The sequence below is a fragment of the Pseudomonas sp. P5_109 genome (genome assembly GCF_034009455.1).
GTDB lineage: Bacteria > Pseudomonadota > Gammaproteobacteria > Pseudomonadales > Pseudomonadaceae > Aquipseudomonas.
This window is the reverse complement of the sequence record NZ_CP125380.1, coordinates 463,529-520,092: the sequence shown is the minus strand read 5'-3', so window position 1 is coordinate 520,092 and position 56,564 is coordinate 463,529. Positions and strand designations below refer to the sequence as shown.

The following is a 56,564-nucleotide window of genomic DNA, read 5'->3' as shown; positions in this document are numbered from 1 at the left end:
ATTCATGATTGCTCCTGCGAAGGCCGGGAAGTTTACCTTTTACCGGCCGGCAAGTCAGGGATTGGCGGCCAAGCGGCCCTGACAAATGACTTGCAAGGGCGCAAACCTGTAGGAGCCGGCTTGCTGGCGATGGCGGTGTATCAATCAACATGGATAACGTCTGACACACCGCTATCGCCAGCAAGCCGGCTCCTACAGATATCAGGCGTACTTGCCGCTACTGCGAAGGCTACGCCCGCAACCGCCGCCCAACCACTTCCAGCACATCACAGCCATCGCGCAACGAAATGGCGCAAAGCAAGGCAAAATCGCTGAGGATGAACGACTCGCACTCAATCGAACCGCGCATGGACAGGTTCTCAAGCACTTGGGTGACTGCGCGGATTCTGTAGTTGGCGGCATCGGTGAGGATGTCGAGTGGCGCCTGGGTGTCGACGAACAGGGTGGGCATGTCGGTGCAGTTGCTGGTCAAAGCCATGAAGCGGTTGTCGGGGTGGGGGATTGGTTTTTCGTAGGGTGGGTCGGGATGTATGAATTTCATTTTTAACGCTCTAAGGAGGAAATGGACCTGCCATTAGCCTTCCTACGGGCTAGGGTGGCAGCTATGCACGGGGTAGGAATATCGAGACCCTTAGAGCAAAACTCGACCACGCCGAAGCGTGCCCGCGCATAGCCGCCGCAACTGATCTTACGGCCGCATGCAAACGGCCGCAAACCAGGCTGTGACGCCAATGTAGCTCTAACGGTCTTGAGAGGTTCCTACACCCCGCCACTGAGTTGTCAGTGGCTGGCAAAGACTATCGACGGAACTCACGTCGCACCAGTTCATGAAAACCGCTAGATTTTGAAGGAAACGTCCTAGGACCTCACCCGAAAAAGCCATAACAGCTACAATTTATCAAAATAATTTGAGGCTGAATGGCGCAAAGGGAGAACCTTATCGATCGACTTGCGATGCGCTTGTAAATCGCCAGCTGTTGGAGGCCTGATTATTTCCGAAAAAAGAATATCGAAATAAATACAAAATCCAACCAGCGTGAAAGCTGTACCTTATTATTTTTTTATAAATATGATCGCTAGAATGCCGAAGGCAATTGGAAACAATTAACGACAAAAAGCTTATCGAAAACATCGTTAATGAAAACACCGGCATCAGCACTCCACGCCCTGAAAACTCTACCAAAAATGGTTGATGGCGAGCGCCTCCAGGCAAAAATAGATGTTGATGATATATTGCGTATATTTAAATAATTATAAAAATCGACGAAACCCCACCAAGTAGAACCTTCAACCGGAGTGGTGCCTCCTTCAAAATATTAAAGTTTCCCATCTCGTATTTTTTAATCGACACGAAAGACAACACTCACCTTCTATTAGCGACAAACCGTCTCTATCCAGCACTCCACATTTTTTGCATTTATTTACTTTGGGCTTCATTTATTTGCGATCCATCGTTCAGGTCGAGCAGCGAACGGGTGTAAATAATGGGCACGCCACCAGGTCGGCTGCCCACTTTTCGACTAATGGAGGAGATCCGTTTTCCCTATCACGACAAGCAATATCATTGAAACTACAAGCCCAATAAAGCTCCATTGCAACATTACAAGCTTGCGCTTAAGCGGGAGGGGGAAGCTATCTATGTCCTCGGCATTGGCTAGACCTCGCTTAAGGAAGAACCCTGGAAACGTAAGTATGCTAGAAATGCTTCCTACCAACAGCAATCTGCCATGAAGACTCGTACTCTTATATATCCCGAACACCAGCAGAGACGAGCTGCTTTTGAAGTGCGACGACATCAAGTCACCCTTCGTATAGCTCAGATACAAAGCTACTCCAATGCAGATGAACTGGCAGATAATGACCATGCCACCCAAACCGCCGATGATTAGTTTAGCTGTAATCACTTCACTGCCTCGTAAATCTGTTCTCCGACCATTTCGCCAAGTACACCACCAAATTCTCCTCCAGCATAAGAACTAACTCCAACGACCAGAATACTACATGCTAATCGCGCAAAGCCGGCGCTAGGTAACCGCGGCGTCATCGCGTCTTAGCCAGCTATTTCAGCGCTCCTGATTTCCATAACGCGACCAGTAAGGCCATAGCAGTGAATGAAGCGATAACACTCCATTGCAACACGACTAACTTCCATCTTAGTGGACGGGGGAAATCTTCAAAGTCCTGAACACTTAGAACGTCGTGCCTGATGAAAAAATCTGGAAAAGTAAGAACCATACAAGCGCTTCCCACGAGCTGAAGCCTACCCCAACAACTTTTATGTATGCGTACAGCATTAGATATGCTTGGAGAGCTATTTTTGAAATGCTCCAATAATAATTCTCTTTTCGTATAGCCCAAGTGTAATGCGAAACAGTTACCGACAAGTACGAATACGAACGCCAAGCCGCACAAGCCGGGAGCAATCATTTCGGCAGTAGTCATTTCGTCGACTCGTAAATCACTTCGCCTATGAACTTGCCACTCATTTCTCCCAACGTACCCCCCCGCATAAAAGCCAGCGCCCGCCGCAACGATACTGCAAGCAAGCGCGAAAAAGCCGCCTATTGGAACTCCCAGGGCAACGCACATACTTCCTACTACCGGCGCGGCTGGACCGGAAGGGGGACTGTTTTATCTTCACTCCAGTAATAAACCCGTTCCCTTTTTTAGTTTTTTCAGAGGAACGCCCCTCCTAATCAAACAACATTAAATTCAGCTAGCAACGCGAGACCAAACATAACAACCAACAAAATTATACCAACCCACTGCAAAGCGATTAGTTTTTGTTTGAGCGGAACAGGTAGCTCTTTTAAATCGTCAGGACTGAGAAGTCCGCGCTTAATGTAGAAGGTAGAGAAGGCCACATAACCTGATATACGACCAATTATAATTATTCTTCCCCACACCCCGCTATACCCAAAGGCATACCCCTCCGTAACGCCCCAGCTGTTTTTAAAACACCTTTGAAGAATATCCATTTTTGTGTTTGCGAGAAAAAGCATGTAGCCGATTCCCGCGAACAGCCCTGAGATATCAACAACTCCTAAAACAAGGAATAACGTGTCGGCTGTGCTCAAGGTCAATTAAGAGCCTCATATATTTTTTCGGCTGTAGTTTCGCCAACTTTCTCTCCGACATAGCTTGCTGAAAGGGTTGTCGCTCCGGTTGCTAAAACGGCACAAGCTAGCGTAGAGAAACCTCCCGTAGGAATTCCAAGCCCCACGCAGATTCCACCGAGAATGTGAGCGCTTATCGCTCCAGCGAACATGCCGCCACCAATCCCCCCAACAAAACTCCCCGTTTCAGTAAACTTAACCCGCTCGCAAACTTCGGTATTCCCTGCATTACAGACATCATGAACTTTCATAACCGACGCCCCACCACCAAGAGCAGTGCCAGCCCAGCCACCGTAGTTCAGATATTTGGATGCCCTAGCCACACCTTCAAGATGAGTCGCATACCCCGGCATCTGCCCCACGCCGCCGGCTTCAGTCCAGCGGTGAACCAGACTGGGGGGAGATAGGAACATTGCACGGTTCAAATTGGGGTGATGTGGGAAACCGATGCCTTTGCGCGTCAGGCTGGTCAGGTGACTATCGAGTTGTGCCAGCAGCTTTTGGCGCTCAGCCAAAAATGTCGGTGAGTTCAGATGCCCATCGCGCAGGAATGAACGCTGATGCAGCGCTTCCATTTCACGCAAGGTACCGCCAACGTTATCCAGATTATTCTTGAAAATACTCGCGCCGACGCCAATGGCGCCAGAACCGAAGCCCAAGATTGTCTGGATGGCATCCCGATGTTCCACCATGAAATCCGCTTCTGCCGGGCTGAGCGTTTCAAGTATCTCGTTGGTCTTGGCTGCCACATTCATGAGCAGCGCCTCTTCACGAGTGCACTGGAAGTTATTCGGGTCGCTCAGCACGATCATCGAGCCGGCTTTGATATCGCGCAGATTGGGATTGAGCAACTTGAATTTGCCCATCACCGCCGGGTCGCGCAGGGTGAACAGCGAGGCCTCAAGCTCTTCACGGGTGGTGCTCTTTGGAACGATGTAAAAACCTGGCTCTACCGCTTGCGCGCTGTTGTCACGCAGCGGCACGTGAGAGCCAGGCGCAGGCGTGTAGCTGGAGGATCGTGACGTTACCGGAGTGCTGGCAGCAACGGGCGCGGCCTGCGCAGTGGCGGCCAGTCTGGTGAGAGATTCCGCGCTGTGGCTGGATCCGTATACCGCCGAGAACTGCGATGGAATAAGCCCGGCTCTGCAAGGACAACTACTGAAGCTATCCAGCGAGCCTGCTACAAGCCTGTCTTGACTGTTGAAGTATGAAACACCGCCAACGACCACATAGGTTTTATTGTTTTTTCCGCAAGATACCTGGTCCCCTTCGCGCGCTTGCGCGGCGCCAGAGATGATCATGCGCGAATCGCCTTCCAGTACCTCGCCACCACAGGTGGTCTTGTCACCCTTGCGAATGAAATATCCGTCGGCCATTGCTTGAACTCCTTGTCCTCTGACGCGCCAGCAAGGCGCACGCCTCTGTTATATGAATCGCACCACCCCGGAATGAGTGGGCGAACACAAAGTACGTGGGCGCAGAGGCAATTCAAGACAGTGCAGAGCGAACAGGAGATTTCCCACGAGTAATACAGAAAAAGGCGACGAAAATTGAAGTAAGGCCAATGCCCGTTTCGGACATGGCTCACAAAAAAAACGGCCCGCACCCAAAGGCTGCGAGCCGTTCTTTCATCCGCGATGGGATGACCTCAAACGATTACTTGTTCAAGCGGTAATCATTCTCTGCAGCCGCAAACCGCTGGAACATACCAGCAGTCGGCGTGCCCATTTTGCTGACGAAGTAGATCGCCAGGCTGGCGAAGATGAAGCCTGGGATGATTTCGTACAGGCCCAGCAGTTCGAAGTGTTTCCAGACGATCACGGTGATCGCGCCGACCAGGATGCCGGCCAGTGCGCCGTTGCGGGTCATGTCTTTCCAGATCACGGAGATCAGTACGACCGGACCGAATGCGGCACCGAAACCGGCCCAGGCGTAGCTCACCAGGCCCAGAACACGGTTTTCCGGGTTGGAGGCCAGAGCGATGGCGATCAGGGCAACCAGCAGCACCATGGCGCGACCGACCCAGACCAGCTCGACCTGGGAAGCGGATTTGCGCAGGAAGGTCTTGTAGAAGTCTTCGGTCAGGGCGCTCGAGCACACCAGCAGCTGGCAGCTCAGGGTACTCATGACGGCAGCCAGAATGGCCGACAGCAGGATACCCGCGATCCATGGGTTGAACAGGATCTTGGCCAGTTCGATGAACACGCGCTCAGGGTTTTCGGTAACGGCACCGGCCAGCTCAGGATGTGCCGAGAAATAAGCGATACCGAAGAAGCCCACAGCTACGGTGCCGCCCAGGCACAGGATCATCCAGGTCATGGAGATGCGACGGGCCTTGGCGATCGACTTGACCGAATCGGCAGCCATGAAACGCGCCAGGATGTGCGGCTGGCCGAAGTAGCCCAGACCCCAGCCCATCAGCGAGATGATGCCGATGAAAGTGGTGCCCTTGAGCATGTCGAAGTTGCTTGGATCTTGCGCTTCGATAGCCAGGAAAGTGGTGTCGACGCCGCCGGTAGCCAGCAGCACGATGATCGGCGTCAGGATCAGCGCGAAGATCATCAGGGTGGCTTGTACGGTATCGGTCCAGCTCACTGCCAGGAAACCACCGATGAAGGTGTAGGCAATCGTCGCCGCAGCGCCGGCCCACAGCGCGGTCTCGTAGGACATGCCGAAGGTGCTTTCGAACAGACGGGCACCGGCCACGATGCCGGAAGCGCAGTAAATGGTGAAGAACACCAGGATCACGACGGCGGAGATGATCCGCAGCAGGCCGCTCTTGTCTTCGAAACGGCTGGCGAAGTAGTCCGGCAGGGTCAGTGCATCACCGTTGTGCTCGGTCTGCACGCGCAGGCGGCCGGCGACGAACAGCCAGTTCAGGTAGGCGCCGACGATCAGGCCGATGGCGATCCAGCTTTCGGAAAGACCGGACATGTAGATCGCGCCGGGCAAGCCCATCAACAACCAGCCGCTCATGTCGGAGGCACCGGCGGACAGTGCGGTCACGACGCTACCCAGGCTACGGCCGCCCAGAATGTAGTCGGAAAGGTTGTTGGTGGAGCGATAGGCCATCAAGCCGATCAGCACCATTGCTGCGATATAGATCACGAACGTGATCAGGGTTGGATTGCTTACGCTCATTAAGTTACGCCCTGGCTTTGTTTTTATGTAGCGGCGGCTGGTGAACCGCTCGCAAACGCATACGTTTGACAGACGATCCGGATTCCCGCGCATTTATGACTGATGTTTCCCCAGGAAAGCCATCAGCCGGAGCACCCGGATTTTGTTCTGGTTGCACCTTGGGCGCGAATGCTATTCAACAAAGCAAATAAGGTGCAACCAGTTTCTTGAGAATAAGTTGCACCCTAGTCGTTTTGCGATAAATCCTACGGTTTTTACTCCCTTTTACGGTAGTCCGGGTGCGTTACTAGAAGTAAAAGCACCATGCAGAAGCGCCAGATCCTACCTGCTGTTCTATTCCCGACAAGCTGCTACACATTCCGACAAAAAAGGGTTGCACCCGGTTGCACCTATGTCAGCGCACGGCTAATCTTGCCGCCAGCTGAGGCCACGCAGTCGTGGCAAACATGAGGATAAAAACATGGCTACCACCACCCTTGGGGTCAAACTTGACGACCCGACCCGCGAACGCCTCAAGGCCGCCGCGACCTCGATTGATCGCACGCCGCACTGGCTGATCAAGCAGGCAATCTTCAATTACCTGGAAAAACTCGAGGGTGGTGCAACCCTGACTGAGCTGAGCGGTATGACCAAGGATTCCGACGACAGCGTCGACGCGCCTCTGGATCACGCCCACCAGTGCTTCCTCGAATTCGCCGAAAGCATCTTGCCGCAATCGGTACTGCGCGCTTCGATCACCGCCGCCTACCGTCGCCCTGAGCCGGAAGTGGTACCGATGCTGATCGAGCAGGCTCGCCTGCCGGCACCGATGGCCGAAGCCACCAACAAACTCGCTGCCTCGATTGCTGAAAAACTGCGCAACCAGAAGAGCGCTGGCGGCCGTGCCGGCATCGTTCAGGGCCTGCTGCAGGAATTCTCCCTGTCGTCCCAGGAAGGCGTGGCACTGATGTGCCTGGCCGAAGCGCTGCTGCGCATCCCGGACAAAGGCACCCGCGACGCCCTGATCCGCGACAAGATCAGCACCGGTAACTGGCATCCGCACCTGGGCAACAGCCCGTCGCTGTTCGTCAACGCCGCCACCTGGGGCCTGCTGCTGACCGGCAAACTGGTGTCGACCCACAACGAAGCCGGCCTGACGTCGTCCCTGAGCCGCATCATCGGCAAGAGCGGCGAGCCGATGATCCGCAAGGGCGTCGACATGGCCATGCGCCTGATGGGCGAGCAGTTCGTCACCGGTGAAACCATCGCCGAAGCCCTGGCCAACGCCAGCAAGTTCGAAGCCAAGGGCTTCCGCTATTCCTACGACATGCTGGGTGAAGCCGCGCTCACCGAGCACGACGCGCAGAAGTACCTGGCCTCGTACGAACAAGCCATCCACTCGATCGGCAAAGCCTCCCACGGTCGTGGGATTTATGAAGGCCCGGGCATCTCGATCAAGCTGTCCGCCCTGCACCCGCGCTACAGCCGTGCGCAGTACGAGCGCGTGATGGACGAGTTGTACCCGCGCCTGCTGTCGCTGACCTTGCTGGCCAAGCAATACGACATCGGCCTGAACATCGATGCCGAAGAAGCCGACCGTCTGGAGCTGTCGCTGGATCTGCTCGAGCGCCTGTGCTTCGAGCCGCAACTGACTGGCTGGAACGGCATCGGTTTCGTCATCCAGGCTTACCAGAAGCGTTGCCCGTACGTGATCGACTACGTGATCGACCTGGCTCGCCGCAGCCGTCATCGCCTGATGATCCGCCTGGTGAAAGGTGCGTACTGGGACAGCGAAATCAAGCGCGCCCAGGTCGAAGGCCTGGAAGGCTACCCGGTCTACACCCGCAAGGTGTACACCGACGTGTCCTACATCGCTTGCGCGCGCAAACTGCTGTCGGTACCGGAAGTCATCTATCCGCAGTTCGCCACGCACAACGCCCACACCCTGTCGGCCATTTATCACATCGCCGGTCAGAACTATTACCCAGGCCAGTACGAGTTCCAGTGCCTGCACGGCATGGGTGAACCACTGTACGAACAGGTTGTAGGCAAAGTTTCCGAAGGCAAGCTGAACCGTCCGTGCCGCGTGTACGCCCCGGTCGGCACCCACGAAACCCTGTTGGCCTATCTGGTACGTCGACTGCTGGAAAACGGCGCGAACACCTCGTTCGTCAACCGCATCGCCGATCAGTCGATTTCGATTCAGGAATTGGTGGCCGATCCGGTTGCTCAGATCGAGCAGATGGCGACCGTGGAAGGTGGTTTCGGCCTGCCGCACCCGCGCATTCCGCTGCCGCGTGACCTGTATGGCTCCGAGCGCGCCAACTCCAGCGGCATCGACATGGCCAACGAACATCGTTTGGCGTCCCTGTCCTGCGCGCTGCTCGCTACCGCACACAACCACTGGAAAGCGGCGCCGATGCTCGGCTGCGTCTCGAGCAACGAAGCTCCGGCACCGGTGCTGAACCCGTCCGACCTGCGTGACGTGGTCGGCCATGTGCAGGAAGCCACCGTCGAAGACGTCGACAATGCAATCCAGTGCGCCCTCAACGCTGCGCCAATCTGGCAGGCCACCCCGCCCGCCGAACGCGCCGCGATCCTGGAACGTGCCGCCGATCTGATGGAAGCCGAGATCCAGCCGTTGATGGGCCTGCTGGCTCGCGAAGCCGGCAAGACTTTCGCCAACGCCATCGCCGAAGTGCGTGAAGCCGTGGACTTCCTGCGTTATTACGCGGTGCAGGCGCGCAACGACTTCACCAATGACGCTCACCGCCCATTGGGTCCTGTGGTGTGCATCAGCCCGTGGAACTTCCCGCTGGCGATCTTCAGTGGTCAAGTGGCTGCAGCCCTGGCCGCCGGTAACCCGGTATTGGCCAAGCCTGCGGAGCAAACTCCTCTGGTCGCTGCCCAAGCCGTACGCTTGCTGCTCGAAGCCGGTATCCCTGAAGGCGTGCTGCAACTGCTGCCAGGTCGCGGCGAAACCGTCGGTGCCGGCCTGGTCGGCGACGATCGCGTCAAAGGCGTGATGTTCACCGGTTCCACCGAAGTCGCGCGCTTGCTGCAACGCAACATCGCCGGTCGCCTGGACAGCCAGGGTCGCCCTATCCCGCTGATCGCCGAAACCGGTGGCCAGAACGCGATGATCGTCGACTCTTCGGCACTGACCGAACAAGTCGTGATCGACGTGGTTTCCTCGGCTTTCGACAGCGCCGGCCAGCGTTGCTCGGCCCTGCGCGTCCTGTGCCTGCAGGAAGATTCCGCTGATCGCGTCATCGAAATGCTCAAGGGCGCGATGGCTGAAAGCCGTCTCGGTAACCCTGAGCGCCTGTCCGTGGACATCGGCCCGGTGATCGACGCCGAAGCCAAGGCGGGTATCGAGAAGCACATCCAGGCCATGCGCGACAAAGGTCGCAGCGTGTACCAGGTGGCCATTGCCGACGCCGAAGAAGTCAAACGCGGCACCTTCGTAATGCCGACGCTGATCGAACTGGAAAGCTTCGACGAGTTGCAGCGGGAGATCTTCGGTCCGGTGCTGCACGTGGTCCGCTACAAGCGCAAGGATATCGATCAACTGATCGGCCAGATCAACGCTTCCGGCTACGGCCTGACCCTGGGCGTGCATACCCGCATCGACGAGACCATCGCCAAGGTGATCGACAACGTCAATGCCGGTAACGTCTACGTCAACCGCAACATCGTTGGCGCAGTAGTAGGCGTGCAGCCATTCGGCGGCGAAGGCCTGTCGGGCACCGGTCCGAAAGCCGGTGGCCCGCTGTATCTGTACCGTTTGTTGTCGACCCGCCCTGCGGATGCGATCGAACAATCCTTCGCTCGTGGCGATGCCGCCGCAGCACCGGACGTTCGTCTGCGCGAAGCCATGAGCAAACCGCTGACTGCCCTGAAAGCCTGGGCCGACAGCAACAAGTTCGCCGACCTGAGCACCCTGTGTGTGCAGTTCGCCGCACAATCGCAAAGCGGCATCACCCGCCTTCTGGCCGGCCCGACCGGCGAGCGCAACAGCTACGCGATCCTGCCGCGCGAGCACGTGCTGTGCCTGGCGGAAGTCGAAGGCGACCTGCTGACTCAACTGGCGGCGGTATTGGCTGTCGGCGGCTCGGCGGTCTGGCCGGAAACCGACTTGAGCAAGGCTTTGTTCGCACGCCTGCCGAAGGACATTCAGGCACGCATCAAGCTGGTTTCCGACTGGAACAAGGACGAAGTGGTGTTTGATGCGGTTCTGCATCACGGCCATTCCGACCAGTTGCGTGCGGTGTGCCAGCAAGTGGCCAAGCGTGCCGGCGCCATCGTCGGTGTGCAGGGTCTGTCGCAGGGCGAAACCAACATTGCGTTGGAGCGTCTGGTGATCGAGCGTGCGTTGAGCGTTAACACTGCGGCGGCGGGTGGTAATGCGAGCTTGATGACGATCGGCTAAATAGCGATGCTGTCACGGTAAAAATGGGCGCCCTCATCGGCGCCCATTTTTTTGCCTTGTAGGAGCCGGCTTGCTGGCGATCAATACACTGCGGTGTGTCTGATGAACCGCCATCGCCAGCAAGCCGGCTCCTACAGGTCGATGTTTTGCCCATTTATCACCAACATCAATCATCCTGTTCAGTCTTTATCAGCAAGCCTAGACTCGGCCCATTCCAAAAAAAGGTAGGCCGCCATGTCCGAGACGTTGCTCAGTTCCCGCAATCTGGCTTTCGAGCTGTATGAAGTCCTCGATGCCGAGGGCCTGATCCAGCGTGAGCGTTTCGCCGAGCACAACCGGGAAACCTTCGATGCGGCGATTGGCACTGCCCGCAGCATCGCCGAGAAGTTCTTCGCTCCGCACAACCGCAAGGGTGACGAGAACGAGCCGCGCTATGAGAACGGTCAGGCGATTCTGATTCCGGAAGTGAAACCGGCGGTGGACGCCTTTCTCGAAGCCGGTTTCCTCAACGCCGCGCGCAGTTTCGAGGCGGGAGGCATGCAGCTTCCTACACTGCTCTCCCAGGCCTGCTTCGCACACTTTCAATCGGCCAATGCTGCTTCGACGTCGTACCCGTTCCTGACCATGGGCGCGGCGAACCTGATCGAGAGTTTCGGCACCGACGAGCAGAAGCGTCACTTCCTGCAACCGATGATCGACGGCCGTTTCTTCGGCACCATGGCCCTGACCGAACCCCACGCGGGCTCGTCGCTTTCGGATATCCGCACCCGCGCTGAACCTGCGGCCGACGGCACTTATCGCCTCAAGGGCAACAAGATTTTCATCTCCGGCGGCGATCATCCGCTGTCGGAAAACATCGTGCACATGGTGCTGGCCAAGTTGCCGGACGCGCCGGCCGGGGTGAAGGGCATTTCGCTGTTTATCGTGCCCAAGTTCCTGGTCAACGATGATGGCTGCATCGGCAAGCGCAACGATGTGCTGCTGGCCGGTCTGTTCCACAAGATGGGCTGGCGTGGCACCACGTCTACCGCGCTGAACTTCGGCGATAACGGCGAGTGCGTCGGCTATCTGGTGGGCAAGCCGCACCAGGGCCTGAGCTACATGTTCCAGATGATGAACGAAGCGCGGATTGGCGTCGGCATGGGCGCGGTGATGCTTGGCTACGCGGGTTATCTGTATTCGCTGGAGTACGCTCGCGAGCGTCCACAGGGGCGCGTGCCGGACAGCAAGGACCCGAACACCGCGCCAGTGGCGATCATTCAGCACGCCGACGTCAAACGCATGCTGCTGACGCAGAAGGCCTACGTCGAAGGCTCGTTCGACCTTGGTCTGTACGCGGCGCGGCTGTTCGATGACACCACCACGCTTGAGACCGAAGCCGAGCGCAAACAAGCCCATGAGTTACTGGACCTGCTGACCCCAATCGTCAAATCCTGGCCGTCGGAGTTCTGCCTGAAGGCCAACGAACTGGCGATCCAGATCCTCGGCGGCCACGGTTACACCCGCGAATACCCGGTGGAACAGTACTACCGCGACAACCGCCTGAACCCGATCCACGAAGGCACGCACGGCATTCAGTCGCTGGACCTGTTGGGCCGCAAACTGGCGCAGAACGGTGGTGCAGGGCTCAAGCAACTGATCCGCCTGATCGCCGACACCGCCGAACGCGCCCAGGCATTTGAGGCACTGACGCCACTGCGCGAGCCGCTGGAGAAGCTGGTGGCACGCCTGCAAACCGTGACCATCGGCCTGTTGACCGATCTGGCCCAGGGCAAGGTCAACAGCAGCCTGGCGAACTCGGCGTTGTACCTGAAAGTGTTCGGGCACACGGTGATCGGCTGGCGCTGGCTGGAACAGGCGATTCGCGCCGAGGAAGGTTTGGCCAAGGGCAATGCGGCGGATGTGAGCTTTTACAAGGGCAAGCTGCAGGCGGCGCGCTACTTCCTGACCTGGGAAGTGCCGGGTTGCCACCATGAGCTGGCGATTCTTGAGGCGCGGGATGATGTGTGCCTGGGCATGCAGGATGAGTGGTTCTGATCCCAAGTATTTGTAGTGCTGCTTAGATCCATTCGCGAGCAAGCCCGCTCCCACAGGTGAATGCATTCCAACTGTGGGAGCGGGCTTGCTCGCGAAGACGTCCGCGCAGACGCCACATCACCCCAGCTTGAACCCACCCATCTGCCGCGCCAGATCATCCGCCAGGCGCTGCAACGTCTGGCAGTCCTCACGACAGGCCCTGACCTCCCCAGCCGTCGCCCGCGCCAGATCGGAAATACCCTGCACGTTGCGATTGATTTCCTCGGTCACCGCCGACTGCTCTTCCGTCGCCGTCGCCACCTGATGGTTCATGTCACTGATGCGCTCGACCTGTCCGGTAATGGCGGTCAACGAGACTCCGGTGCGCTGGCTCGATTCGACGCCTGTGCCGGTCGCGGCTTGCCCGGAATGCATCGATGAAACGGCGTTTTCCGCGCCTTGCTTGAGGCTGCCGATCATCTGCTGGATTTCATCGGTAGAGGACTGCGTACGACGCGCCAACGTCCGCACTTCATCGGCCACCACGGCGAATCCACGCCCCATATCCCCGGCCCGCGCCGCTTCGATGGCGGCATTGAGCGCCAGCAGGTTGGTCTGCTCGGAAATCCCGCGAATCACCGCCAGCACCTGATCGATGGATGCCACTTGATGGGCCAGTTCACCCACAGCAGTGGCCGCGACACCGATTTCCTGGGACATGCTTTCAATGTGGCGGATCGAGCCGCCCACCACTTCCCGCGCCTGCATCGCCTCATCCCGGGCCGTTTGCGACGCGACCGCTGCGTTGCCGGCATTCTGCGCGATTTCCTGAACGGTCAGGCCCATTTCGTGAACCGCGGTGGCGACCATGTCGGTCATTTCCTGTTGGCGCCCGGAACGTTCGGCAGTGTTATCCACAACCCTGGCCACTTGCCCCACAGCGGTGCGCAAACGTTCGCTGGTGGTCAGCACTTCACCGATCATGTCGCGCTGACTATCCAGGAACCGATTGAAACCGCGAGCCAGATCGCCCAGCTCATCGGCACGACTGGAATCTAACCGATGGGTCAAATCTCCACCACCGCTACCGATGGCTACCAGCGCCGCTGTTACCTGACGAATCGGTCGTACCAACCCACGGGCCAGCAACACCACCAGCAACAGGCACACCATGGCCACCGCCAGGCCGATGCCGCTGCTCATCCACATCGCGCGGCGGGCCTCCGCGTAGATCTGCGATTGCGGCACTTCGGCCACCAGGGTCCAGCCGAGATCGCGCAGAGGCAGACTTAACGCAAGGAAGTCTTCGCCTTCACGCTGGAAGCCGCTACTGGTGGCAGCTTTTTGACTCATCACTGCTTGCGCGGCCGTAGCACCAATCTGCTCGGTCAGGCTGCGTTTACCGCTGAATTGCGCTTCAGGGTGCACCTGGATCAAACCGTCGGAACGCACGAGATAGACCTTGCCGCGCTCACCGAAGCTGAAGTTGTGGATCAGCTCCGACAGCTCTTTCATGCTCAGGCCAAGCCCGGCAACACCCACGACTTTACCGGCCTGCTCGACCTTGAGGTCAATGAAAAGCGCCAATTCTCCGGTGGCCGTATCGTTGTCAATATTGAGGGTGCGCGGCTGGTTGCTGTCGAGAAACGCGTAGAACCAGGCGTCTTTGGGATTGGAACGGCTGAGGGTCCGGTCCAGGCCTTTTTCGGTGATGTAGTGGTTGGACGCGGTGCCGACAATCAGCGCGGTAAAGGCTTTGTGTTCGGCCCGAATGCCTTCCAGATAGGTAGCGAAGGTGTTGGTCTGCGCGCTGTCTTCGCCTGCGGCCAGCCAGTCGCGCACCATGCTGTTGCTGGCGATGTCCTTGGCGGCGGTAAGTGGCTGGACGAGGATCCGCTCGATGTCGTTGCGCATCGCTTCGATGCTCGACGGCAAGGCTTGCTCGACCAGATAGCTCTGGGCGAGACGATTGACCACCAGGGTATATATGCCAACCACGATCAGAATACTGACGAGCAGAGCGGTGCCCATGCTCAGGATCAACTGCCATTGAATACTGCGTCGCCAGAACTGCATGGAGCACCCCCAAAGAATAAGAGGCTGAAACACTGCAACAGCCGTGCCGATTGTATACAAACCAATCGACAATCTATTCTTTGGTTGTGCGCAAAGCCGATCAGGCCTGATTGATCGTCTTGGAGATCACTTCAACCGTGGCGCTGACTTGCTCTTGGTAACGGTCGAGTTCGAGCTTGTGCTGCTTCTGCATTTCGATCTGCTGGGAGCACAGATTCATCGCCGCCAGCACCAGCAGGCGGTCACCGATCAGCGTCGGGTACTTCCTCTTGGTTTCGGCCAGGGCTGCCTTCAACATCATCGCGGCGTCCAGCAGGGTCTGCTCTTCCCCGGCCGGTGCCTTGATCGAATAGTCCTCCCCCAGGATCGAGACGACTTTTACCCCTGCGGCGTTGTAACTCATGCGCTGACAGGGCCTGCGCTGACGCGCTCAACCAGGGCCTGGATGCGAGCCGCCGTGGCGCCTTGCTTCTCCTCGTGTTCCATCAGGCTCAGTTGCAGGCTTTCATTTTCATCCTTGGCCTGGGCCAGTTCTGTGGTCAGGCTCTGGTTCTGTTGCACCAGATTACTTACAAGTTGTTCCAATTGGCTGAGGGATGCTTCCAACATTTTGATTATCCGGGCTTTTTCAAAGGGCGCGTACGATAAAGAAAAGTCACCGTGGATGCCAGGGTTATACAGGCGCAAAGCCTTGATTTTGCTGACGGGCGACCTTCCTCGCGAGTTTTAAAGACTGTGAATGGCCGATGTGGTTCCTGCACTTCGTCGCCACAAGGTGCAACCGGCCAAAACACGCGGGCTCAAGACTTCACTGCGGCGACCGATAAGTCATCCATACAGCAGCCTCAGCCGCGCACGGATGCGCTCTTTCCCGGTGAACGCCATGTCTCTTCGTAATATGAATATTGCCCCTCGGGCGTTCCTCAGCTTTGCCCTGATCGGTGGCTTGATGATGGTTCTGGGAGTGTTTGCCTTGAATCAGATGAGCAAGATCCGCGGCGCCGCCGAAAACATCACCAACAACAGTGTGCCGAGCATCAAGAGCCTGGACGAATTCACCCAGCTCACCTTGCGCCTGCGCGTGTTGTCCTACCGTTTGCTGGTAAACCGCGAGCCTGAGGTGCAGCAAAAAACCATGGAACTGCTGGAAACGCGCAACCAGCAGATTCGCGCCGCCCAGGCAACCTACGAAAAGCTGATCGCCAGCCCGCAGGAACGTGCAACCTACGATCAATACGTGCAGTTGCTGGGTCAGTACCGCCAGATCGAAGACCGGATGAAAACCTTGTCGCGCAACAATCAGGTCGATGAACTGCGCAGTTTGCTCAACACCGATTTGCTCAACAACTCCGAAGCGGTCAACACCGTGTTGAACCGCCTGCTGGAGATCAACACCCAGCAAACCAACGACACCAACCAGCAGGCGGCGGATCAATACGATTCGGCGTTCAACCTGGTGATTGCCCTGCTCGTGATCGCCACCGCCCTGACGTTGCTGCTCGCCTGGTTGTTGACCAACAGCATCACCCAACCGATCGCCAACGCCCTGAGCGCCGCCGAACAGATCGCCGAAGGCAACCTGACGCGCCCGATCACCGCTGACGGTGAAGACGAAGCCGGTCGTTTGCTGCTGGCCATGTCGAAAATGCAGGAAAAACTGCGCGACACGCTGCAGCGCATCTCCGGCTCGGCCACGCAGCTTGCATCCGCTGCCGAAGAGCTCAACAGCGTCACTGACGAAAGTGCCCGGGGCCTGACCCGGCAGAACAACGAAATCGAACAGGCCGCCACTGCGGTCAACGAAATGACCAGCGCCGTGGAAGAAGTCGCGCGCAACGCGGTCAGCACATCCGAAGCCTCGAAGAACGCCACCTCATCGGCCGGTGACGGTCGCGATCTGGTGCAGGAAACCGTGAGCGCCATCGAACGCATGAGCGCCGATGTGCAGAGCACCGCGACCCTGATCGGCGACCTGGCCAACGAGTCGCGCGATATCGGCAAGGTACTGGATGTGATCCGTGGCCTGGCCGACCAGACCAACCTGCTGGCCTTGAACGCCGCCATCGAGGCCGCCCGCGCCGGTGAGGCCGGTCGTGGTTTCGCCGTAGTGGCCGATGAGGTTCGTGCCCTGGCCCATCGCACTCAGCAATCGACCAGTGAAATCGAACGCATGATCGGCAGCATCCAGACCGGCACCGGGCATGCAGTGGATTCGATGCGCAACAGCACCGAACGCGCCGAGTCGACCCTGAACATCGCCCGCGGTGCCGGGATGTCGCTGGACACCATCAACAGTGCCATCGTCGAAATCAACGAGCGCAACCTGGTGATCGCCAGCGCCGCCGAAGAACAGGCGCAGGTGGCCCGTGAAGTGGATCGCAACCTGGTGAACATTCGCGACCTGTCGGTGCAGTCGGCCACCGGGGCGAATCAGACGAGTGCGGCGAGCAACGAGCTGTCGCGCCTGGCGGTGGACCTGAACACGATGGTTGGGCGGTTTAGCCTCTAATCGCCAACACAATACCTGTGGCGAGGGGGCTTGCCCCCGTTGGGCCGCGCAGCGGCCCCAAACTTGTTAACCGCGTACATCCATTAAATCGCGTCTACCGGATTTACGACTGCTTCGCAGCCGAACGGGGGCAAGCCCCCTCGCCACAATGATTTCACCCGGCGTGAAGAATCGCCCGCAAAACCTTTTTGACAGCATCACATTTCAACAGGTTAGAATCGCTGGCACGCAGACTGCATGGTCAGTTTGTGCCCGCCTTTCAGCTTCCTGGAGTACTGCCTTTGAATGCGACGACCATCAACAGCCTGTTCTTGATCGGCGCGTTGCTGGTAGGTGCGAGCATTCTGGTGAGCTCACTGTCATCGCGCCTCGGCATCCCGATTCTGGTGATCATCCTGGCCGTCGGCATGGCGGCCGGCGTCGATGGCGGCGGCATCATTTTCGACAACTACCCCACGGCTTACCTGGTCGGCAACCTCGCGCTGGCAGTGATCCTGCTCGACGGCGGCCTGCGCACCCGGGTGTCGAGTTTCCGTGTGGCGTTATGGCCGGCACTTTCACTGGCCACGGTCGGCGTGCTGATTACCACCGGGCTGACCGGCATGGCGGCCGCATGGCTGTTCAACCTGAACCTGATCCAGGGCCTGCTGATCGGTGCCATCGTTGGCTCCACCGACGCCGCGGCGGTGTTCTCGCTATTGGGCGGCAAAGGCCTGAACGAGCGGGTAACCGCCAGCCTCGAAATCGAATCCGGCAGTAACGACCCGATGGCGGTGTTCCTCACCGTCACCCTGATCGACATGCTCGCCAGCGGCCAGACAGGCCTGCACTGGAGCCTGCTGACCCACCTGCTACGCGAGTTCGGCATTGGCGGCGTCATCGGCCTGGGCGGCGGCTGGCTGATGCTGCAACTGGTCAACCGGATCAACCTGGCCACCGGTCTTTACCCGATCCTGGTCATTGCCGGTGGCCTGGTGGTGTTTGCCCTGACCAACGCCCTGCATGGCAGTGGCTTCCTCGCCGTGTACCTCTGTGGCCTGGTGATCGGCAACCGTCCGGTGCGCAGTCGCCACGGCATTCTGCACATGCTCGACGGCATGGCCTGGCTGGCGCAGATCGGCATGTTCCTGGTGTTGGGGCTGCTGGTGACGCCTCACGATCTGCTGCCTATTGCCCTGCCGGCACTGGCACTGGCGCTGTGGATGATTCTGTTTGCCCGGCCACTGTCGGTGGTGGTTGGCCTGCTGCCGTTCAAAGCCTTCCATGGGCGCGAGAAAGCGTTCATTTCCTGGGTCGGCCTGCGCGGCGCGGTCCCGATCATTCTGGCGGTGTTCCCGTTGATGGCCGGCCTGCCCAACGCCCAGCTGTACTTCAACCTCGCGTTCTTTATCGTGCTGGTGTCGCTGCTGGTCCAGGGTACGAGCCTGCCATGGGTCGCCAAGCTGCTGAAGGTCACGGTCCCCCCGGAGCCTGCGCCCATCTCGCGTTCGGCCCTGGAAGTGCACGTCACCAGCGAGTGGGAGCTGTTCGTTTATCGCCTCGGCGCGGAGAAATGGTGCATCGGTTCGCCCCTGCGCGAGCTGAAAATGCCCGAAGGCACCCGTATCGCGGCCCTGTTTCGAGGCCAACAATTGCTCCATCCGTCGGGTAGTACGGTGCTCGAAGTCGATGATTTGCTGTGTGTCATCGGCCATGAACACAACCTGCCGGCCCTCGGAAAACTCTTCAGCCAGGCGCCACAACGGGGTCTTGATCTGCGCTTCTTCGGCGACTTCGTACTCGAAGGAGACGCCCAGCTGGCCGCGGTTGCGGCCCTGTACGGCCTGAAGGTCGAAGGCATCGACCCAGAGATGTCCCTGGGCCGGTTTATTGCCCAGAAAGTTGGCGGCGCGCCGGTAGTGGGTGACCAGGTCGAATGGAACAACACCATCTGGACCGTGGCGGTCATGGACGGGAACAAGATCGGCAAAGTGGGCGTCAGATTCCCCGAAGGAAGTCGCCCGGGTCCCGGTCTCTTCCTCTAAACTGCGTCCACTATCACTTGCTTGACCGGTCTTTATGCCTAACCTGCGCTCTTTTTTCGCCATCGCCCTGCTGGGCTTGAGTCTCTCTGTCGGTACTGTCGGTACATTGCAAGCGGCCGAACCGCCCTCCAGCGAAGCCGTGCAGGCGAGCCTGGACAAGATCGCCGACCGCAAACTGCCGGAAGCCGATCAGAAAGCCCTGCAAACCGTCCTGCAAAACACGCTGAATCAGCTCAACAACAAGCGTGATTACGAGCAGAAGCTGGCCGATCTCAAGCAAACGTTGAGCTCTGCACCCAAGCAGACGCTCGAGAACCAGCGTGAACTGACCCGCCTCAAGGCCAGCACCGTGGTGCCGGTGGCGCAGCGTTTCACCAAGGAACCGATCCAGCAGCTGGAACAATTGCTCACCGAGCGCTCCACCCAGCAAAGCGACCTGCAAAAAGCCCTGGCCGATGCAAACAGCCTGATCATCACCGCCCAGACCCGCCCCGAGCGCGCCCAGGCGGAGATTTCCAGCAGCCAGACGCGCATTCAGCAGATCAACAACATCCTCAAGAACGGCAAGGACGCCGGCAAGACCTTGAGCGCCGAGCAGCGCGACCTGCTCAATGCCGAGCTGGCAGCGCTGAACGCCCTGATCCCGCTGCGCCGCCAGGAACTGGCCGGCAATACCCAACTGCAAGACCTGGGCAACAGCCAGCATGACCTGCTGTCGGAGCGATCCGACCGCCTGGATCGGGAAATCCAGGAACTGCAAACCCTGATCAACCAGAAACGCCTGGCGTTGTCCCAGGAAACGGTCACCCAGCAATCCATCGAAGCGCAGAAGGCTGGCGGCAGCAGCCTGCTGGCCACCGAAAGCGCGGCCAACCTGAAGCTCTCGGACTACCTGCTCAAAAGTACCGACCGCCTCAACGAAGTCACCCAGCAGAATCTGCAGACCAAGCAACAACTGGACAGCCTGACCCAGAGCGACTCGGCCCTGGACGAGCAAATCAACGTGCTCAAAGGCAGCCTGCTGCTCTCGAAGATTCTCTACAAACAGAAACAGGCGTTGCCGCGCCTGCGGCTCGACCGCAACCTGGCCGACCAGATCGCCGACATTCGCCTGTATCAGTTCGAAGTCAGCCAGCAGCGGGAGTTGCTGAGCAATCCGACCACCTACGTCGATAACCTGCTGGCGACCCAGCCGCCCGAGCAAGTCACGCCGCAGTTGCGCAAAAGCCTGATGGAACTGGCCACCACCCGTGCGGACCTGCTGGAGCGCCTCAATCGCGAACTGAGCGCGGTACTCAATGAATCCATCACCCTGCAACTGAACCAGAAGCAACTGCTCAGCACCGCGCAAAGCCTGCGGGCGACGCTCGATGAGCAGATGTTCTGGATTCCGAGCAACAAGCCGCTGGACCTGGAGTGGGTTCACAGCGTGCCGGATCGCCTGCAGCGGCAACTCGACTCACTGCCGGTACTTTCAAGCCTGAGCGAACTGACCGACGGCCTGACCCAGCGCCCGCTGCTGTTCCTGCCGCTCGCGCTGCTGATCGGTGCGCTGCTTTGGCGCCGCAAGAATCTGTACGCGCGACTGAACAAGGTTCACCAGGACATCGGCCACTTCAAACGCGATAGCCAGTGGCACACGCCGCAGGCCATCCTGATCAATATCCTGCTGGCGATGCCGGTTTCCCTGGGCCTCGCCTTGTGCGGGCTGGCCCTGCGAATCGACGCCCGTGGGCAGAACGCCAACATGGGCGCGGCGCTGCTGCAAATGGCCGGGGCCTGGCTGGTGTTCTACACCGCCTACCGGATCCTCGCGCCGGGTGGCGTGGCAGAACTGCATTTCCGCTGGGAAAAGCCCCAGGTGGAGTTCCTGCGCAGATGGATCCGCCGCCTAGGCATCGTGGTAATGGCACTGGTGACTGTTGTTGCCGTTGCCGAACTGCAACCGGCGGCGCTGGCCGATGACGTGATCGGCATGCCGGTGGTGCTCACCTGCTACGCCTTGATGACCTTGCTGCTCAGCCGCCTGCTCATCAGCAGCCCGACCCACGAGAACGCCTCGCTGTTCCGCAAGCTCGTGGGGATCCTGTTCACCGCCCTGCCCGTCGCGCTGTTCGTGGCGGTGTGCTTCGGCTACTACTACACGGCGCTGAAACTCAGCGACCGCCTGATCAACACCCTGTACCTGCTGATGTTCTGGCTGGTGATCGAAGCCACTTTCGTGCGCGGTCTCAGTGTGGCGGCCCGGCGCCTGGCCTACCAGCGCGCCCTGGCCAAGCGGCTGGCGGCGAAAGAGGCTGGCGATGGTGAAGCGGTGATCGAAGAACCGACCATGGACATCGAGAAGGTCAACGAACAGTCCCTGCGCTTGATCCGCCTGGCGCTGCTCGGCGGCTTCATGGCGGCACTCTATTGGGTCTGGGCCGACCTGATCACGGTGTTCTCGTACCTGGACAACATCACCCTCTACGAATACACCAGCGGTACCGGCGCCAACATGAGCATGGTGCCGATCAGCATCGGCGACATGCTCGGCGCGCTGATCATCATCGGCATCACCTTCGCCCTGGCGCGCAACCTGCCAGGCTTGCTGGAAGTGTTCGTGCTATCGAAGCTCAATCTTGCCCAGGGCAGCGCCTACGCGACCACCACGTTGCTGTCGTACGTAATCGCCGGCGTCGGTTTCGTCTCGACGCTGTCGACCCTCGGCGTAAGCTGGGACAAGCTGCAATGGCTGGTGGCGGCGCTGTCGGTCGGCCTCGGTTTCGGCATGCAGGAGATCTTCGCCAACTTCATTTCCGGCATCATGATCCTGTTCGAACGTCCGGTGCGGATCGGTGACACCATCACCATCGGCAACCTGTCGGGCACGGTGAGCAAGATTCGCATCCGCGCCACGACCATCACCGACTTCGACCGCAAGGACATCATTGTCCCGAACAAGACGTTCATTACCGGGCAACTGATCAACTGGTCGCTGACCGACACCATCACCCGGGTGACTCTCAAGCTTGGCGTGGACTATGGCTCTGACCTGGACCTGGTGAAGGAGCTGCTGCTCAAAGCCGCGCGCGACAACCCGCGCGTGTTGAAAGATCCGGAACCCCACGTGTACTTCCTCAACTTCGGCGAAAGTACCCTCGACCACGAGCTGCGCATGCACGTGCGCGACCTCGGCGACCGCAACCCGGTGCTTGATGAGGTCAACCGCTTCATCAACCGCGAGTTCAAGAAGCAGCACATCAACATCTCGTTCCGGCAAATGGAGGTTTACCTCAAGAACCTGCACGGCCAGGAATACAAGATGGTGCCAATCGAACCGGAAGCGAAAACCATCGTGCCACTGGTCGACGGCAAACCAGCGCAAGAACCGCCCGCCGCCAAACTCGACTAACCGGCCATTCCCCAGCAGAATGCTCGGACATTCTGCTGGAGCTGGCCCTTGAAAGCCCTCGACGAACTCACTTTCGATAATCGCTTCGACCGCTTGGGCGATGCGTTTTCCGCCCATGTGCTGCCCGAGCCCATCGACAATCCGCGCCTGGTCGTGGCCAGCCCCGCCGCCATGGCGCTGCTCGATCTCGACCCGGCCGTGGCCGAAACCCCAGAGTTCGCCGAACTGTTCAGCGGCCACAAGCTCTGGGCCGATGCAATCCCAAGGGCGATGGTCTATTCCGGGCATCAGTTCGGTTCCTACAACCCGCAGTTGGGCGACGGTCGCGGCCTGTTGCTGGGCGAGGTTTACAACGCAGCTGGCGAGCACTGGGACCTGCACCTCAAGGGCGCCGGCCAGACGCCGTTTTCACGCATGGGCGACGGCCGCGCGGTACTGCGTTCATCGATCCGCGAATTCCTCGCCTCCGAAGCACTGCACGCGCTGAATATCCCGACCACCCGCGCCCTGTGCGTGATCGGCTCCGACACCCCGGTGTGGCGCGAAAAGCAGGAGCGCGCGGCCATGGTCCTGCGCCTGGCACCAAGCCATGTGCGCTTTGGCCACTTCGAATATTTCTACTACACCAAACGTCCCGAGCAGCAGAAAGAGCTGGGTGACCACGTGCTGGCCATGCATTTCCCGCAGTGCCTGGAACAACCGGAACCGTACCTGGCGATGTTCCGTGAAGTGGTCGAGCGCAATGCCGAGCTGATTGCCAAGTGGCAGGCCTATGGTTTCTGTCACGGCGTGATGAACACCGACAACATGTCGATCCTCGGCATCACTTTCGACTTCGGCCCGTTCGCCTTCCTCGACGACTTCGACGCCAACTTCATCTGCAACCACTCCGACGACCAGGGCCGCTACTCCTTCAGCAACCAGGTGCCGATTGGCCAGTGGAACCTCAGCGCCCTGGCCCAGGCCCTGACGCCATTCATCAGCGTCGAAGCCCTGCGCGAAACCCTCGGCCTGTACCTGCCGCTGTTCCAGGCCCATTACCTGGACCTGATGCGCCGCCGCCTCGGCCTGACCACCGCGGAGGATGACGACCAGAAACTGCTGGAAAACCTGCTGCAACTGATGCAAAACAGCGGCGTCGACTACAGCCTGTTTTTCCGTCGCCTGGGTGAAGACGCACCGGAACAGGCCATCACCCGCTTACGTGATGACTTCATCGACCTCAAGGGCTTTGATGCCTGGGGCGAGCTCTATATCGCCCGAGTGGCCCGTGAAGGCACGCTTGATCAGGAGCAGCGCCGCCAGCGGATGCACGCGGTCAACCCACTGTACATCCTGCGCAACTACCTGGCGCAAAAGGCCATCGATGCGGCAGAAAGCGGCGACTACTCGGAAGTCCGCCGACTGCACGCGGTGCTGAGCAATCCGTTCGAGGAACAACCGGGAATGGAAGGCTACGCAGAGAGGCCGCCGGAATGGGGCAAGCATCTGGAGATCAGTTGTTCGTCGTGAGGCAGGTCAGATAAAGACTTCTACCGACACGCTGAAGCGCTCGGCCAACCAGCGGACTTGGCGCAGGTTGAGCTGACGCTTGCCACTCAGGATTTCGGACACGACCGACTGAGGACCAACGCCTGGCAGGTCGCTCTGGCTCAGGCCGTGTTCACGCATCAAGTAGCCAAGAATCTCGACCCCGCTAGGCTTTGGCATCGGGTGATGCTTATGGTCCCACTCCTCAATCCAGTCACCAATGATATCCACCAGGCTCATCAGCGGATGGGTCTCATCATCGCCGGTCATCTCGAGCAACTCGTCCAGAGCATGCGCCAGCAGGTCATAGTCATCTTCATTTTTCGGCTTTCGAAGCAGCGGTGAGACAAACTCCCAATGCTCGGCAGCTTTTTTGATCAGTACACTCATGCTTTTTCCTCCTTCCACTTGCCGCGTTCATATTCGCGATGATCCAGCACATGCTTGATATAAAGCTTTTGCGATCGATATCTGACAAAAGCTATCAACCGCAGCTTGTTGCCACCGATATCGAAAACATGAAGCTCACCTACCTTGTCGACAGCAGGGAATGTGGCTCTCATCGCCGCAAAATCCGACGGCTTGCTTCCTTTGGCTAATTGATACCAATGATCCAGCGCATTGGCTGCCATTGGCCATTTGGCCTTGGCTTCACGTACTCTTTTTCGGTGAGAACATGCATGCAACATCCTTATCGCATTTTGCGATGGGGAGTTAATCACAGATCAAAAATATCGCAAGTTGCGATAATCCGAAGTGGACCAGCGGTCTGGCCCGGCACGACTCAGCCTAGTTTTAACGCTGGACACTGCGCGATTGAAAACATGAGCAAACGTCTCCAACTAGGTGTTATCAGCTTCCCATTGGATATCACTCATGACCGACCCACTCCTCATCCCCTGCCCCCACTGCAACGGCCTCAACCGCATTCCCGCCGAGCGCCTCAACGACCATCCAAAATGCGGGCGCTGCAAGGCCGAAGTCCTGCTGAACAAGCCGTTTGAACTGAAGCAAGGCGACTACGCCAGCCAGATCAAGGGCGATCTGCCGCTGCTGGTGGACGTATGGGCGGACTGGTGCGGGCCGTGCAAGTCGTTTGCACCGGTGTTCGAGCAGGCCGCCGGGCAACTGGCGGGCAAGTGCCGACTGGCCAAGCTGGACAGCGAGGCGAACCAGCAGTTGTCGGCCCAATTGGGGATTCGCTCGATTCCGAGCCTGATACTGTTCAAGAACGGCCGGGAGATCGCCCGGCAGAGCGGGGCTTTCCCGTTACCGCAGTTGATGAGTTGGTTGCGTAGCCAGGGAATCTGAAGCCACCACCAATCAATGTGGGAGCGGGCTTGCTCCGGGCGGCGTTCCGACGAAGGCGTCGCGTCAGTCAACTTAGATGTTGAATGTAACGGCTTCTTCGCGAGCAAGCCCGCTCCCACATTTGTTTTGTGTTGTCAGCCCGGTTCAGGCGTTTTCCAGCAGGTTGTGCAACTCGACAAACTGCTGCGTCAGCTTGTGCCGTGGATCGAGATGGATCAGCGGCGTATTGGCCTGGTGGGATTCGCGCATGCGTACCGAGCTGGCCAGGTACACCGGCAACACCGGCAGGCCTTCGGCAATCAGTTCGTCGAGAATTTGCTGGGGCAGGCTGGCGCGGGCCTGGAATTGGTTGACGACGATGCCCTCGACTTCCAGACCTTCGTTATGGTCGTCCTTCAACTCTTCGATTTCCGCCATCAGTCCGTACAGTGCCTGGCGTGAAAAGCTGTCGCAATCGAAGGGAATCAACACACGATCGGCGGCAATCAATGCTGAAACCGCATAAAAATTCAGCGCTGGCGGGGTATCGAGGTAAATCCGGTCGTAGTCTTCGCTCAGCTCTTCAAGCAATTTACGCAGCTTGTTGATCTTGTGCTTGGCTTCAAGCTTTGGCTGCAAGTCCGCCAGTTCGGCGGTGGCGGTAATGACATGGAGGTTATCGAACGGGGTTTCGTAGATGTCGACCTGATTCTTTTTCGAGAACGGCCCGGAAGACAGCGTCTGCTTGAAGAAATCGGCGATGCCCATCGGGATGTCGCTACCAGTGAGCCCCGTCAGGTACTGAGTGGAGTTGGCCTGGGCGTCGAGGTCCACCAACAGGGTGCGAAAACCCTCGCTGGCACTGACCGCCGCCAGATTACAGGCAATGCTGGATTTACCAACGCCACCTTTCTGATTGAACACCACGCGCCGCATGTCAAAACCTCCGCGTATCAAAGAATGACCGAGTGTAGTGGTCCACGGTGTTGCTTCGCTACCTCGCCGGCAAAGGGACTACACAGTCAGTTGCCTTCTCTTGCTTGAAAAGCCCTGGACACCCCGCTGGTTTGTCGCCGGAACCGACAGACGGGGAAATATTCTTGTGAATAATTACCAGTCATCCAATTTTTTCGAGCCAGCCGCTTCATCTTGCTGAGCAAAATGTAACCAGCATTTGCTACACGTTCCCGGCACCGGGATAATGCGCGCCACTCGGCGCCAGACGCCACGCAGGGTGAGTCTCGGTTCTCGGCCACTCCCCCGCGTCAAGTAAGCCCGTGAGGGTGGGATGAATGTCTGTGATCAACTTCAACATCGCCCAATGGCGCGCCTGGGCCCCCGGGCTTGATAGCGTGAACGATTGGCAGGCCTGGAGCCGACAACCGGTCGTGCTGCCGGACAGCGATGCCGCTCCCGACGTTTCGTTCCTGCCAGCCATGCAGCGTCGGCGGCTCAGCCGCCTGGCACGAATGGCATTCAGTGTCGGCTGGCCATTGGCCGAAGGTCGGCAGGATCTGCCATTGGTCTTTGTTTCCCGTCATGGCGAAACGCCCCGCACCGTCGACATTCTCCGTGATCTGGCCGCCGATCAGCCGTTGTCGCCGACCCAGTTCAGCTTGTCCGTGCATAACGCCATTATTGGTTTGTGGTCGATCATGCGCGGTGAAACCAGCGAAATGACGGCCCTGGCTGCCGCAGGCGATGGCCTGGAACACGGCATGCTGGAAGCTGCCGCGCTACTGGCTGAAGGCGCTCACGCGGTATTGCTGGTGGTCACCGAAGAGCAGCCGCCCGAGGCTTACTCGACCTGGATCGACGACGTGCCTTTCCCCTATGCGGTCGGTCTGCTGATCACTCCCGGCACCGACTGGCGGTTGTCCCTGAACAGGCCCACGGATGCGTTGTCCAAACCCCGCTGGCCACACGCGCTGAATCTGTTGCGTACGTTGCTCGGCCAGCAAACCACCTGCCAACATGCCTGGAAAAATCGTGTATGGACCTGGCAACGCAACCCGTGACCGAGAAAAACCGCGACGCCTATTACTGGCGCTTGCTGGCCACCGCCGCGAGCTTTGCCCTGTTCGGGTTGGGCGGGCTGTGCCTGCGCCTGGTGATTTTCCCTGTGCTGAACTGCCTGCCGGGCGACGCCCGGACCCATCGACTGCGGGCCCGGCAGACGGTCAGCGGCTGCTTCTGGATTTTTGTGCGCTTCATGGCCCGCACCGGGGTGCTGACCTACACCATTGATGGCGCGGAAAAACTCGGTCGTCCCGGGCAAATGATCATTGCCAATCACCCGTCGCTGATCGATGTGGTGTTTCTGATCGGCCTGGTGCGTCACGCCAACTGCGTGGTCAAGCAAAGCCTCTGGGAAAACCCCTTTACCCGCGGACCGTTGCGCTGCACCGAATACATCAGCAATGACGGCAGCATGGACATGCTCGACGCCGCTGCCGACGCGCTGAAAGAAGGCCAGACCCTGATCATTTTCCCCGAAGGTACGCGCACCCAGCCCGGCCAGGCGCCGGCCTTTCATCGGGGCGGTGCGGCAATCGCCCTGCGTGGTGCGAAAATCCTCACCCCGGTCATTATCAAGGTCAGCCCGACCACACTGACCAAGGCCGAGCCCTGGTATCGCATCCCCAAGCGGCGCGTGCACTTCAGTTTCCGGGTCGGTGCGGATATAGACCCGCAGACCTTCGCCACGCAGGGGCCGGCTCCGCAAGCCTCGCGCAAGCTCAACGATTATCTACATTCTTACTTTATTAAGGAGCTCGCCGAAGATGAGCGATCTGCACCGTGATATCAAAATGCTTATCATCGACGCCCTTGGCCTGGAAGACATCAGTGCCGACGACATCGACAATGACCAGACCCTGTTCGGCGAAGGCCTGGGCCTGGACTCGGTAGACGCCCTGGAACTGGGCCTGGCCATCCAGAAAAAGTACGGCATCAAAATCGATGCCGATGCCAAGGACACCCGTAATCACTTCAGTAACGTGGCGAGCCTTGCGGCGTTCGTCACCGCAAAACAGGCAGCTTGAGACCGGACCATGCAAACTCGTGATGACATTTTCAACACCCTGCGCGATGCCCTGGTCGAGCTCTTCGAGCTGGACCCCGAGCGTGTGAGCCTGGAGTCCAACCTGTATCAGGACCTTGAAATCGACAGCATCGACGCAGTCGACCTGATTGATCACATCAAACGCCAGACCGGCAAGAAAATCGCCGCCGAAGAATTCAAATCGGTGCGTACCGTCAGTGACGTGGTCGAGGCGGTCTACCGTCTGGTTCAACCGGCCGCATGAGTCGAATGATCGGCCTGGGCCTGCTGCTGGCAGGCCTTTTGTATCCCTTTGCGGTGTATTTCGGCATGGAGCATTTCGCCCCCTGGCAGTTCGGCTTGCTGCTGGGCGGACTGTGGCTGGCCCGGGCGCTGACCGGCAAACGGCAGCCTGGCAGCCTGTGGATGGCGGTGGTGGCCATCGTGTTCTGTCTGTTGCTGGCACTGTTCGACAGCCCGGCGCTGTTGCGCTGGTATCCGGTGTTGATCAGCAGCTTCATGCTGGTGCTGTTCGGATCGAGCCTGACATTCGGCCCACCGATAGTCGAACGCCTGGCCCGGGTACGCGAACCGCAATTGCCGGCCGAGGGCATTCGCTATACCCGCCAGGTGACCGTCGCCTGGAGCGTCTTTTTTCTTTGCAACGGTTTGTGTGCCGCCGCCCTGACCCTCTGGGCGCCGCTGAGCTGGTGGACCTTGTACACCGGCCTGATTTCCTACGGCTTGATAGGCCTGATGTTTGCCATCGAATGGCTCATACGACAAAGGGTACGAGGCCGCCCATGAATTGGATAAAACTTGAGCACCTGCTGCTCAAGGCTCAGCCCGAGCGCGCCGTAACGACTGCTCCGGCACTGGATCACGCCCGACTGTGCGAACAGGCGCTGCGCCTGGCTGCCGGCTTGCAGGCCCGGGGGGTACGGCAGATGGCCGTGCACCTTGAGGATGCCGCCGACCTCGCGGTCGCGCTGATTGGCGCCTGGCGTGCCGGGGTCAGCGTGCTGCTGCCGTCCGACCTGCAAGCGCAGACCCGCCAACGCTGGTCAGGCGAAGTCGATCTATGGCTGAGCGACCAGCCCGACGATGCGCACCTTGGCGATTTCCAGCAGCCGCCACTCGGTGCCGCCGCGCTGGACCTGGATAACTGCCGACTCAGCCTGTGCACCTCCGGCTCCAGCGGCGAACCCAAGCGCATCGAAAAGAACCTGCGCCAACTGGCCAATGAAGTCGAAGCCCTGGAACAGCTGTGGGGCGCCGACCTGGGCCCGGCGTGCATCATCGGCAGCGTCGCCACCCAGCACATCTACGGCCTGCTGTTTCGGGTGTTGTGGCCGCTGTGCGCCGGACGCCCGTTCGTACGTCGGCAGTTGGCCTTTCCGGAAGACCTGCAACGCGCCAGCCGCGAGCACCCGGCCTTCGCCTGGGTGGCCAGTCCGGCGCTGCTCAAGCGCATGGGCGACAACCTCGACTGGCCTGCCCTGAGCTGCGTACGTCGAGTGTTTTCCTCGGGCGGCGCATTGCCGGTCGAGGCCGCACAGGACCTGCATGAGCGCCTGGGGCAATGGCCAACGGAAATTTTCGGCAGTTCGGAAACCGGCGGCATCGCCTGGCGTCAGGGCGCTGAACTCTGGCGGCCGTTTGCGGGTGTCACGCTGACCCAAGACATTGATGACGCGCTGCTGATCGCTTCACCCTACTTGCCTGTCGGCCACGTCGAACACACTGCCGATTCAGCGCACATCGCCGTCGATGGTCGCTTCGAATTGCTTGGACGACTGGACCGGATCGTCAAACTGGAAGAAAAACGCATCTCGCTGCCGATGCTGGAACAAGCCCTGATGGCCCACGACTGGGTTGCTGAGGCGCGTCTGGGGGTCGTCCAGGAAAACCGCGCCTCGCTCGGCGTATTGCTGGTTCTGACTGAATCCGGCCTGCATGCCCTGCGCAATCAAGGCCGACGCACCGTCACCGAGCAATTGCGCCAACACCTGAGCCAACACTGCGAAGCCCTGGCCCTGCCAAGACGCTGGCGCCTGCTGCGCCAACTGCCGCTGAACACTCAGGGCAAACTGCCCCAGGCCGACGTCGATGCCCTGCTGCTGACACCCCGTCCCAAAGCCCCGGAGGTGCTGGAGCAAGTCGAAAGCAATGGCGAGTGGAGCCTGCAACTGGCCGTGCCACCGGACCTGGCCTATTTCAGCGGTCATTTCCCCAAGGCGCCGGTGTTGCCTGGCGTGGTGCAGGTGGACTGGGCGCTGAGCCTGGGCCGGCAACTGATGAACCTGCCGGAAAAATTCGCCGGCATGGAGGTCTTGAAATTCCAGCAACTGGTGCGCCCGGGCGATGAAATCCAGCTGCACCTGCGCTTCGACCCGGCACGCGGCAAATTGTATTTCGCCTATCGCAACGAAACCGCCACCTGCTCAAGCGGACGGATCTTGCTGGAGACGGCGCATGCATAACCTGTGGCAAACAGGCTTTTTGTGGCGAGGGAGCTTGCTCCCGTTGGGCTGCGAAGCAGCCCCAAAGCCACTTGATGCTGATTGCATGGCGAGTGCTGCGCACTCGAACGGGAGCAAGCTCCCTCGCCACAGCAAGCTCCCTCGCCACAAGGGTTTTGTGGAGGTTTCAGCGCATGCATAGTCCCTGCGCCATCGTCCCGGTGTACAACCACGAAGACGCGATCACCACGGTGGTCGACGCGTTGATCACCAGCCATCTGCCCTGCATTCTGGTGGACGACGCCAGCAGCCCGCGCTGTGCCCGGGTACTCGATCGCCTGGCTCAACGTGAAATGGTGTACCTGATCCGCCTGGCCGAAAACCAGGGCAAGGGTGGCGCGGTCATGACCGGCTTGCGTGAAGCTTCGCGCCTGGGCTTCAGCCATGCCTTGCAGGTGGATGCCGATGGCCAGCACGATTTGCAGGACATCAAACGCTTCATCGAACAATCACGCCGCCACCCACAGGCGGTGATTTGCGGCTATCCGCAATATGACGCCAGCGTGCCGAAAGGCCGTTTGTATGCACGCTACCTGACTCACGTCATGGTCTGGATCAACACCCTGTCGTTGCAGATTCGCGACTCCATGTGCGGCTTCCGGGTCTATCCGCTGCCCCCGGTGCTTGACCTGATCGAGTCAGCGAAAATCGGCAAGCGCATGGACTTCGACTCGGACATCCTCGTGCGCCTGGCCTGGCGCAATCAGCCGATGTCATGGCTGCAAACCAAAGTCCATTACCCGCTGGACGGCGTTTCGCATTTTCGTATGTTCCACGACAACGTGCTGATTTCCAGCATGCACACGCGGCTGTTCTTCGGCATGTTGCTGCGTGCGCCAGTGATCCTCTGGCGACGGTGGCGGGCATGAGCGCAGATAAGCAGCACTGGGCCGACCGCGAAGAGCGCGGCAGTTTCTGGCTGATGAAACTCACCGCCTTCGGCGCCAAAGTGCTGGGCCGTCGAGTACTCAGTCCAGTGCTGTACGGCATCGTCCTGTACTTTTTCCTGTTCGGCCGCAGCGCCCGCCACAGTGCCTGGCAATACCAGCAACGCCTGGCCGACTGGAGCGGTCGCAACGAATTGCGCCCGAGCCATTGGCGGGTGTTCGGCCAGTTCATGGCTTTCGCCGATTCCATGCTCGACAAACTCGACGTGTGGAACGGCAAGCTGAGCATCGAACAAATCGAAATCATCGACCCGGCACTGCTGCGCGACCAGTTGCGCGGAGCCCGCGGGCAGATGCTGGTGGGCGCACACCTGGGCAATCTGGAAGTCTGCCGCGCACTGGCGGAAATCGGCGAGAAAGTCACGATGAACGTGCTGGTGCACACCAAGCACGCCGAACAGTTCAACCGTTTGCTGGGCGAAGCCGGCGCGACCAACCTGCGGCTGATTCAGGTCAGCGAACTCGACCCCGGGGTCATGCTGCAACTGAGCGAACGCCTGGAGCGCGGCGAGTGGCTGGCGATTGCCGGTGATCGCGTGCCGCTGCATGGCGGGCGCAGCATGACCGTGGACTTCCTCGGTCATCCGGCCAGGTTCCCCCAGGGCCCGTGGCTGCTGGCCGGCCTGCTCAAATGCCCGATCAACCTGCTGCTGTGCCTGAAAAAGCCCGACGGCGACTATCGACTGACCATTGAACCCTTCGCTGATGCAATCACCTGGAAGCGCAGCGACCGCGAACAGGTCATTCATCAGTGGGCGTCCCGCTACGCCGAACGCTTGGGTCACTATTGCCTTGAAGCGCCCCAACAATGGTTCAACTTTTACCCTTTCTGGAAGACCGATGACGACGCCAACGCTTGAGCCGGTAACCTTCGGCGAACGCCCTTTGCGCATTGAAGACGTGCTGGCCGTGACCAACCGCAAAGTGCCGACGCAGTTGCAAAGCGATCCCGCCTACCGCGAGCGCATCGCCAAGGGTGCGCGTTTTCTCGACTCTCTGCTGGACAAGGAAGGCGTGATCTATGGCGTGACCACCGGTTACGGCGACTCCTGCGTGGTCGCGGTGCCGCTGCATCACGTCGAGGCGCTGCCCCGTCATCTGTACACCTTCCACGGCTGCGGCCTGGGCAAACTGCTCGACGCCCAGGCCACCCGCGCGGTACTGGCGGCGCGTTTGCAGTCGTTGTGCCACGGTGTTTCCGGGGTGCGTGTAGAGCTGCTGGAGCGCCTGCAGGCGTTCCTCGAACACGACATCCTGCCGCTGATTCCGGAGGAAGGTTCGGTGGGCGCCAGTGGTGACCTGACGCCGCTGTCGTACGTTGCCGCCACGCTGTCCGGCGAACGCGAAGTGATGTTCCGCGGCGAACGCCGGCAAGCCGCCGACGTGCATCGCGAACTTGGTTGGCAGCCACTGGTGTTGCGTCCCAAAGAAGCCCTGGCATTGATGAACGGCACCGCCGTGATGACCGGCCTGGCCTGTCTGGCTTATGCCCGCGCCGATTACCTGCTGCAACTGGCCACGCGCATCACCGCGCTGAACGTGGTCGCCCTGCAGGGCAACCCGGAGCACTTCGACGAGCGCCTGTTCGCGGCCAAGCCACATCCGGGGCAGATGCAGGTCGCCGCGTGGTTGCGCAAGGACCTGGCCATCGACGCGCCGACCGCGCCGCTGCATCGCCTGCAAGACCGCTATTCCCTGCGCTGCGCGCCCCATGTGCTGGGCGTGCTGGCCGACAGCCTGAACTGGCTGCGTTCGTTCATCGAAATCGAACTCAACAGCGCCAACGACAATCCGATCATCGACGCCGAAGCCGAACGCGTGCTGCACGGCGGGCACTTCTACGGCGGGCACATCGCCTTCGCCATGGACAGCCTGAAAAACCTCGTGGCCAACGTCGCCGACCTGCTGGATCGGCAACTCGCCCTGCTGGTGGATGAGCGCTATAACCATGGTTTGCCGAGCAACCTGTCCGGCGCCACGGCTGACCGCGCCATGCTCAATCACGGCTTCAAGGCGGTGCAGATCGGCACCAGTGCCTGGACCGCCGAAGCGCTGAAGAACACCATGCCGGCCAGCGTCTTCTCGCGCTCCACCGAATGCCACAACCAGGACAAGGTCAGCATGGGCACCATCGCCGCCCGGGATGCGATCCGCGTGCTGGAACTCACCGAACAGGTGGCGGCCGCTACGCTGCTGGCGGCCAACCAGGGCGTCTGGCTGCGTGGCCAGGCTGAAGATGCACGACCGCTGCCACCCGCTTTGGCCGCCATGCACGAAGAACTGGCCAAGGATTTCCCGCCGGTCATCGAAGACCGCGCGCTGGAAGGCGAATTGCGCCTGTGCCTGCAACGCATCGCCGAACAACACTGGAGGCTGCATGCGTAGCAAGGGATTCCTGCACACCGACACGGAAATCGTCGTCCCCTTCTTTGACGTCGACAGCATGCACGTGGTCTGGCACGGCCATTACGTCAAATACCTGGAAGTCGCCCGCTGCGCGCTGCTGGACAGGATCGGCCACAACTACACCGCGATGAGCGAGTCAGGCTACGCGTGGCCGGTCATCGACCTGCAATTGCGCTACGTGCGCGGCGCGGTGTTCGGCCAGACACTCAACGTGCGCGCCAACCTGGTGGAGTGGGAGAACCGCTTGAAGATCAACTACCTGATCAGCGATCTGCAAACCGGTGAACGCCTGACCCGGGCCATGTCGGTGCAAGTCGCCGTCGACCTCGCCAGCCGCGAGATGCAACTGACCTCGCCGAAAGTGTTCACCGACGCGGTTGAGAGGGCCCTGCCATGATGTCCTGCGCCCCCCGTCCTCCTGTAGGAGCGAGCCTGCTCGCGATGGTCGTTAACGATGACGCTGGGCACCTGACACCCCGTGGCGCCCTCAGGTTTTTCGCGAGCAAGCTCGCTCCTACAGTTTTCTGCGTGCTACTGGGCATTCCTGGACTGGCCCATGCCTTCGACCTGCAACAACTCAGTGATCAACTGGCCAAGCCCGAGGTGATCCACGGCAACTTCATCCAGGAAAAACACCTGCGTGCCCTGCCCCAGCCGCTGACCAGCAAGGGCACGTTCGTCCTGGCGAAGAACCACGGCCTGTTGTGGCTGTTGAAAACGCCCTTGCAACAGGACTACCGCATCAGCACCAAAGGCATTGCCCGGCGTGACGGCAGTGTCTGGCAGATGCTGCCGGGCAAAAGCGCCGGTGCCGAGCAGAACCGTTTGTTCCTCGCCGTGCTGCAGGGCGACAGCAGTGGCCTGCAACGGGATTTCGAACTGTCCCTGAGCGGCGACGCACAGAACTGGAAGCTCACACTGGTGCCGCGCTCGATGCTGCTCAAGCAGGTGTTCAACCAGATCTACATTACCGGCGCAGAACTGGTGCACAGCATCGAACTGCTCGAAACCCAGGGCGACAGTACGTTATTGCGCATGCAGGACAGCACCAGCGCCCAACCGTTGAGCGACGCGGAGCAGCATGACTTTGCCGAGTGAACGGTGGTTGCCACGGCTGTTCCTGATCCTGCTGCTGGCAGTACTGGCGCTCGCCGGCTGGCAATGGCGTGACGGCGCGCCACTGTCGGCGAACCTGATGGAACTGGTGCCCGGCACGGCGCCCGATGCCCTGGAACTGCGCGCCGAACAACGCATGCAAGAGCCGCTGAATCGCGAAATGCTGGTGCTGGTCGGTCATACCGATCGCCAGCAGGCCGTCGCCATGGCGCAGACACTCGGCGAGCAATGGCAGGCCAGCGGCTTGTTCGAAAAGGTCCAGTGGACCCTGCAAGCGGACTTGCCGGCACTGCGCACGCAGTTGCTGCAAGGTCGCCTGGCGATGCTCTCGGCGGCGGACCGGCAACTGCTGATCGAACACCCCGACACCTTCATCCAGCAACGGGTGCAGGCGTTGTTCGACCCGTTCAATGGTTACAGCCTGGTGCCGAGCCAGGACGACTGGCTGGGCCTGACCGGGCGTATCCAGAACAGCCAGCCACAACGCGGTTCCGTGCAACTGGACATCGGCAGCGGCGCTCTGGTCGCCGATGCCGATGGCAAGAGCTGGGTGCTGCTGCGCGCGCGCACCACCGGTAACGCCTTCGACATGAACCTGCCACTGCAGGTGGCCGACTTGCTCAAGCACAGCCGCGAAGAAGCCGCCCGGCATGAAGTGCAACTGCTCGCCGCCAGTGGCTTGCTGTACGCGGCCAACGGGCAACAGCAGGCCACCCGGGAAATGACCTGGGTCGGTGGTGGTGCCACCGTCGGGATTCTGTTGCTGCTGCTGTTGGCCTTCCGGCGCTGGCGCGTGTTGCTGGCCTTCGTGCCGGTGCTGGTCGGGATGCTCTTCGGCGCGGTGGCCTGCGTGGCGTTGTTCGGCCATATGCACGTGATGACGCTGGTGCTGGGCTCGAGCCTGATCGGTGTCGCGGTCGACTATCCGCTGCACTACCTGTCCAAGAGCTGGAGCCTCAAGCCCTGGCACAGCTGGCCCGCCCTGCGCCTGACCTTGCCCGGGTTGACCCTGAGCCTGATCACCAGCGGCATCGGTTACCTGGCCCTGGCCTGGACACCCTTCCCGGCGCTGACCCAGATTGCCGCGTTCTCTGCCGCCGGTTTGCTCGGTGCCTATCTGTCCGCCGTGTGCCTGCTGCCGGCCTTGCTCAAGGGGGTAGACCTGCGCCCGGCGCAATGGCCATTGCAGGTGTCCGAGTTTTTGCTGGGCTGCCGTGAAGCCCTGCTCAAGCAGCTGAAAACACCGGTCTTGCTGGCACTGCTGATCGCCTTTTGCGTGGGAGGCCTGTTGCAGCTGAACAGCAAGAACGACATTCGCCAGTGGATCAGCGCACCACAACAATTGACCGACGAAGCTCGCACCATTGCGCGGATCACCGGCTATCAACCCACCAGCCAGTTCTTCCTGATACGCGCCGACAATCAGCAGCAACTGCTCGAACGCCAGACCGCCCTGAGCGAACGACTGGATCAATTGATCGGCCTGGAAAAGCTCCAGGGTTATCTGTCGCTCAATCAGTTGGTCAGCCCGCCAAGCGAACAGCAGCAGGTGCGTGCAGCATTGAACAAACTGCCAACGTTCTGGCAACCCTTGCTCGACGTCGGCGTGCCGGCCGAGGCACTGCAAACAGAGCTGACGAAGCTACAGGCACTGCCTGTCGAGGACATCGATGCTGCGTTGGCCGGCCCGCTGGCAGAGCCCTACCGGCCCCTGTGGCTGGGGCCGACCGATGACGGCGTGGCGGCGATGGTCAGTCTGCAAGGCATCAACAACCCGGCCCTGCTGCGGCTCCAGGGCGAGGACTTACCCGGCGTGACACTGGTGGATCGACTGGGTGAATTGAACAACGTCTTCGCGGCTACCCAAATCAGTGCCGCCGAATTGAAGCTCGCCTCCTGCGTGCTGATCGTGCTGGTGCTGATCCTGCCGTTCGGCCTCGGCGGTGCGTTGCGTATCGTGTCCCTGCCGCTGCTGGCGGCATTGTGCAGCCTGGCCAGCCTCGGCTGGCTCGGGCAGCCGTTGACCCTGTTCAGTCTGTTCGGGCTGTTGCTGGTAACGGCGATCAGCGTCGATTATGCGATCCTGATGCGCGAACAGGTCGGTGGCGCGGCCGTGAGCCTGCTCGGCACCCTGCTGGCGGCGTTGACCACCTGGCTGTCGTTCGGCCTGCTGGCGGTATCGAGTACCCCGGCGGTGAGCAACTTCGGACTGTCGGTGAGCCTGGGCCTGATCTTCAGCTTCCTGCTCGCGCCGTGGGCCGGTCGACAGGCACAGGGCGCTACGGTCGTGGAGCGTGCAGCGTGATGGTGGTTCTGTTCTGGGCGATGGCGTTGGCGTTGTTCGCCGTGGCGACCCGTGTCGGCCGGCATTTCGGTCTGATTCCCATCGTCAGCCAGTTGCTGCTGGCGACCCTCGGCTTGCCGCTGCTGATGTATTTCTGGATCGAGCCGCAATGGCAATTGAGCGGTGCGCTGCTGGTGTCGCCGGGCTGGCTGAAGAACCTCTACAGCCTGAGCTTTGCCCTGTTGCTGGGCTACATCCTCAGCGATGTGATCGACCTGCACCTGGATCGCCAGAGCCTGAAGATCGCCCTGCCCAGCTTTTGCATTCCGTTTGCCTGCGGCCTGGCCACGGCCGTCTGGTTGTTGCCGGCGCAACCGTGGATCAGCTCGCTGGCCGTCGGCCTGTTGTTCGCCATTACCGCAATTCCGGTGCTGTACCTGTACCTGCGGCACATCGATTACCCACCCGCCGCCACCCGGCGCCTGGTGCAGACCGCGATCCTTATCGACCTCGCCTGCTGGACCCTCTTCGGCCTCGCCCAGGGCAGCCTGCACCTGAGCAGCCTGTTGCTGCCCCTGGCCGGCGCCTGCCTGCCGGTGCTGCTACGGCTGCTCGGTTTGCGCCAGACATGGCTTTACAGCCTGTGCTTTTTCGCCCTGCTGGTCGTGGCCGAGCACTACAAGCTCAATGCGCTGATTTTCGGCATCGGCTATGTGCTGATCATGGCCGCGCTGAAAGCACCCTTGGTCCTGCCGCTGCCGGCCATCTGGATGAGCCGTTTACAGACGTACATCGCCATCCCGCTGATCCTCACGTTCGGCATCGTGCAGATCAACGTGCACAGCGCGATCGACAGCCTCGGCTGGGTGCAACTGTTGGCCCTGCTGCTGTTGCCGATGCTGAGCAAACTGCTGGGTAACTGGCTCGGCCTCGGCTGGGCCGGTGCCTCGTTCACGGGCGCCAGTCGCTGGCGGGAAAGTGTGCTGCTGAACATCCGCGGCTTGAGCGAGATCGTTTTTCTCAACCTGCTGCTGCAACAGCAACTCATCAGCCCGCCGCTGTACTTTGCCCTGATGCTGATGGGCCTGATCGCTACACTGCTGCCAGCCCTGACCGGTATGCACCGAATCCCCCTGAAAACCGCTGTCCCGGCAAGGAGCCCTCATGCCAACCGTTGAAAAGGAATGCCGCCAGGTCGTGGTCATCGGCGCCGGCCCTTCCGGTGCCATCGCCGCTGCGTTGCTCAAGCGCAAGGGGCACGATGTGCTGGTGATCGAGCGCCAGCATTTCCCACGGTTTTCCATCGGTGAGAGCCTGTTGGCACACTGCCTGGACTTCGTCGAAGAAGCGGGCATGCTCGACGCCGTCAACGCGGCGGGTTTCCAGCTGAAAACCGGTGCCGCGTTTGCCTGGGGCGAGCGCTACAGCGCGTTCGATTTCAGCGAGACGTTCAGCCACGGCAAATCGACGACCTTTCAGGTCCAGCGCGCCGATTTCGATAAGCTGCTGGCCGATCAGGCCGCGCTGCAAGGCGTGGAGATCCGCTATGGCGAAAGCATCGTCAGCGTCGACATTGCCCCGGAAAAACCGCAGCTTGGCGTGCGCCGCGAAGACGGCAGCGAGTACCGCATCGCAGCTGATTTCCTGCTCGATGCCAGTGGTTACGGCCGCGTGCTGCCGCGCTTGCTCGACCTCGAGGCGCCGTCGAACTTCCCGGTGCGCCAGGCGGTTTTCACTCACGTCGAGGACCGCATCGACCACCCTGCCTTCGACCGCAGCAAGATCCTCGTGACCACTCATCCGACCCTGCGCGACGTGTGGTTCTGGACCATCCCGTTCAGCAACGGGCGCTGCTCGGTCGGCGTGGTCGCCGCCGAGGAACGTTTCGCCGGCCGCAGCGACAATCTGGACCAGTGCCTGCGCAGCTTCATTGCCGAGACGCCCAGCCTGGCCAGCGTGTTGCAAAATGCGCAGTGGGACACCGAGGCCCGGACCATCGGCGGTTACTCGGCCAACGTCAAAACCCTGCACGGTCCGGGCTTCGCGCTGCTAGGCAATGCCGCGGAATTCCTCGACCCGGTGTTCTCCTCCGGCGTGACCATCGCCATGCGGTCGGCGAGCATGGCCGCCGGGGTGTTGCACCGCCAGCTGCAAGGCGAAGCCGTCGACTGGCAGACCGAGTTCGCCGAACCGCTCAAGCGCGGCGTCGACACGTTCCGTTGCTACGTCGAAGGCTGGTACGCCGGGACCTTCCAGGATGTGATTTTCCATGAGGGCAGCTCAAAGGAAATTCGCGGGATGATCAGCTCCATCCTTGCCGGATATGCCTGGGACCCGCGCAACCCGTTCGTCAGCGAAGCCAGGCGCCGGTTGAAGGTGATATCGGAATTCTGTGCAAGGGAAGCCTCATGAACTACTTGAGCGACAACTACGTCGAAGAAACCCGTTTCGGGTTGTGGTTCCTGCGCAGCCGGATCTGGCAACACTATGTGCTGCGGTTGGCGATCGACGATTTGCGCGGCCTGTTCAGCGACACGCCGCCCGCTGAGGCGGTACTGCTGGATGCCGGTTGTGGTCAGGGCAAGTCATTCGCACTGCTGCGCCAGGCCTTTGCGCCCGGTCGCCTGATTGGCCTCGATGCCGATCCCCACAGCCTGGAGCAGAGCCGCGCAGAAGCGGCCCGCCAGGGCATGGAAGTGGAGTTGCTCGGCGGCGACTGCGCCAGCCTCGACCTGCCGGACGCCAGTATCGACCTGCTGTTCTGTCACCAGACCTTCCATCACCTGGTGGAACAGCAACAGACACTGGCCGAGTTCTACCGTGTGCTCAAGCCCGGCGGTTATCTGCTGTTCGCCGAATCCACCGAGGCCTACATTGATACCTGGGTGATCCGCTGGCTATTCCGCCACCCCATGCACGTGCAGAAAAGCGCGGCGCAGTATCTGCAAATGATTCGCCAGCAGGGTTTCGAATTTACCGCGCAAAACGTGTCTTATCCGTACCTGTGGTGGAGTCGCGCCAAGGATTTCGGCCTGCTCGAACACTTGGGTGTGTGCAAACCAAAACCCTTTGGCCAACGGGAAGAAACCCTGGTCAATGTGGTGGCGCGCAAACCTTTTGAAGGAACTGTGTGATGTTCATTGCCAGTCGCTTGAAACATCAAACCTGTGGGAGCGGGCTTGCTCGCGAAAGCGGTGGGTCAGTCAACATTGATGTCGAATGTATCGCCGCCATCGCGAGCAAGCTCGCTCCTACAGGGGTAGCGGGCATGCTGAAATTTCTGTTACTCGCCACAACCCTGCTCCTGAGCGCCTGCGCCGGTCGGGCCCCACTGCCCGAGAAAAATCCGGACCTGCCGTTGCCGCTGCAACTGCACATCCAGCTCCTGCAGCCCGACGACCGCCAGGACTGGGTACTGGTGATCCAGCGCGAGGAATCGGGGATTCGCTGGTCGATGATGGACCTGTTGGGCATTCCCCAGGCCCGGCAGAAATTGATCGACAAAACCTGGGAGTCCGATGGCTTCCTGCCGCCCAATCCGCGAGCCCGCGAGCTGTTCGCGGCGCTGCTGTTTGCGTTGACACCAAAAGATGAACTGGCGGCCAACTATCCCGACGCCTGGCAGCACGGCACACAACGATCCCTGCCCGAGCGCTGGGACATTCGCTACGCACAACCACATAATTTCGAATTGAAGTTTCCGAAAGGCCCGACTTATCAAGTCACCCCCCTCAGCGGTGAAGCGCCATGACGGCTTACCTCAATGCCCTCGGTTTGGTCTGCGCGCTGGGCCGCGACAAGCAGGAAGTTGCCCGCAACCTGTTTGCCGGCGACTGCTCCGGCATGCGCGACACCGCCGGATGGGTACCGGAACGCTCGTTGCCGGTCGGCGCGGTCCAGGGCACATTGGCAACCCTTCCAGCCGACATGTCGCGTCATCACAGTCGCAACAATCAGTTGTTGCTGGAAGCCACGCTGCAAATCCGCCCGGGCATCGACAGTGCAATCCAGACCTACGGCCGCGACCGCATCGGTGTGGTGCTGGGTACCAGCACCTCGGGTATCGACGAGGCCAGCCAGGGCCTGGCGCATTACCTGCGCGACAAGCAGTTCCCGCCTGAGTACGACTACCAGCAACAGGAACTCGGTGCGCCGGCAAACTTCCTCACCGAGTGGCTGCAATTGAGTGGGCCGGCCTATGTCATTTCCACGGCTTGCACCTCCAGTGCCCGAGCCCTGATCAGCGCCCAGCGCCTGTTGGACCTGGGCATTTGCGACGCGGTGCTGTGTGGCGGAGTCGATACCCTGTGCAAGCTGACCCTCAATGGTTTTTCGGCGCTGGAGGCCGTCTCGGAACAACGCTGTAATCCGTTTTCGGTGAACCGCAACGGCATCAACATTGGCGAAGCGGCGGTGCTGTTCCTGATGACCAGAGATGCCGGCGACAGCCCGCCGATTGCCTTACTCGGCAGTGGCGCCAGCTCCGATGCACATCACATTTCCGCCCCGGAGCCGACGGGTCGAGGCGCCCTGCAGGCGATGCGCAAAGCCTTGGGCCGCGCCAACCTGCAACCGGAACAGATCGCTTATCTGAACCTGCACGGCACCGCTACCCAACACAACGACGCCATGGAAAGCCACGCCGTGGCGACGCTGTTCCCGGCCGGCGTGTCCTGCTCCTCGAGCAAACCGATGACCGGCCACACCCTCGGCGCCGCCGGGGCGCTGGAAGCGGCGTTCTGCTGGTTGAGCCTGAGCCCGGACAATCGCGAGCATGCCTTGCCGCCGCACGTCTGGGACGAGCAGCCCGATCCCGAACTGCCGCCGCTGCAATGGGTGACCCCGGCCACGCGCCTGACGTCCATTGCACCCCGCTACCTGATGAGCAATTCCTTCGCCTTCGGTGGCAACAACGTCAGCCTGATTATCGGAGACGCCCCATGATTGACTGGCCGCTCGCCGAACTGCTGCCCCACGCTGGCGACATGATCCTTATCGATCAGATCCTGGCGTTCGATGAAGAGCAGATTTACACCCGCCTGACCGTCAAGCCCGATGGCCTGTTCAATCTCCCCGACGGCAGCCTGCCGGCCTGGGTCGGCATTGAACTGATGGCCCAGAGCGTGGCCGCCTTCGCCGGTTGCCATGCACGCCAGCGCGGCGATGCGGTGGAATTGGGTTTCCTGCTCGGCAGCCGCAAGTTCGAATGCAACGTCGAAAGTTTTCCGGCCGGTACCGAGCTGACCATCCACGGCATTCGCTCCCTGGAAGACGATAACGGCATGGGCGTGTTCGAATGCCACATCAACGCCCCCGGCATTCACGTTACCGCCCGTCTGAACGTGTATCGCCCACCCCAGGCCGCTCAATATCTCCATGAACCCGAAGGAGTCCAGTCATGACTGAATTCGTACTGGTCACCGGTTCCAGCCGTGGCATCGGCCGCGCCATCGCCTTGCGCCTGGCCCAGGCTGGGCACGACATCGTGCTGCATTGCCGCAACGGCCTGGCCGACGCCGAAGCCGTCAAGGCCGAAGTCGAGGCCTTGGGTCGTCGTGCGCGCGTCCTGCAGTTCGACGTGGCCGACCGCGCCCGCTGCAAGGAAATTCTCGAAGCCGACGTGGAAACCCACGGCGCCTATTACGGCGTGGTGCTCAATGCCGGGCTGACCCGCGACGGTGCCTTTCCGGCCCTAAGCGAGGACGATTGGGATGTGGTCATGCGCACCAACCTCGACGGCTTCTACAACGTACTGCACCCGGTGATGATGCCGATGATCAGGCGCCGCGCCACCGGGCGGATTGTCTGCATCACCTCGGTGTCGGGGCTGATCGGCAACCGTGGCCAGGTCAACTACAGCGCCTCCAAGGCTGGATTGATCGGCGCGGCCAAGGCATTGGCGATCGAGCTGGGCAAGCGCAAAATCACCGTTAACTGTGTCGCACCCGGCCTGATCGACACAGCCATGCTCGACGAAAACGTGCCGGTGGAAGAACTGATGAAAATGATCCCCGCACAACGCATGGGCACCCCTGAAGAGGTGGCCGGCGCGGTGAATTTCCTGATGTCGGCGGAAGCCTCGTACATCACCCGGCAGGTTCTGGCCGTCAACGGAGGCCTGTGCTGATGAAGCGCGTCGTCGTCACCGGCATGGCCGGCATCACCTCACTGGGCAGCGACTGGGACACCATCGCCGGCAACTTCGCGGCCAACCGCAGCGGCATCCGCCGGATGGACGAGTGGGATCGTTTTACCGAACTCAACACACGCCTGGCCGGCCCCATCGATGACTTCAAGGTGCCCAGCCACTGGACCCGCAAGCAACTGCGCAGCATGGGCCGGGTTTCACGGCTTGCTGTGGGCGCAGCGGAAATGGCCCTGGCCGACGCCGGCCTGTTGAGCGACGAGTCGATCAAGGACGGGCGCATGGGCGTCGCGTGCGGCTCCTCCACCGGCAGCACCGACGAGATCAAGGCGTTCGGCAACATGCTGCTCAACTCGGTGGCCGAAGGCCTGAACGCCAACTCCTACGTGCGCATGATGCCGCACACCACGGCAGCCAATATCAGCATCTTCTTCGGCCTCACCGGGCGCCTGATCCCGACCTCCAGCGCCTGCACCAGCGGCAGCCAGGGCATCGGCTATGCCTACGAGGCAATCAAGTTTGGCCGCCTGCCGCTGATGCTCGCCGGCGGCGCCGAAGAACTGTGCCCGACCGAAGCCATGGTCTTCGATGCGCTCTACGCCACCAGCCTGAAAAACGACACCCCACAACGCAGCCCGCGCCCTTACGACACCGCACGCGATGGCCTGGTGATCGGCGAAGGCGGCGGCATGCTGGTGCTCGAAGAACTGGAACATGCGCTGGCGCGCGGCGCCCACATCCACGCCGAGATCGTCGGATTCGGCAGCAACGCCGACGGCCAGCACACCACCCGTCCCGAACAAATCACCATGCGCCGAGCCATGGAACTGGCCCTGGAAGATGCCGGGCTGAAACCGTCGGACATCGGCTACGTCAACGGCCACGGCACCGCCACCGAACAGGGCGACATCGCCGAAACCCTGGCCACCAGCAGCCTGTTCGGCGAACGCATGCCGATCAGTTCGCAGAAAAGCTTCCTCGGCCACACCCTCGGTGCCTGCGGTGCGCTGGAGTCCTGGTTCAGCATCGAAATGATGAACCGCGACCTCTACGCCCACACCTTCAACCTCGACGAAGTCGACCCGCATTGCGGCAAGCTCGACTACCTGCGCGGCGAGTTTCGGCAGATGAAAAATCAGTATGTGATGAACAATAACTTTGCGTTTGGCGGGGTGAATACTTCGCTGATTTTCAAGCGCTGGTCCATGCAATCGGGAGCTGGCTTGCCAGCGGCATAACGGAGGCCATTGTTTCGCTTGCAATCGAGCGCCAGAGGGAGCGTGCAAGTGGTGGCCAACTGTTAAATACTGTTGCCGCGATATAGCTCACAGGAAAGAGCATATTGCGGCAAGCGTAGACAGGGTAAGATCCGCTGTCTTTTGTTTCAGTGTTGCACTTATTTTTGTGAATTTAGGTTATATTGAACACAATGATCCGCAGATAAGGACTTCTACAATGTATACAATCAGATACTTGGCTAGTTTGGGTTTGGTTGTTATCGGCTGCTCCATTGGATACACAATGATTATTGTGTGGGGAATAACAAAAATATTTCCCTTAAATGGCGCTACTTATTGGATTGTCAATGGCATTGTGTTCACTATAATTGTTACCGCGAGTTTGCGCTTTTATATTCCCAGACTTCGTAAGATCTGGTAATCACCGTCGCTCCTCACGATGCCACTTGCTTTCCATTTCCGACCCATTCTTTGAAACCATAGAATTAATTGTAATTGAATCAACTAGCGCCTCAAAAAACAAAGCCAACTTGCCAGATTGCTGGTAGACCGACTCGTAATTCAGTGGATCTCGCCTGAAAAGCTGTACAGAATCCACCTTGCGTACTGGCCGCATCATACCGCCAGCAGACAAAATCAAGTCGATGGTTCCATATGCTACATCCCCCTTATAATCATCCCCCATAAATGATGCATAGGCGCGCCTAGTAGGTCCCCGTACTGCTTGTGCGGCAGGACCGTTATAAATATTCATCCCACCTTCGTAAATATTATTAACTCCATGCGCGACGAAAAATGCACCGAGCGGTGCTGCCAATCCATATGAAGCCCCCGTAATGGCAACTCCTACTTCAACCTGCATGGCCCCTGCAACAACCCCAACTCCGTTTTGAGCATAAAAAAGAGCCTTGGAAGCAAGATCGGCATGTTCTCTCCTTATCTCTTGCACTCCATCCCAAGCACTTATTACCCCGTCATTCACATCCTTTATAATTTCATTCACATAATTAGATATGATTGCGCCAAACTGAAGCTGAGTGGTGCCATCATAGAAATTCGTAGCGCCAACCGTACACCCTAATGCAACTAGATCAGAAGCTGCTTTGGCTACATCATTTACATCACATGGCTGATCACTCATATTCGTTGTCCCAAGAGCTATAGGCACTTGTACTTGCTTTGTGATGCACCCAGGAAATTTCCCGATACCTGATGGCCACAAGTTCCTGTGGCTGCGCGTCACCCATATGAATAGCATGCGGCACCTGAACACTTATATTGGCAACACGTCCACCACTTAGCGATACAGTAAAATATTTTTCGTGACCACCAACGGGTGAAGTGCGGTAGAAATTGATTTTACACTCAACTTCTTCGCCTTCATGAAGAGCACTAGCTAATAACGGCGTAGATTTATCAATGTTTTTTGTAAGGATGACCGGCATATGTTTCCCACGGCCACCAAAAGTGCTTCCATCATTACCAGCTGCCATATTATGAGAGTAAGCCAGCACCATAATTTCGTCTTCATGGCTGGCCTGACATTTATTCCCAATAGAGTCCTGACTGGAACAGCCAGCGGAAATCAAACCTTGTTTTTTCCCGGTAATAGTCATGTAGCTGAGATTTGCCATGCCCTTCACTCCTTTGAGTCAGCCGCACATCCTCTTACAAGGATTTAAAGCAGCCACTCCTAACAAATATACAAATATGTCACACACCCAAGCTCTAAACATTGCCGACACAGGGATCAGCCGTCAAACAAATCCTGCCTATAGCCAGTGCAACCCTATAACTTTCAGACAACCCCCACACCACCAAGAGAACATTCCTACAGCAAGCTCCTAAGTTCATTTAACTGCACAGACAAACAACTCCATCATTAATAAAAATCAACTGCTACGTAAGAAACTTACCTATACGCCACTTAGATAGAGTTTATACAAAATACCTGCACCCCTAAGATTAGGGACGCGGCGGTCTGGTGATCGGTAAGGTAGCGGCATTCCGGTGCTCAAAGAACTGAAACACGCATTGGTGCAGGCGCCCGTATCCAAGCCGAGCTCGTCGGACTCGGCAGCAATGCCGACGGCCAGCACACTCTCCGCCTGAAACTGATTTTCAAGCGCTGGATGTAAGGCCAGAAACGCCAAAGAGCGCCTTTCGACGCTCCTTAACAAAGAGGTCGGCTTGTCATCGCCCTTTACCTGCCTGGCTCTGTGATGGCTGGTTGCCCAGGATCCTCAGAGTCTCACAAGCTCCTTTCGGAAACGTTGGGTTTGATTCACGAGCACGCGCAATTGTCGCAAGTGCCTTGAAGACGAATTCTGGATCCTCTTCCCCTACTTCCAAACAAGCTTTCAGATAATCAGCCAAGTCCTCTTCGGTCTTTAGGTATTCGGCGGAATCCCAACGGCGAAATTGGCCTGTCATGATCTACTCCGCGTTGCTCAACTTAATTCGAATTGATCGTAACCCCGAATTGGAACATTCAATTGGGTGGTTTACGGTGGATCGAGGTTATCCAGCACCCGATTCACCGCCAGCTCCCCCAGCATGATCGACTGCTGAATCCCCAGCAGGGTGTTGCTCTGCGACCCGTTCAGACTCCTCGCGAAATCGCTCGCCATGACATTGGCTGATGCCAGCGACACACAGGCGTATTCCAGCAGGGTGTGGTTGTCGATATCCGGGGCGATCAAGAAGATATTGCTGGGTTCGCGTGGAGTGTCCGGCGATTGTTTTGCTTTTTTGGTCATGATTCAGTGCCCAGAAAAGTGGAGCCGACACCGTATCGTTACTGATCAAAAGGGTGGCAGCTGTACGCAGGTTAGCAGACCGGGTCTTCGCCAAACCGGCGCGCCCGAGGGCGCCCTGCGCACAGCTACCGTCAAGGGCAGGTACAGACATACCTGCCTATCAGGAGCGCAAATGCACTTAGCGAAAACACGGGCTGCTAAACCCGATCACTGACAATCAGTGACACGAATCAAGTTAGCGATGCCCCTCAAAGCGCACAAGCCGGCGGATTCTGGAGTAGTTGAAGGCAACGTCGCAAGGCGCTGTAGCCTCTCTGAGGGATTTCGGAAATGTCCCACTAGCGGCGGTGAAATTTCTGACACAGCCTCCGCTGACAGCTGTTTTTTGTGGTGTCCTTGCGGGCGCTTTCGCGGGCAAGCCCGCTCCCACAGGGTTTTGCAATGTGGCCAACATTGTGTTCACACCGCAGATCCTTGTGGGAGCGGGCTTGCCCGCGATTGACGGCGCAGCCGTCACGGTTGCAGCGGCTCGACCTTGCGCGTCAGCAGTTCAACAAACGCCTTGGCCATCGCCGATTTCTGATCCTTGCGCTGCACCAGCCAAACCGCCGACACCGCCGCCGGATCGAGCAACGGTCGATAGACCACACCATCGATACGCATCCGCTGATAAGACGCCGGCATCACCGACACACCCAGCCCTGCCGCCACCAGCCCAATGATGGTCATCGCCTCTCCAGCCTCTTGTGCAAAATGCGGAGTGAAGCCGGCATCCCGCGCCAGGCTGAGCAACTGCGCATACAGGCCACTGCCATAGCTGCGCGGAAAAAACACAAAGGGCTCAAGCGCCAGGGCTGACAGGAACAAACCTTCCTCGCCGCCCTCTACCAACGGGTGCTTGGAGCTGAGTACCGCGACCAGCGGTTCGCGCATCAACTCGACCACGCTGAGGCATTCCGGTAGCCCGAGCGGGCGCATGATGCCGACTTCGATCGACTCGTCCACCAGCGCATCGGCCACCTGGGTGCTGCTCATTTCCCGCAGGTTCAGGTGCACCGCCGGGAAGCGCTGACGAAAAGAGAAAATCGCCTGGGGAATGGTCGAGTTGAAGGGTGCCGACGAGGTGAAGCCGATTTTCAGCTCACCCAACTCACCCAGTTGCGCCCGTCGCGCGACATCCGCCGCTTTGTCGACCTGCGCCAGCACCAGCCGCGCCTCTTGCAGAAACAGCCGGCCAGCCTCGCTCAGCTCGACCCGACGATTGGTACGCTCGAACAGGCGTGCGCCGACTTCCTGTTCCAGCGCCTGGATCTGCTGGCTCAGCGGTGGTTGCGAGATGCCCAGCACCTGTGCGGCGCGGCCGAAGTGCAGTTCTTCGGCGACGGCGATGAAGTAGCGCAGATGACGCAATTCCATGGAAACCCCATTAGGTCGTAAAAGCTATCAAACAGGTCGAACAATATATTGGATTGAATCATTAGCCAGCTATATGCTTTTTTCATTGCCTGACCGGCTGCGTCCTCCGAGGTCCCCCGTGAAAACTGCTGTCGCCCCACTCGCCCATGAAGTTTCACCTTCAGCGCCGGACGCTATCGCCGCTGAGCTGGCGGAGATCTACATCGAAAAAGGTACGCCGGCGTTCATGCGCACGGTGCTGGCGTTGTTCTGCGGCGGCTTCGCGACTTTCGCCCTGCTCTATTGCGTACAGCCGATGATGCCGCTGCTGTCCCACGAATATTCCATCAACGCGGCGCAAAGCAGCCTGATCCTGTCTATCGCCACCGGCATGCTTGCCATCGGCCTGCTGATCACCGGCCCGATTTCCGACCGTATCGGGCGTAAACCGGTGATGGTGGCCGCACTGTTCGCCGCTGCGCTGTGCACCATGGCCAGTGCGATGATGCCGAGCTGGCACGGTGTGCTGCTGATGCGTGCGCTGATTGGATTGTCGTTGAGCGGCCTGGCGGCGGTTGCGATGACTTACTTGAGCGAAGAGATCCACCCACAGCACATCGGCCTCGCCATGGGCTTGTACATCGGTGGCAACGCGATTGGCGGGATGAGCGGACGCTTGATCACCGGGGTATTGATCGACTTCGTCAGTTGGCACACGGCGATGCTGGTGATCGGTGGCCTGGCGCTGGTTGCAGCGGCGGTGTTCTGGAAAATCCTCCCGGAGTCGCGCAACTTCCGCGCCCGCTCGCTGCACCCGCGCAGCCTGCTCGACGGTTTCACCATGCACTTTCGCGACGCCGGCCTGCCGCTGTTGTTTCTCGAAGCCTTTGTGTTGATGGGCGCGTTCGTCACGCTGTTCAACTACATCGGCTATCGCCTGCTGGCCGCGCCGTACCACATGGAACAGGCCTTCGTCGGGTTGCTGTCGGTGGTGTACCTGTCGGGCATCTACAGCTCGGCGAAAATCGGCTCGCTGGCCGACAGACTCGGTCGCCGCAAAGTGCTCTGGAGCACCATCGCGCTGATGATCGCCGGCCTGGCCCTGACGATGTTCACACCGCTGCCGCTGGTGATCATCGGCATGCTGGTGTTCACCTTCGGCTTCTTCGGTGCCCATTCGGTGGCCAGCAGCTGGATCGGCCGCCGCGCCACCAAGGCCAAGGGGCAGGCGTCGTCGCTGTACCTGTTCAGCTATTACGCCGGTGGGAGCATCGCCGGAACGGCAGGTGGCGTGTTCTGGCACATGGGCGGGTGGAACGGGATCGGGCTGTTCATCGGCACGCTGCTGGTGATTGCGCTGCTGACGGCCTTGAAACTGGCGAAGTTGCCGTTGTTGCCTCAGCACACCTCGGCTACTTGAGCACCAGTCGCGCCTCCAGGGCATCGTCACGTTTTTCCAGGGTCAGCGATTGCAACGCGACACCGTCGCGCTCGATGCCGTCGAGCCACTGCATCAAGGGCTGCGCGTTACCACTGAGGGTCACGCGCAGCAGATCGGTTTCGCTCTCCATCTGACGGATCTCCAGCCCCACCGCCGCGGCGTTTTCGCTGATGCGCAGCGATAGCGGTTGAGCGCTGTCGACGGGGGCATGGCTGTGCGGTAACGCCTGCTGCAGTTGCGCGGCGAGCGCCATTTGCTGTTGATATTGTCGCTCGACTGTTTCCAGGCGCTGCCGGGTCGGTTGCCAGATCAGGCTGAAAGCCACAACCGTCAGCAAAAAGACGCCCAACACCCGTAACAGCCGCTGCTCTCGCGGGGAAATTCCAAGCCACATCTGTTTCATGCCTCGTCCTCCACGGTGAGGGTGGCGTACACTCGGTCAGCGGCTTTGTTCGCGCTGTCGAGCCGGATGGGCATACCTTGCTGTCGTCCTCGTTCGCGCAACTGCTCCAGCTCGGCAAAGCCGCTGGCGGTCAGCTGGATTTTCCAGCCTTCGCCTGCTCGAAACTCGATACGCTGGACCTCGACCGGACTGGCGCCAACCACCTGTTCAATCAACTGGACCAGTCCGGCAATCCGGGTATTTTGCGATTCGACAGGCCTGTTTTGCAGGGCCTTGAGTTGCGCAGCCATGTCGACGATGCGGCCCTGTTGCGGGTAAAGCGCCTTGAACCGCTGTTCATTCTGGGTGGCGAGGCGGTGAGCTTCGCTGTCGAGGAAGCGGATCCGCGTCTCGCTGGCCCCCCAGGTCAACAGCGCCAGCATCAACAGCGCCCACCCGCCGGCACGCCAGGGCAGACGTTTGCCGCGCGGGGCGAATGCGCCTTGCAGCAGGTTGATGGCCCGGGCTGGACGACCGCTCAGGCATTGGTCGATGACAGCGGGGGCCTCACGTTCGTCCAGCCATTGCATGTCCTTGGGTAAGGACGGGGCGAGCAGTGCCAGGTGTTGCTGCGACAGCGCCAGGCGCGCCGACAGACCGCCACCCAACAACCAACGACCGAACCACCAGGTACCGCAAGGCTGATCGCCGGACAACACATCGGCATCGACGAACGCCCCGCGCACCTCAACACCCGCCTCACGCAGCAAAGCGAGCACGGCGGCCAACCGTTCGCGATCAATGACCATGACCGGGTAGCAGCCGTCACGATCACGAGCGCCAACGCTCAAATGCACCCTCTCCAGCGCTTCACTCAGTTGATCTTCCACGGCGAAGGCGATGGCCTGGGCCTCGGGTCCGCGCCGCGCCGGCCATGGCTCGCTGCGAACCCAGGCGCACATTTCCATGGGCAGCAGCACATCGACTGCCTGCCCCTGCAATGCCGAAGCGGCCTGATTCAGGGGCATCGGCTGGCGTTGACCGGTTGGCGACCAGAGGACGCAGGGCCAAAGGCTCGATGGCGCATCCTGGCCCTCGGCGGTCAGGTAAAGCCAAGTGTTCATCGCGGTCTCTCGTGGGTACTCATGGGAAGAAAACGTCTCTGCAACATAGACAGCTGTTGAGTCTCGGGGTCGTGCCCGACATCCGTGGCCAGGTGCAGTGCGCGCCCGCCCCGGGTCACCTGCACGCTGATCCGATACCAGCGGCTATGGGTGCCAAGTCCGTGACTGCTCAAGCCCTGTCCGGAGAGCAACGGGTCCTGCGTAAACGCCTGGACGCTCGTCCAGGGCGTTGTTGTGGCCTGAAGCGCCAGCGCGTTGGCGGTCGCGGCGTCCACCTTGCCGAGCGTTCTCAACAGCAGCGCCGGTGCGGTGTTGATGTTCAAGGCGACGTCGGTGGGCAGCAGCGCCACCCAGGGTTCCAGCCGCTGCAACAGGTGAGCGTCAATGCCAGGTAGCAAGCGCAGCTGGCTCAGCTCCCGTAATGGCCCGACCTGACTCAGTTGCAGAGGAGGAAGTTCGAGCAGTTCAAGCAGACGCGCCCAACGGTTGAGGGTGACCTGATCCACCTGGCCCTGGCGTAACAACGCATTGAGATTGAAGCGCCCGGCGAGGTCATCGATATCGATGCGGATCTGCCCATCGTCAACCTCGAAATCAGGCGCCATGTCAGTCCAGCCTTGCAAGCGTTCGACGGGTTTTTTCGCGTCCTGCAACGCGTCGCGCAACAGCATCAACGCCCAGGTTTCCCCGCCCGATGCGAGTTGCCGCAACTGCAGTTGCTGCAACTGTTGCCCACTGCTTTGCAGCGACAGGTGGTGACTGCGCAACAGGCCACCGGTGATCAGCAACGCCAGGCTCAGAACCAGCAATACACTGATCAGCGCAATGCCGCGTTGCTGCCCGTTCATGGCAATGCACCCGGCATCGGCAACACCCGACGGATCGATTCGAAGCGCCCGACCGAGACGTGCACCTCCAGCGCCTGGGGCGCCTTCGCGTCCTGCCCGGCCGACCAATGAGCGACCCAGCCGGACTCGCTGTCGAACAGACGCCAGCTCAACTCGCGAACGCCTTCGAGCAGTTTTTGCCGTTGCACGAGTTCTGAGCCTTCCCCCTGGCTTTCACGCCACAGCACGCCACCGTCGAGTCGATACGTCAGGGCCTGGCGTTCACTGCGCGGTTGGTCCAGGGGATTGCGCCAGTGACTGCGCTGGAACTGCAAAAGCGGCGGTGCGAGCACCATTGGCTGGGTTGTGACATGCAGCAGATCCCGCTCGATCACCGCCACTGCTCGTTGCAGGCTCCTGAGTTCTCGCTCGTGGGCCGTCGCGCCCTGTTGCACCCGCACCACGCTATCGAACAAGCCCCAACTGGCCAGCCCCAGCACGGCGAAGATGGCCAGGGCGATGACCAGCTCCAGCAAGGTGAACCCGCGCTGCCTACTCATGGCCCGCGAGTATCCAGGCGCTGGCACGATGCAACGCATGCGCACTGTTCACAGGACTGACCTGAATCTCGACCTGGAGCAAACGCGGATCGCGGGTGGCGCTGATGTGCTGATCCAGCAGCCAGTCTCGCTGATCCATGGACACCACCCGTTGTTGCTGCCCGGTCGTCAGTCCGGGTTGCAGACGCAACTCGTTCAGCCGGTTGTCCGCCAGCCACGCCGCGAACAGCCGCGCCTCAACGGCGCCGCGCTGCTTCACCACGTATTGACTGGCTGAAAGCACGGCAGCCGCCAATGTTGCGAAGATCGCCAAGGCGACCATGATTTCCAGCAACGTGAAACCGCCCATGGACGACCAGGAGGGTCGGCTAACCATCGATCGCCACCTCGCCGAGGCCATCTCCGGACAGGCTTAGCCAGGTCCCATTGCTGGACTCAAACGTCAGGGTGAAGACACTGGTCTCGTCGTTGCTGAATATCAGTAATTGCGGCGGTCCTTCATCCGCGTCCAGGTCTACCGCATAGCCGTCATGCCGAAAACGCACCCGCACACTCAGGGGCCAGTCAGCAAGTTCCTTCACCGGCTCCCATCCATGAACACCCTTGCGCATCACCCGGTGGCCATCGGTACTCAGCCGCAAGCCGTACTCCTGGCCCTCGAATACCGCACGCTCGCGCAATTGATGGATCACCTGCACCATCGCCTCAGCCTCCTGCCTGACCTTGCGCGCGGGATTGCCCCCACCGGCGAAGGTCACCATGCCCAGCAAAAAGCCGACCATGACAATCACGATCATCAGCTCCAACAACGTGAATCCCCGGCAACGGTAGCCCACGGCTCAATGACCCCAATTACCGATTTCGGCGGCAAACCCCTCCCCACCCGCCACGCCATCGGCACCCAGGGAATACAGGTCGTAGGTACCATCGGCCGATCGCACACCCGGATTGATGTATTGATAAGGCGTGCTCCACGGGTCGACCGGCATGCTCTTGAGGTAACCCTGCGGGTTCCAGCCGCGTGCCGCGGGCAGTCCCGAGGGACGCTTGACCAACGCTTCCAGGCCTTGCTGGGTCGAAGGGTAATGGGTGTTGTCGAGGCGATACATTTCCAGGGCGGTAGCGATGGCCTGGATATCGATTCTGGCGGCGGTGACCTTGGCTTGATCAGGGCGGCTCATGAACTGCGGCACCACAATGGCCCCCAGCACGCCGATGATGACCACCACCACCATGATTTCGATCAGGGTAAAACCGCGTTGGCGCGACACCGCGCCCGTGGCGAGGGAGCTTGCTCCCGTTGGACGGCGTAGCCGTCCCATTTCGGGGCCGCTGCGCGCGCCTGCGGGAGCAAGCTCCCTCGCCACGCGTTCGTCTCGACGTTGTCTTGATGGGTCAGCTTGGCACTGGGAACGGAGGTTTTTGCGGACAGGTTGCATGGATCAATTCACCAATTGGTTGAGGCTGAGAATCGGGAGCAGGATGGCCATGACGATCAGCAGCACGACGCCGCCCATCAGCACCAGCATGGCCGGTTCGAATAGGCTCACCACCAGTGCAATGCGCGCGGCGAGGCTGCTTTCCTGTTGTTCGGCGGCCCGGGCCAGCATGCGGTCGAGTTCGCCAGCACGTTCACCGCTGGCGATCATGTGCAGCATCATCGGCGGGATGTCGCCGCTCTGTTCCAGACCACGGGTCAGCGTTGCGCCCTCGCGGACGGTACGAGCGACATCGACCATCCGCGCGCGGATGGTCAGGTTGCCGATGACCGCGGCGGCAATTTCCAGTGCGTCGACCAACGGCACGGCACTTTTACCGAGGATCGCCAGGGTGCTGGCAAACCGCGCAGCCTCCATGGCACGCAGCACTTCACCGATGACTGGCGCATTCAGCACCCAACGATGCCAGCGCAGGCGCCACTGCGGCTGATGCCAGCTCCAGCGCCACAGGCCGAACAGCGTGGCCAGCACGCTCATCAACAACAGGAAATGGTTACGCAGCCCGTTGCTCACGCCGATCAATGCCTGGGTCAGCCAGGGCAATGGCTGGCCGCTGTCGACGAAGATCTTCACCACATCCGGCACCACATAGCCGAGCAGAAAACCGACGATTGCCGTGCTGGCCAGCATCAGGATCAACGGGTACACCAGGGCCATCTGGATCTTTTGCCGCGAGGCCTGGCGGGCCTGTGTGTAGGCCGCCAATTGCTCCAGCACATGGCCCAAATGCCCCGAGCGTTCGCCGGCGGCCACGGTGGCACGGAACAACTCGGGGAAGGCCCTGGGAAATTGCCCCAGTGCCGAGGCCAGGGCCTGGCCTTCCATCACCCGGCTCCTGACTGCCGAGAGCAGGCCTGCGACCTTGCGTTTTGAGCTCTGTTTTGCCACCGCTTCGAGTGCTTCTTCCAGCGGCAACCCGGCCTGAACCAGCGTTGACAGTTGCAAGGTCAGTAGTGCCAGATCAGCCGCACTCAGACGCCCGGCACGGGGTTGTTTGCCCGAGCTGTTGCTGACTTTCACTTCGCTCAATGCTCGCGGCCACAGGCCACGTTCACGCAACAGTTGCCGCGCATGGCGGGGGCCATCGGCTTCCAGCCGCCCCTTGCAGGAACTGCCTTGGGCATCGTGGGCGCGATAATCGAAGGTCGGCACTGATCAGTCCTCCTGCGTCACACGGAGCAATTCGTCGAGGCTGGTCATACCGCCCAGCACCCGTTGACGCCCGTCGCGAAACAGACTGCGCGAAGCTTTGCGCGCCTCTTCAATCAGCAATTGTTCACTGGCGCCCTGATGGATCAGCGCCGAGACGCCGGGTGTCACGCTGATCAGTTCGTAAATGCCGATGCGCCCGCGATAGCCGTGCTGGCAG

At 60.1% G+C, this 56,564-nt stretch carries 53 protein-coding genes and 3 pseudogenes (2 of these 56 running past the window's edge); 30 read left to right on the top strand and 26 right to left on the bottom strand.

Translation table 11 applies throughout. The features are described from left to right. The 5 genes from QMK54_RS02255 to putP all read right to left on the bottom strand — a co-directional run. On the bottom strand, positions 1–6 hold the start of the coding sequence (locus QMK54_RS02255) for a 23S rRNA (adenine(2030)-N(6))-methyltransferase RlmJ (RefSeq protein ID WP_108216288.1). 831 nt of this gene lie to the left of the window's left edge; 6 of the gene's 837 nt are visible here — the first part of the coding sequence; it begins with the start codon at positions 4–6; its stop codon lies beyond the left edge, outside the window. A 223-nt stretch (positions 7–229) separates the two neighbouring features. Continuing rightward, a complete protein-coding gene (locus QMK54_RS02250; RefSeq protein ID WP_320401980.1) occupies positions 230–541 on the bottom strand; it encodes a hypothetical protein in 312 nt (103 codons plus the stop codon). 2,155 nt (positions 542–2,696) lie between these two features. Next, positions 2,697–3,083 (bottom strand): hypothetical protein, encoded by a 387-nt coding sequence (locus QMK54_RS02245; protein ID WP_320401979.1) that lies wholly within the window; start codon positions 3,081–3,083, stop codon positions 2,697–2,699. Then, the gene (locus QMK54_RS02240) at positions 3,080–4,492 is read right to left on the bottom strand and encodes a PAAR domain-containing protein (RefSeq protein WP_320401978.1); all 1,413 of its coding nucleotides are present in this window, start codon (positions 4,490–4,492) and stop codon (positions 3,080–3,082) included. The genes QMK54_RS02245 and QMK54_RS02240 overlap by 4 nt, the downstream gene beginning before the upstream one ends. Positions 4,493–4,772: 280 nt before the next feature. Further along, entirely contained in the window at positions 4,773–6,257 is a 1,485-nt protein-coding gene (gene putP, locus QMK54_RS02235) for a sodium/proline symporter PutP (protein WP_160390578.1), read from the bottom strand. Positions 6,258–6,717: 460 nt separating this feature from the next. Between putP and putA the strand changes: the two genes are divergently transcribed. Further along, positions 6,718–10,668 (top strand): trifunctional transcriptional regulator/proline dehydrogenase/L-glutamate gamma-semialdehyde dehydrogenase, encoded by a 3,951-nt coding sequence (putA, locus tag QMK54_RS02230; RefSeq protein ID WP_320401977.1) that lies wholly within the window; start codon positions 6,718–6,720, stop codon positions 10,666–10,668. A 234-nt stretch (positions 10,669–10,902) separates the two neighbouring features. Further along, entirely contained in the window at positions 10,903–12,705 is a 1,803-nt protein-coding gene (locus tag QMK54_RS02225; RefSeq protein ID WP_320401976.1) for an acyl-CoA dehydrogenase, read from the top strand. 117 nt (positions 12,706–12,822) lie between these two features. Here the strand turns inward: QMK54_RS02225 and QMK54_RS31150 are convergent, their stop codons facing one another. The 4 genes and pseudogenes from QMK54_RS31150 to QMK54_RS02210 form a co-directional block, all read right to left on the bottom strand. Next, positions 12,823–13,554 (bottom strand): methyl-accepting chemotaxis protein, encoded by a 732-nt coding sequence (locus tag QMK54_RS31150; protein WP_413787366.1) that lies wholly within the window; start codon positions 13,552–13,554, stop codon positions 12,823–12,825. A 132-nt stretch (positions 13,555–13,686) separates the two neighbouring features. Then, a pseudogene (locus QMK54_RS31145) lies at positions 13,687–14,715 on the bottom strand (cache domain-containing protein); the annotation flags it as partial. A 145-nt stretch (positions 14,716–14,860) separates the two neighbouring features. Beyond that, positions 14,861–15,163: a cell division protein ZapA gene (locus QMK54_RS02215; RefSeq protein ID WP_007981180.1), complete on the bottom strand. Its 303-nt coding sequence runs from the start codon at positions 15,161–15,163 to the stop codon at positions 14,861–14,863. Then, a complete protein-coding gene (locus QMK54_RS02210) occupies positions 15,160–15,369 on the bottom strand; it encodes a hypothetical protein (protein ID WP_320401974.1) in 210 nt (69 codons plus the stop codon). Before QMK54_RS02210 ends, QMK54_RS02215 begins: the two co-directional genes overlap by 4 nt. Before the next feature lie 130 nt (positions 15,370–15,499). Here QMK54_RS02210 and QMK54_RS31140 point away from each other — a divergent pair. The 5 genes and pseudogenes from QMK54_RS31140 to selO all read left to right on the top strand — a co-directional run. After that, positions 15,500–16,366 (top strand): annotated as a pseudogene (locus tag QMK54_RS31140) (MCP four helix bundle domain-containing protein); the annotation flags it as partial. A gap of 30 nt (positions 16,367–16,396) precedes the next feature. Beyond that, complete coding sequence (locus QMK54_RS31135) at positions 16,397–17,269, top strand: methyl-accepting chemotaxis protein (RefSeq protein WP_413787365.1); 873 nt, start codon at positions 16,397–16,399, stop codon at positions 17,267–17,269. A gap of 281 nt (positions 17,270–17,550) precedes the next feature. Continuing rightward, the gene (locus tag QMK54_RS02200; protein WP_110659676.1) at positions 17,551–19,293 is read left to right on the top strand and encodes a potassium/proton antiporter; all 1,743 of its coding nucleotides are present in this window, start codon (positions 17,551–17,553) and stop codon (positions 19,291–19,293) included. A 34-nt stretch (positions 19,294–19,327) separates the two neighbouring features. Beyond that, positions 19,328–22,687, top strand: a complete 3,360-nt coding sequence (gene mscK, locus QMK54_RS02195; RefSeq protein WP_110659675.1) for a mechanosensitive channel MscK — start codon at positions 19,328–19,330, stop codon at positions 22,685–22,687. Between the two features lie 48 nt (positions 22,688–22,735). Then, entirely contained in the window at positions 22,736–24,199 is a 1,464-nt protein-coding gene (selO, locus tag QMK54_RS02190) for a protein adenylyltransferase SelO (protein ID WP_320401972.1), read from the top strand. 6 nt (positions 24,200–24,205) lie between these two features. Here the strand turns inward: selO and QMK54_RS02185 are convergent, their stop codons facing one another. Both QMK54_RS02185 and QMK54_RS02180 read right to left on the bottom strand, forming a co-directional pair. Then, the gene (locus tag QMK54_RS02185) at positions 24,206–24,607 is read right to left on the bottom strand and encodes a helix-turn-helix domain-containing protein (RefSeq protein WP_223591814.1); all 402 of its coding nucleotides are present in this window, start codon (positions 24,605–24,607) and stop codon (positions 24,206–24,208) included. Beyond that, positions 24,604–24,849, bottom strand: a complete 246-nt coding sequence (locus tag QMK54_RS02180) for a type II toxin-antitoxin system HigB family toxin (protein ID WP_411740844.1) — start codon at positions 24,847–24,849, stop codon at positions 24,604–24,606. Before QMK54_RS02180 ends, QMK54_RS02185 begins: the two co-directional genes overlap by 4 nt. A 244-nt stretch (positions 24,850–25,093) precedes the next feature. On the opposite strand from QMK54_RS02180, the gene trxC reads away from it, so the two are divergent. Further along, complete coding sequence (trxC, locus tag QMK54_RS02175) at positions 25,094–25,528, top strand: thioredoxin TrxC (protein ID WP_108230706.1); 435 nt, start codon at positions 25,094–25,096, stop codon at positions 25,526–25,528. Between the two features lie 144 nt (positions 25,529–25,672). Here the strand turns inward: trxC and QMK54_RS02170 are convergent, their stop codons facing one another. Further along, positions 25,673–26,443, bottom strand: a complete 771-nt coding sequence (locus QMK54_RS02170; protein WP_015093167.1) for a ParA family protein — start codon at positions 26,441–26,443, stop codon at positions 25,673–25,675. 356 nt (positions 26,444–26,799) lie between these two features. Here QMK54_RS02170 and QMK54_RS02165 point away from each other — a divergent pair, with 356 nt between their 5' ends. The 20 genes from QMK54_RS02165 to QMK54_RS02070 all read left to right on the top strand — a co-directional run bounded on the left by QMK54_RS02165 (position 26,800) and on the right by QMK54_RS02070 (position 45,208). Then, positions 26,800–27,525, top strand: coding sequence for a beta-ketoacyl synthase chain length factor (locus QMK54_RS02165; RefSeq protein ID WP_320401971.1), 726 nt, complete (start codon positions 26,800–26,802; stop codon positions 27,523–27,525). After that, positions 27,501–28,310 carry a lysophospholipid acyltransferase family protein gene (locus tag QMK54_RS02160; RefSeq protein WP_320401970.1) on the top strand — a complete coding sequence of 270 codons (810 nt, stop codon included), beginning with the start codon at positions 27,501–27,503 and terminating at the stop codon, positions 28,308–28,310. The genes QMK54_RS02165 and QMK54_RS02160 overlap by 25 nt, the downstream gene beginning before the upstream one ends. After that, complete coding sequence (locus QMK54_RS02155; protein ID WP_110659670.1) at positions 28,291–28,551, top strand: phosphopantetheine-binding protein; 261 nt, start codon at positions 28,291–28,293, stop codon at positions 28,549–28,551. The genes QMK54_RS02160 and QMK54_RS02155 overlap by 20 nt, the downstream gene beginning before the upstream one ends. Before the next feature lie 9 nt (positions 28,552–28,560). Beyond that, entirely contained in the window at positions 28,561–28,815 is a 255-nt protein-coding gene (locus QMK54_RS02150) for an acyl carrier protein (protein WP_007992314.1), read from the top strand. Continuing rightward, entirely contained in the window at positions 28,812–29,357 is a 546-nt protein-coding gene (locus QMK54_RS02145) for a hypothetical protein (protein WP_110659669.1), read from the top strand. Before QMK54_RS02150 ends, QMK54_RS02145 begins: the two co-directional genes overlap by 4 nt. Then, positions 29,354–31,033 (top strand): AMP-binding protein, encoded by a 1,680-nt coding sequence (locus QMK54_RS02140; protein ID WP_320401969.1) that lies wholly within the window; start codon positions 29,354–29,356, stop codon positions 31,031–31,033. The genes QMK54_RS02145 and QMK54_RS02140 overlap by 4 nt, the downstream gene beginning before the upstream one ends. A 173-nt stretch (positions 31,034–31,206) precedes the next feature. After that, positions 31,207–31,941 carry a glycosyltransferase family 2 protein gene (locus QMK54_RS02135; RefSeq protein WP_110663307.1) on the top strand — a complete coding sequence of 245 codons (735 nt, stop codon included), beginning with the start codon at positions 31,207–31,209 and terminating at the stop codon, positions 31,939–31,941. Beyond that, positions 31,938–32,879: a glycosyl transferase gene (locus tag QMK54_RS02130; RefSeq protein WP_320401968.1), complete on the top strand. Its 942-nt coding sequence runs from the start codon at positions 31,938–31,940 to the stop codon at positions 32,877–32,879. Before QMK54_RS02135 ends, QMK54_RS02130 begins: the two co-directional genes overlap by 4 nt. Beyond that, entirely contained in the window at positions 32,860–34,404 is a 1,545-nt protein-coding gene (locus QMK54_RS02125; RefSeq protein ID WP_223591803.1) for an HAL/PAL/TAL family ammonia-lyase, read from the top strand. The genes QMK54_RS02130 and QMK54_RS02125 overlap by 20 nt, the downstream gene beginning before the upstream one ends. Continuing rightward, positions 34,397–34,822, top strand: a complete 426-nt coding sequence (locus QMK54_RS02120) for an acyl-CoA thioesterase (RefSeq protein ID WP_223591795.1) — start codon at positions 34,397–34,399, stop codon at positions 34,820–34,822. Before QMK54_RS02125 ends, QMK54_RS02120 begins: the two co-directional genes overlap by 8 nt. Next, positions 34,819–35,523 carry an outer membrane lipoprotein carrier protein LolA gene (locus QMK54_RS02115; protein WP_320401967.1) on the top strand — a complete coding sequence of 235 codons (705 nt, stop codon included), beginning with the start codon at positions 34,819–34,821 and terminating at the stop codon, positions 35,521–35,523. Before QMK54_RS02120 ends, QMK54_RS02115 begins: the two co-directional genes overlap by 4 nt. After that, on the top strand, positions 35,507–37,846 hold the full coding sequence (locus tag QMK54_RS02110; RefSeq protein ID WP_320401966.1) for an MMPL family transporter: 2,340 nt from the start codon (positions 35,507–35,509) through the stop codon (positions 37,844–37,846). Before QMK54_RS02115 ends, QMK54_RS02110 begins: the two co-directional genes overlap by 17 nt. Beyond that, on the top strand, positions 37,846–39,003 hold the full coding sequence (locus tag QMK54_RS02105) for a sodium:proton antiporter (RefSeq protein WP_110660656.1): 1,158 nt from the start codon (positions 37,846–37,848) through the stop codon (positions 39,001–39,003). The genes QMK54_RS02110 and QMK54_RS02105 overlap by 1 nt, the downstream gene beginning before the upstream one ends. Then, on the top strand, positions 38,990–40,237 hold the full coding sequence (locus tag QMK54_RS02100; RefSeq protein WP_320401965.1) for an NAD(P)/FAD-dependent oxidoreductase: 1,248 nt from the start codon (positions 38,990–38,992) through the stop codon (positions 40,235–40,237). The genes QMK54_RS02105 and QMK54_RS02100 overlap by 14 nt, the downstream gene beginning before the upstream one ends. Further along, positions 40,234–40,959, top strand: a complete 726-nt coding sequence (locus tag QMK54_RS02095) for a class I SAM-dependent methyltransferase (protein ID WP_320401964.1) — start codon at positions 40,234–40,236, stop codon at positions 40,957–40,959. The genes QMK54_RS02100 and QMK54_RS02095 overlap by 4 nt, the downstream gene beginning before the upstream one ends. Continuing rightward, on the top strand, positions 40,959–41,576 hold the full coding sequence (locus QMK54_RS02090; RefSeq protein ID WP_181432076.1) for a hypothetical protein: 618 nt from the start codon (positions 40,959–40,961) through the stop codon (positions 41,574–41,576). Before QMK54_RS02095 ends, QMK54_RS02090 begins: the two co-directional genes overlap by 1 nt. Further along, complete coding sequence (locus tag QMK54_RS02085) at positions 41,573–42,769, top strand: beta-ketoacyl-[acyl-carrier-protein] synthase family protein (RefSeq protein WP_223591773.1); 1,197 nt, start codon at positions 41,573–41,575, stop codon at positions 42,767–42,769. The genes QMK54_RS02090 and QMK54_RS02085 overlap by 4 nt, the downstream gene beginning before the upstream one ends. Beyond that, positions 42,766–43,227, top strand: coding sequence for a hotdog family protein (locus QMK54_RS02080; RefSeq protein WP_110660651.1), 462 nt, complete (start codon positions 42,766–42,768; stop codon positions 43,225–43,227). Before QMK54_RS02085 ends, QMK54_RS02080 begins: the two co-directional genes overlap by 4 nt. Further along, positions 43,224–43,952, top strand: a complete 729-nt coding sequence (gene fabG / locus QMK54_RS02075; RefSeq protein WP_110660650.1) for a 3-oxoacyl-ACP reductase FabG — start codon at positions 43,224–43,226, stop codon at positions 43,950–43,952. The genes QMK54_RS02080 and fabG overlap by 4 nt, the downstream gene beginning before the upstream one ends. Continuing rightward, entirely contained in the window at positions 43,952–45,208 is a 1,257-nt protein-coding gene (locus tag QMK54_RS02070) for a beta-ketoacyl-ACP synthase (protein WP_320401963.1), read from the top strand. The genes fabG and QMK54_RS02070 overlap by 1 nt, the downstream gene beginning before the upstream one ends. A gap of 421 nt (positions 45,209–45,629) precedes the next feature. Here the strand turns inward: QMK54_RS02070 and QMK54_RS02065 are convergent, their stop codons facing one another. Continuing rightward, positions 45,630–46,349, bottom strand: coding sequence for a DUF4225 domain-containing protein (locus QMK54_RS02065; RefSeq protein ID WP_320401962.1), 720 nt, complete (start codon positions 46,347–46,349; stop codon positions 45,630–45,632). Continuing rightward, on the bottom strand, positions 46,342–46,842 hold the full coding sequence (locus QMK54_RS02060) for an Hcp family type VI secretion system effector (protein WP_320401961.1): 501 nt from the start codon (positions 46,840–46,842) through the stop codon (positions 46,342–46,344). Before QMK54_RS02060 ends, QMK54_RS02065 begins: the two co-directional genes overlap by 8 nt. A 335-nt stretch (positions 46,843–47,177) precedes the next feature. On the opposite strand from QMK54_RS02060, the pseudogene QMK54_RS02055 reads away from it, so the two are divergent. Further along, positions 47,178–47,316 (top strand): annotated as a pseudogene (locus QMK54_RS02055) (beta-ketoacyl-ACP synthase); the annotation flags it as partial. Positions 47,317–47,401: 85 nt separating this feature from the next. Here QMK54_RS02055 and QMK54_RS02050 read toward each other — a convergent pair. From QMK54_RS02050 to QMK54_RS02040, 3 genes are all read right to left on the bottom strand, one after another. Further along, positions 47,402–47,641, bottom strand: a complete 240-nt coding sequence (locus QMK54_RS02050) for a transcriptional regulator (protein WP_320401960.1) — start codon at positions 47,639–47,641, stop codon at positions 47,402–47,404. A 71-nt stretch (positions 47,642–47,712) separates the two neighbouring features. Further along, positions 47,713–47,967, bottom strand: coding sequence for a DUF6124 family protein (locus tag QMK54_RS02045; RefSeq protein WP_320401959.1), 255 nt, complete (start codon positions 47,965–47,967; stop codon positions 47,713–47,715). A 513-nt stretch (positions 47,968–48,480) separates the two neighbouring features. Then, positions 48,481–49,383, bottom strand: coding sequence for a LysR family transcriptional regulator (locus QMK54_RS02040; RefSeq protein ID WP_320401958.1), 903 nt, complete (start codon positions 49,381–49,383; stop codon positions 48,481–48,483). A gap of 118 nt (positions 49,384–49,501) precedes the next feature. On the opposite strand from QMK54_RS02040, the gene QMK54_RS02035 reads away from it, so the two are divergent. Further along, positions 49,502–50,782: an MFS transporter gene (locus QMK54_RS02035; RefSeq protein ID WP_110661123.1), complete on the top strand. Its 1,281-nt coding sequence runs from the start codon at positions 49,502–49,504 to the stop codon at positions 50,780–50,782. Here QMK54_RS02035 and gspM read toward each other — a convergent pair. From gspM to gspE, 9 genes are all read right to left on the bottom strand, one after another. After that, on the bottom strand, positions 50,775–51,206 hold the full coding sequence (gspM, locus tag QMK54_RS02030; protein WP_223591763.1) for a type II secretion system protein GspM: 432 nt from the start codon (positions 51,204–51,206) through the stop codon (positions 50,775–50,777). The two genes, QMK54_RS02035 and gspM, sit on opposite strands and share 8 nt — an antisense overlap. Then, the gene (gspL, locus tag QMK54_RS02025) at positions 51,203–52,309 is read right to left on the bottom strand and encodes a type II secretion system protein GspL (protein WP_223591761.1); all 1,107 of its coding nucleotides are present in this window, start codon (positions 52,307–52,309) and stop codon (positions 51,203–51,205) included. Before gspL ends, gspM begins: the two co-directional genes overlap by 4 nt. Next, a complete protein-coding gene (locus tag QMK54_RS02020) occupies positions 52,306–53,157 on the bottom strand; it encodes a type II secretion system protein GspK (protein WP_223591759.1) in 852 nt (283 codons plus the stop codon). Before QMK54_RS02020 ends, gspL begins: the two co-directional genes overlap by 4 nt. Then, complete coding sequence (locus QMK54_RS02015; RefSeq protein WP_110661119.1) at positions 53,154–53,696, bottom strand: type II secretion system protein GspJ; 543 nt, start codon at positions 53,694–53,696, stop codon at positions 53,154–53,156. The genes QMK54_RS02020 and QMK54_RS02015 overlap by 4 nt, the downstream gene beginning before the upstream one ends. Then, positions 53,689–54,072 carry a type II secretion system minor pseudopilin GspI gene (gene gspI / locus QMK54_RS02010; protein ID WP_110661118.1) on the bottom strand — a complete coding sequence of 128 codons (384 nt, stop codon included), beginning with the start codon at positions 54,070–54,072 and terminating at the stop codon, positions 53,689–53,691. Before gspI ends, QMK54_RS02015 begins: the two co-directional genes overlap by 8 nt. Next, positions 54,065–54,532: a type II secretion system minor pseudopilin GspH gene (gspH, locus tag QMK54_RS02005; protein ID WP_223591757.1), complete on the bottom strand. Its 468-nt coding sequence runs from the start codon at positions 54,530–54,532 to the stop codon at positions 54,065–54,067. Before gspH ends, gspI begins: the two co-directional genes overlap by 8 nt. A 3-nt stretch (positions 54,533–54,535) precedes the next feature. Beyond that, positions 54,536–55,018, bottom strand: a complete 483-nt coding sequence (gene gspG / locus QMK54_RS02000; protein WP_223591755.1) for a type II secretion system major pseudopilin GspG — start codon at positions 55,016–55,018, stop codon at positions 54,536–54,538. Between the two features lie 120 nt (positions 55,019–55,138). Continuing rightward, the gene (gene gspF / locus QMK54_RS01995; protein WP_223591753.1) at positions 55,139–56,347 is read right to left on the bottom strand and encodes a type II secretion system inner membrane protein GspF; all 1,209 of its coding nucleotides are present in this window, start codon (positions 56,345–56,347) and stop codon (positions 55,139–55,141) included. Between the two features lie 3 nt (positions 56,348–56,350). Then, positions 56,351–56,564, bottom strand: the 3' portion of a protein-coding gene (gspE, locus tag QMK54_RS01990) for a type II secretion system ATPase GspE (protein WP_223591751.1). Its footprint extends 1,259 nt past the window's final position; the window shows 214 of its 1,473 coding nt (coding positions 1,260–1,473); the start codon falls outside the window, past its right edge; the stop codon is at positions 56,351–56,353.

Bases quoted from the DNA above. Each gene is read 5' to 3' on its own strand.
- QMK54_RS02250 (WP_320401980.1), bottom strand. From the start codon at position 541: ATGAAATTCATACATCCCGACCCACCCTACGAAAAACCAATCCCCCAC.
- QMK54_RS02240 (WP_320401978.1), bottom strand. From the start codon at position 4,492: ATGGCCGACGGATATTTCATTCGCAAGGGTGACAAGACCACCTGTGGT.
- putP (WP_160390578.1), bottom strand. From the start codon at position 6,257: ATGAGCGTAAGCAATCCAACCCTGATCACGTTCGTGATCTATATCGCA.
- putA (WP_320401977.1), top strand. From the start codon at position 6,718: ATGGCTACCACCACCCTTGGGGTCAAACTTGACGACCCGACCCGCGAA.
- QMK54_RS02225 (WP_320401976.1), top strand. From the start codon at position 10,903: ATGTCCGAGACGTTGCTCAGTTCCCGCAATCTGGCTTTCGAGCTGTAT.
- QMK54_RS31150 (WP_413787366.1), bottom strand. From the start codon at position 13,554: ATGGTCGCCACCGCGGTTCACGAAATGGGCCTGACCGTTCAGGAAATC.
- QMK54_RS02215 (WP_007981180.1), bottom strand. From the start codon at position 15,163: ATGAGTTACAACGCCGCAGGGGTAAAAGTCGTCTCGATCCTGGGGGAG.
- QMK54_RS02210 (WP_320401974.1), bottom strand. From the start codon at position 15,369: ATGTTGGAAGCATCCCTCAGCCAATTGGAACAACTTGTAAGTAATCTG.
- QMK54_RS31135 (WP_413787365.1), top strand. From the start codon at position 16,397: ATGTCGAAAATGCAGGAAAAACTGCGCGACACGCTGCAGCGCATCTCC.
- mscK (WP_110659675.1), top strand. From the start codon at position 19,328: ATGCCTAACCTGCGCTCTTTTTTCGCCATCGCCCTGCTGGGCTTGAGT.
- QMK54_RS02185 (WP_223591814.1), bottom strand. From the start codon at position 24,607: ATGAGTGTACTGATCAAAAAAGCTGCCGAGCATTGGGAGTTTGTCTCA.
- QMK54_RS02180 (WP_411740844.1), bottom strand. From the start codon at position 24,849: ATGGCAGCCAATGCGCTGGATCATTGGTATCAATTAGCCAAAGGAAGC.
- trxC (WP_108230706.1), top strand. From the start codon at position 25,094: ATGACCGACCCACTCCTCATCCCCTGCCCCCACTGCAACGGCCTCAAC.
- QMK54_RS02170 (WP_015093167.1), bottom strand. From the start codon at position 26,443: ATGCGGCGCGTGGTGTTCAATCAGAAAGGTGGCGTTGGTAAATCCAGC.
- QMK54_RS02165 (WP_320401971.1), top strand. From the start codon at position 26,800: ATGTCTGTGATCAACTTCAACATCGCCCAATGGCGCGCCTGGGCCCCC.
- QMK54_RS02160 (WP_320401970.1), top strand. From the start codon at position 27,501: ATGGACCTGGCAACGCAACCCGTGACCGAGAAAAACCGCGACGCCTAT.
- QMK54_RS02155 (WP_110659670.1), top strand. From the start codon at position 28,291: ATGAGCGATCTGCACCGTGATATCAAAATGCTTATCATCGACGCCCTT.
- QMK54_RS02150 (WP_007992314.1), top strand. From the start codon at position 28,561: ATGCAAACTCGTGATGACATTTTCAACACCCTGCGCGATGCCCTGGTC.
- QMK54_RS02145 (WP_110659669.1), top strand. From the start codon at position 28,812: ATGAGTCGAATGATCGGCCTGGGCCTGCTGCTGGCAGGCCTTTTGTAT.
- QMK54_RS02140 (WP_320401969.1), top strand. From the start codon at position 29,354: ATGAATTGGATAAAACTTGAGCACCTGCTGCTCAAGGCTCAGCCCGAG.
- QMK54_RS02135 (WP_110663307.1), top strand. From the start codon at position 31,207: ATGCATAGTCCCTGCGCCATCGTCCCGGTGTACAACCACGAAGACGCG.
- QMK54_RS02130 (WP_320401968.1), top strand. From the start codon at position 31,938: ATGAGCGCAGATAAGCAGCACTGGGCCGACCGCGAAGAGCGCGGCAGT.
- QMK54_RS02125 (WP_223591803.1), top strand. From the start codon at position 32,860: ATGACGACGCCAACGCTTGAGCCGGTAACCTTCGGCGAACGCCCTTTG.
- QMK54_RS02120 (WP_223591795.1), top strand. From the start codon at position 34,397: ATGCGTAGCAAGGGATTCCTGCACACCGACACGGAAATCGTCGTCCCC.
- QMK54_RS02115 (WP_320401967.1), top strand. From the start codon at position 34,819: ATGATGTCCTGCGCCCCCCGTCCTCCTGTAGGAGCGAGCCTGCTCGCG.
- QMK54_RS02110 (WP_320401966.1), top strand. From the start codon at position 35,507: ATGACTTTGCCGAGTGAACGGTGGTTGCCACGGCTGTTCCTGATCCTG.
- QMK54_RS02105 (WP_110660656.1), top strand. From the start codon at position 37,846: ATGGTGGTTCTGTTCTGGGCGATGGCGTTGGCGTTGTTCGCCGTGGCG.
- QMK54_RS02100 (WP_320401965.1), top strand. From the start codon at position 38,990: ATGCCAACCGTTGAAAAGGAATGCCGCCAGGTCGTGGTCATCGGCGCC.
- QMK54_RS02095 (WP_320401964.1), top strand. From the start codon at position 40,234: ATGAACTACTTGAGCGACAACTACGTCGAAGAAACCCGTTTCGGGTTG.
- QMK54_RS02090 (WP_181432076.1), top strand. From the start codon at position 40,959: ATGTTCATTGCCAGTCGCTTGAAACATCAAACCTGTGGGAGCGGGCTT.
- QMK54_RS02085 (WP_223591773.1), top strand. From the start codon at position 41,573: ATGACGGCTTACCTCAATGCCCTCGGTTTGGTCTGCGCGCTGGGCCGC.
- QMK54_RS02080 (WP_110660651.1), top strand. From the start codon at position 42,766: ATGATTGACTGGCCGCTCGCCGAACTGCTGCCCCACGCTGGCGACATG.
- fabG (WP_110660650.1), top strand. From the start codon at position 43,224: ATGACTGAATTCGTACTGGTCACCGGTTCCAGCCGTGGCATCGGCCGC.
- QMK54_RS02070 (WP_320401963.1), top strand. From the start codon at position 43,952: ATGAAGCGCGTCGTCGTCACCGGCATGGCCGGCATCACCTCACTGGGC.
- QMK54_RS02065 (WP_320401962.1), bottom strand. From the start codon at position 46,349: ATGAGTGATCAGCCATGTGATGTAAATGATGTAGCCAAAGCAGCTTCT.
- QMK54_RS02060 (WP_320401961.1), bottom strand. From the start codon at position 46,842: ATGGCAAATCTCAGCTACATGACTATTACCGGGAAAAAACAAGGTTTG.
- QMK54_RS02050 (WP_320401960.1), bottom strand. From the start codon at position 47,641: ATGACAGGCCAATTTCGCCGTTGGGATTCCGCCGAATACCTAAAGACC.
- QMK54_RS02045 (WP_320401959.1), bottom strand. From the start codon at position 47,967: ATGACCAAAAAAGCAAAACAATCGCCGGACACTCCACGCGAACCCAGC.
- QMK54_RS02040 (WP_320401958.1), bottom strand. From the start codon at position 49,383: ATGGAATTGCGTCATCTGCGCTACTTCATCGCCGTCGCCGAAGAACTG.
- gspM (WP_223591763.1), bottom strand. From the start codon at position 51,206: ATGAAACAGATGTGGCTTGGAATTTCCCCGCGAGAGCAGCGGCTGTTA.
- gspL (WP_223591761.1), bottom strand. From the start codon at position 52,309: ATGAACACTTGGCTTTACCTGACCGCCGAGGGCCAGGATGCGCCATCG.
- QMK54_RS02020 (WP_223591759.1), bottom strand. From the start codon at position 53,157: ATGAACGGGCAGCAACGCGGCATTGCGCTGATCAGTGTATTGCTGGTT.
- QMK54_RS02015 (WP_110661119.1), bottom strand. From the start codon at position 53,696: ATGAGTAGGCAGCGCGGGTTCACCTTGCTGGAGCTGGTCATCGCCCTG.
- gspI (WP_110661118.1), bottom strand. From the start codon at position 54,072: ATGGTTAGCCGACCCTCCTGGTCGTCCATGGGCGGTTTCACGTTGCTG.
- gspG (WP_223591755.1), bottom strand. From the start codon at position 55,018: ATGGGACGGCTACGCCGTCCAACGGGAGCAAGCTCCCTCGCCACGGGC.